Source organism: Streptomyces sp. NPDC001594, assembly GCF_042893675.1.
Taxonomy (GTDB): domain Bacteria; phylum Actinomycetota; class Actinomycetes; order Streptomycetales; family Streptomycetaceae; genus Streptomyces.
Genome location: NZ_JBIAVB010000005.1, coordinates 330,315 through 385,195 on the forward strand (window position 1 = coordinate 330,315; position 54,881 = coordinate 385,195).

Consider the following 54,881-nt stretch of genomic DNA (forward strand, 5'->3'; position numbering starts at 1 on the left):
CCTCGCCGGGGGGGGTCGGCGGGCGCGGGGGCTGTGTGGGGCGCTGGGGGCGGTTTTGCCCGGGGGGGACCCCGTCGCGCCTCGCGGGGGGGGCGGCCGGGCTCCGGGAGCCCGGCCGGCGCACCACCACTTCGCTGACCGGTTGCTTCAACGAGGGGACCGGCGGGGGGTTACGGGCGTCCGCCCGCAGGCCGCGGAGATCCGCCGGCGGACGCGGCCCCCGGTCAGTTCGCGGCGTAGACGCGGACCGCGAACTCCGCGATCTCCGCGTCCGAGAGGTTCTTCGCCAGGTTGGCCTCGGTGATCATCCCGATCAGCCGGTGGCCACCGGCCACGTCGATGACCGGGAGCCGCTTGATCTGGTGGATCTCCATGGTGTCGACCGCCTCCTGCGCGTTGCTGTCGGCGTCCACCCAGAACAGCGTCCCGGCGAGTTCCCCGGCCTTCATCGCGGCCGGGTCGCGGCCCTCGGCGCAGCACTTGACGACGATGTCGCGGTCGGTGATCAGCCCCTGGAGGCGCTCGTCGTCCCCGCAGATGGGCAGACAGCCGACGTTCAGGTCGCGCATCATCCGCGACGCGTCCAGCAGGCTCTGGTCCTCCCGGACGCACTGGACCCCGTTGGTCATGATGTCCCGGGCCCGCAGGTTCCTGGTCATGGTTCCTCCTCGGCTCCGACGAGTGGTCCGTGCCTCGTACACCCTCCCCTTCGAGCACAGCACGGATGGGCCCGCGCGGCGCGCCGAACGGGCGGCCGGCACCGCCCGGCCGTTCTGGACCGATCGTTCCTGACCGGCCGTTCCGGTGGACGGGTCTACCGGCCGGCGGCGGGGGAGGGCAGCGGCTTGCCCTCGCACGAGGCGTCCTCGGCCGGCATCCGGCCGTCGACGAGGAAGCCCTCGACGTACGCGTCCACGCAGGCGTTGTGCGACTGGTAGACCCCGTGGTCACCGCCGCCGACCGTGATCAGCCGGGACCGGGCCGTCCCCTGGTGGGCACGCAGCGCGCCCTCGTAGTACGTGGCCGGATCGTGCAGCGAGTTGAGCATCATCATCGGCGGCAGCCCCCGGCCGGTGACCTGCACCCGGGGCGCCCGCGAGCGCGGCCAGGCCGCGCAGACCGAGGCGAAGGTCAGCTCCCGGGCCCCGGCCATCGGGTACGCGCGGCTGTCGGCCGCGCTGCGCCGCACCCAGTACGCGCTGTCGTGGTTCCAGGGGGTGTCCTGGCAGATGACGGAGAAGAAGTCCGCCGCGAACTGCGCCGCCAGAGGGTGCTTCAGCTTGTCGGCGAGGGCCTTGCGGACGGCCGGCGGGGCCGCGTCCGGGTGCTGCAGGACGCCCAGCAGCACCGCCAGGTCGGGGAAGGCGTCCCCGCTGTAGATGACGGAGGTCGCGGCGGCGTCGAGGTGGTTGGGGGTGACGGCCGTCCCCTCCAGGCCCAGCGGGTGCTCGCCCAGCGAGCTCCGCAGCCGCTCGTACGAGGCCTTGGCCTCCTCGGCGGTCCGGCCCTGGTGGTACGTCGCGTCGTTCGCGGCGAGCCAGGGCAGGAAGTCCTGCTCGAACCGGCGCTGGAAGCTCATCGGCTGCCCCGTCAGGAACTCCTGCCAGCTGCCGGTGAAGCCGATGTTGCTGTCGAGCACGACCCGGTCGACCCGGCGCGGGAACTCGGTGGCGTAGTAGGCGCCGAGGAAGGTGGCGTAGGACGGGCCGTAGTAGGACACCTTCGACTCGCCGAGCAGGGCCCGGAACAGGTCCATGTCGTGCACGGCCTGGTCGGTGGTGATGTACGGCAGCAGTCCGCCCGACTGCCGCTCGCAGTCCCGTACGAAGCTCCGCGCCCGCTCCACGGTGGCGTCCACGGCCGCCGGTGCGCGGTCGCGCAGGTCGCCGCTGGTGAACAGGGCGTCCACGCCCTCCTGGCCGGAGCAGACCACCTGGGTGCTGGCCCCGACCCCGCGCTGGTCGAAGCCGACGATGTCGTACGCGGCCGCCAGCTTCGGCGAGTACCCCGCCAGCCCCGCCGGCCGGCCCAGCCCCGAGGCACCCGGCCCGCCGGCCGCCATCATCAGCACGCCCCGCCGCGCGGCGGGGTCCGCGGCCCGGTGCCGGGACACCGCGATGGTCAGGTCCGCGCCCGTGCCCGGGTGGTACCAGTCGCGCGGCACCGTCATCGAGGCGCACTCCAGGGCCCCGTCCCGGCAGGGCTGCCAGTCGAGCCGCTGCTGTGCGTACCGGGCCGGTACCGCCGGCGCGCCGCCCCCGGCCGGGGCCGCCGCCGCGGGGGAGGCGGGCAGGGCGGCGAGGGCGAGCAGCCCGCACGCGGCTGCCGTGGCCCAGCGCGCGGGTTTCTTGAAGAGGTGCATGTGGATGGGTCCCCCCGTCGGAGCGATTCGGTACACCCCGATCCTCCGCGGCCGCAGGCACCCGGACGATCCCCCCACTGCCCGTATCGGGGGTGGCGCCAGCACCACCCCCGCCTCTCTCCTAGCTGACGAACTCCTCGTCCCCGTACCGGACCCGGGCCTTGGCCCAGTCGACGCCGAGCCGCTGCGAGAACCGCTGCGCGAGCGGCAGGTCGGTGAGCGGGGCGATCAGGATCAGCCGTCCCCCGAGGGTGACGGAGCCGCCGCCGAGCCGCTCCCGCGCCTCGGGATCGGCGGCCAGCGCGTCGCGCAGGCGGGTCGCGCTGACGCCCTCGGCCTGGATCTCGACCGCGTCGGTCTCCGCGGAGCCGCGCGGCAGGCAGCGGAAGGTCAGCACCGACTCCTGGTGGTAGCGCTTGGCGATGACCCCGGCGATGTGGTGCAGGCCGTCGCGGTTGACGCCGTTCACGTCGAACTCCCGCGACCGCTCGTAGGTGGTCTGTTTCTGTTCCTCGGACCAGAACACCCCGTCCAGCAGGGTCGAACGGCCCGTCAGGGCCCCGTTGGCGTGGACGATCCCGCGCACCTCGCGGTCGAAGCGGGTCAGGCGCGTCTTCAGCCGGGGGTCGCCCGGGTCCGTGATGACCGCGGTGTTGTCGGTGGCGAACACCTCCCCGTCCGGGCAGGCCGCGGCCGCCGCGGCGTCCGGAACCGGGGCCGCCTGGGCGGTGCCCGCCCCCGCCGTACCCAGCGCCAGCACCCCGGCGACGACCAGCACACGCAACCGCTTCATGCTCAACTCCCTGAATGTGGGCCCCTGCTGCCTCACCCGGGGCCGCGGCGGCCCCATCCTAGGAGCCGGAAGGGGCGGTTCACGCCGTGTTAGCGCATATGGCGGATATCGGGCGCATTGGCTCCTTCCGCCCCGTCCGGTCCCCAGGTTGACGTGAGAGCCGCCCCCGGCGGGGGTATGGCTCATCCCCGGGAGGAGGAGTCGAGTCGTGGCAGCCGGCACGGGGAACGCGGTGCGGGGCCTGGCCCTGCTCGGATCCGTCGCGCTCCTGGGCCTCGCCGGGTGGCTCGTCTGGCTGCTGCCCGGCCCGCAACTGGTGGCCGCGCTGGGCCTGGGGCCCGCCGACGGCACCCTGACGGTCTCCGAGTGCTACGAGGCCCCCGACGCGGAGGGCTATCCGGGCGGCACCGAGTGCAAGGGCGTCTTCACCCCCGGGCGCGCCGCCGGGCCGCGGGGCGAACTCCTGCTGGACGGCGCCGCCGCGCGGCACGAGCCCGGCAGCGCCCTGCGGGTCCGGATCGTACGGGGGCGGGCGTACGAGCGGTCCGGGCCCGCGGTCGGGCACGCCGGCGCCGTCACCGGCTTCCTGCTGGTCCCCTTCCTCGCCCTCGCCTCCTGGCTGCTCGGCTGGGCCCGCCGCGGCCGCGCCGGGCACGGGGCCGCCCACCTGCTGGCGGCGCTGGCCGGACTGGTGGCCGTGCTGGTGCTCAGCGTCGCGGCCGCCCTCCTCGTCGCCCTCGTCACCGCCCTGAGCTGACCACTACACCGCGACCGCCTCGCTCACCGACGGCAGAGCGGTGGTCGGCGACCCGGTGCACGGCGACGGCGCGCGGGGCCGCGGCGTGGACGTGGCCGAACATCACCTCGTGCAGCAGCACCGGGGGAGCGGAGGTGGCCAGGGGGTGGTCCGGGGTCGGGCATCGGGGGTGTCGCCGGGGGGCCGGCGGGGCCGCCCGCCGTCAAGCCGACTTCAGGTCGGACCGGTCGGACCGGTCAGCCGCCGACCGGGGCCCGTTCGGCGCGCCCGACCAGGGCGGTGATCCGTGAGGCGATCTCCGGCCACAGCTCCCGGGGCAGGTCGTGGCCCATGCCGTCGAACACGGCCAGTTCGGCGTCCGGGACGGCCGCCGCCGTGGCCCGCCCGCCGCTGACGTGGCACACCGGGTCGTCGCCGCCGTGGATCACCAGCGTGGGCACCCGCACCCCGGCCAGCAGCGCCGTCCGGTCGCCCGAGGCGAGGGAGGCCAGGGCCTGGCGGGCGACGCCCAGCGGGTCGTAGTCGCGGTCGAAGGCCCGGGTGGCCCGCTCGCGCACCGCGGCCTCGTCGAACGGGAACCCGGGCGAGCCCATGACCCGGACCGCCCGGACCGTCCGCTCGATGGCCCCCTCGCGATCGGCCGGCGGCGGCCCCGCCAGCACCCCCAGCACCCCGGGGTCGGGCTGCCCGACGCCGGGGGCGCCCGTCGTGGACATCAGGCAGGTCAGCGACCGCACCCGGCCCGGGTGCGCGATGGCCATCGTCTGCCCGATGGCGCCGCCCAGCGACAGGCCGACGACGTGCGCGCTCGCCAGGCCCAGCGCGTCCAGCAGGCCCACGGTGTCGGCGGCCATGTCGGACAGGTCGTACGACGCCGAGGACAGGTCGCCGCGCCGCGCCGCGGACAGGTCGGGCAGCGGAGCGTCGTGGAAGTGCGAGGACAGGCCGCAGTCGCGGTTGTCGAACCGGATCACCTGCATCCCGCGCCCCGTCAGCTCGGCGCAGAACCCGTCGGGCCAGCCGTACATCTGGAGGGCGAGCCCCATCACCAGCAGCACCGGCGGCGCCTGAGGGTCGCCGAGGCGCTCATAGGCGACCTCGATACCGGCCGGGCCCACGTCCACGGCCTTCTGCTCACTCACCGCTGTCATGCGTCGGTTCTACACGCCCCCGCCGCGGCCCGCCCGGCTCCGCCCCCGCGTGTCCCGCCCGCCCTCAGGGACCGTCGCCGCGGGGGCGCAGGCCCTCGAAGGCCAGGTCGAGGAAGCGGCGCCAGTCGCCACTCCCGGTCCGGATGATCCCGGACAGCCCGCCGACGACCATGTAGACGTCCGCGACCGTGAGGTCCGCCCGGAGGGTGCCCGCGGCCTGCCCCTGGGCGATCAGGGCCGCGACGGCCTCCTCCAGGGCGCCGCGCGTATCCCCGTCGGGCGCGGACGTGCCCGTCGCCGACTGGGCGGCGGCCGTGAGGCCGGGGCTGGCCGCGAGGGTCCCGCCGACGTGGTGCAGGTAGCGGGCCAGCCCCCGGCCGGCTTCCGGCTCCCGCAGGCAGTCCGTCCGCGCCAGCTCCAGGATCCCGGCGAACCGCTGCTCCGCCGCCGCCTCCACGAGGGCCCGCTTGGACGGGAAGTGCCGGTACAGGGTGCCCACGCCGACCCCGGCCGCCCGGGCCACCTCGGGCATCTGCACCTCTTCCCCGCGCTCCTCGAACAGGGCGCGGGCGGCGGCCAGGACGAGGGCGCGGTTGCGTTCGGCGTCGGCGCGCGGGCGGCGGCCGCCTGGTGCGGGGGGCGTTGACAAGACGACCACTCCTGTCCCTACAGTGAACACGGAATTGAAACGGAATCGGATTCCGGTTCACATTGTGCCATGCGAGAAGGGGCCGAGCCATGCCTGAAGAGGACCGATTCATCCTGCTGGAGCCCGGGGCCGCCCGGCCGGGACGGGTCCCGCTGCCGCCCGCCTTCGCCGTGAAGGCCGGGGTCGCCGACACCGAAGGACGGCTGTCCCTGCTGGAGGTGACCCTCGTGAAGGACATCCCCCGGCACACCCACCACCTGGCCGACGAGTGCGTCTACGTCCTCGACGGGGTCCTCGGCATCGAGTACGACGACCGGACCCACTCCGCCCCCGCCGGGACCTTCGCCCTGCTGCCCCGGGGCGTCCCGCACGCCCTGCGCCGCGCCTCCGACCCGCCCCCGCGCGTCCTGCAGATCTCGGCGCCCGGCGGCTGGGAGCGCTACGTGGAGGACCTGGTCGAGGCCGGCCCCGCCGTGCTCACCGACGGGGAGCTGGACCCCGCGAAGATCAACCCCGTCGCGGCCCGCCACCACGTCCGGTACGAGGAACGCCCCTGACCGCCGCGGGGCCCTACGGCTCGTCCGGGTCGGACCAGTACCGCATCCGCCCCGTCGCCGTCATCGGCCGGTCGTGCGCCGCGACCGGGGCCGGCAGGACGGTGGAGCCGGTCAGGTAGCGGTCCACCGCCGAGGCCGCCGACCGGCCCTCGGCGATGGCCCACACCACCAGAGACTGGCCCCGCCCCGCGTCGCCGGCCACGAACACGCCGGGGGCCCGCCCCCCGGCGGCGAAGTGCGCGTCCCGGGCGAAGTTGCCGCGCCCGTCGTACTCCAGCCCCAGCTGCCCGCACAGCCCGCCGGCCCGCTCCGGCCCGGAGAACCCCAGCGCCAGCAGGACCAGCCCGGCCTCGATCACCCGCTCGGTGCCCGCCACCGGCTGCCGCCCCGAGGGCTCGACGGCGGTCAGCCGCAGCGCCCGCACCCGGCCCCGGCCGTCCCCCTCGAAGCGCAGGGTGGCGCTGGAGAACAGCCTGGGGTCGCGCCCGGCCCGGCCCCGGGCCTCCTCGTGGGCGTGGGAGATCCGGTACACCTTCGGATGCACCGGCCACGGCTCGCCCTCGGCGCGGCCGGGCCCGGGTTCGGGGTTGATGTCCAGCTGGACCACGGAGAGCGCGCCCTGGCGCAGGGCCGTCCCGAGGCAGTCCGAGCCGGTGTCACCCCCGCCGACCACCACCACGTGCACACCCTCGGCGGTGACCGGCGACACCGCCAGGTCCCCCTCGCACACCCGGTTGGCACAGGTGAGGTAGTCCATCGCCTGGTGTATCCCGCCGAGCGAGCGACCCGGGACGGGCAGCTCCCGTCGCTCCCCGGCCCCGACCGCGACGACCAGGGCGTCGTAGCGGCCGCGCAGCCCGTCCGCCGGTTCGGCGCCGCCGACGTCCGAGCCCGTCACGAAGGAGGTGCCCTCGGCCCGCATCTGCTCGATCCGCCGGTCCAGGTGGGACTTCTCCATCTTGAACCCGGGGATGCCGTAGCGCAGCAGCCCGCCGAGCCGGTCGTCCCGCTCGTGGACGACGACCAGGTGCCCGGCCCGGGTCAGCTGCTGGGCCGCGGCGAGGCCCGCCGGACCGGAGCCGATCACCCCCACCGACCGCCCGCCGCGCCGCTCGGGCGGGCGCGGGGCCATCCAGCCGCGCCGCCGCCCCTCGTCGGCGATGGTCTGCTCGACGTTCTTGATGGTCACCGGCTCGTCGCCGAGGGCGAGCACGCAGGCGTCCTCACAGGGCGCCGGGCAGAGCCGGCCGGTGAACTCGGGGAAGTTGTTCGTCGCGTGCAGCCGCTCGTAGGCAGCGCGCCAGTCGGAGCGGGCGGCGTAGGCGTTCCACTCGGGGATCAGGTTCCCCAGCGGGCAGCCGGTGTGGCAGAACGGGACCCCGCAGTCCATGCACCGGTCGGCCTGCTCGCGGACCAGCGGCAGCAGGGCCTGCCCCGCGTACACCTCGTTCCAGTCCCCGAGCCGCTCCTCGACGGGCCGTGCCGGCACGGCCTTGCGGGGGATCCTGAGGAAGCCGAACGGATCGGTCACGCGCCGCCTCCCTGGCCCGGGGTGCGAGAGGGTGAGAGGCGCGGTACGGCGCGCCCGAAGCGCGCCGTATGCCACCTTTCCCCCAGATTACGCCGTCCGGGCCAACCGGCGCCCGGTCCCGGCGGCCCGTCCCGGCGGCCGGGACCGGGCGCACGGGGCTCAGTAGCCCCAGCGCGGCTGTCCGCCGTCCTGGCGGCAGGAGATCATGCGGCCGTTGGCGGCGTGGGTGATCCGGCCCACGTCGGCCTTGCGGCAGTACTGGCCGGCGCTGTAGCAGTTGCCCGCGTTGGAGACGATCTCGCAGGAGGCCTGCGCGGGCTCCTCCGCCGCCCGCGTCGTCGGCTGCGCGGCGGGCCGGGAGGCGGACCGCGTCGGGGCGGGAGCCTGGGAAGGGGCCTTGGCGTCCGGGGCGGCCGCACTGGCCGAGGGGCTCGGCGACCCCGTGGACGGGGTCGCCGGGGCGGGCGTCGCCGTCAGGGAGGGGGTGGGCGACGGGGAGGCCGTCGTCGGTGCCGCCGAGGACGGGGGCGGCACGGCCGGGCCGCCCCCGCCCTCCGCGGGCCCGCACGCGACCGCGACGCCCGCGGCCACCAGAGCCACCAGCGCGAGCCGTATCCGTCCCGCCCGCCGCCCGCCCGTGCGGCCGCTCCCCATGGCCCAGCCCCTGTCCGCGCCGTACATCCGTACCCCCACCACGAGTCGATCCTCCGGAATGATCAAAGGATCAACAGCATAGGAACGGATGTCCGGTTGTCCGGCGGCCTTCACCCCATCGTGACCATCGCCGCCGCGCCCGGCTGCTGCTACCGGTCCGTCAGGACCGCCGACGAGGCGTCGCGCTGGTGCGGCACCTGGGCGGAGGGGAACGTGCCCGGGTCCTCCTCCGGGCGGATGGAGACCGTGCGGGTGGGGGCGGGGATGGAGATGCCCTCCTCGCGGTAGCGCTGGTGCAGGCGCTTGATGAACTCGTGCTTGATCCGGTACTGGTCGCTGAACTCGCCGACGCCGAGGATCACCGTGAAGTTGATCCGGGAGTCCCCGAAGGTGTGGAAGCGGACCTTCGCTTCGTGGTCGGGGACCCCGCCCTCGATGTCGGCCATCACGCCGTCCACCACGTCGAGGGTCACCCGCTCCACGTGCTCCAGGTCGCTCTCGTAGCCGACGCCCGCCTGGACCAGGAGCGAGAGCTTGGCCTCCGGCTGGGTGAAGTTGGTCATGTTGGTCCGCGCGAGACGCCCGTTGGGGATGATGACCAGGTTGTTGGAGAGGTTGCGGACCACGCTGTTGCGCCAGTTGATGTCGACGACGTAGCCCTCCTCGCCGCTGCTCAGCCGGATGTAGTCACCCGGCTGCACGGTCTTCGAGGCGAGGATGTGCACCCCCGCGAAGAGGTTGGCGAGGGTGTCCTGGAGGGCCAGTGCGACCGCCAGACCGCCGACGCCCAGGGCGGTGACCAGCGGTGCGATGGACACCCCGACGGTCTCCAGCGCGACCAGCACGCCCATCGTGAGGACCACGATCCGGGTGATGTTGACGAAGATGGTGGCGGACGCGGCGACCCCGGTCCGCGACTGCGCCACCGACTGCACGAGCCCCGCGACCACCCGCGCCGCCGTGAACGTGGCGAAGATGATGAGCAGCGCCGTCAGCGACTGGTTGACGAGACTGCCGACCCGTGCCGTGAGCGGCAGCGCGGTGGCGGCCACGGCCGCGCCCGCGATGACGGCCGCCCAGGGGGCGAGGGTGCGCAGGGCGTCGACGATGATGTCGTCGCCGGTCCACTTGGTCCGCTCGGCGTGCTTGGCCAGCCACTTCAGCAGGGCCCGCAGCAGCAGCCCGGCCGCCCCGCCCGAGGCCAGGGCGATCGCGGCCACCACCCAGTCGTGCAGCACGAGGTCCCGGGTCAACGCACGGCCTCCGCTCGCGCGAGGTCCGGCCGCCGTATGTGTCGTCTCGTCACCATGTCACCTGTCAGGTCGCGTTGTGCGGGGGCTCGTTCGAGCGGACGTACGCATTCCGAACGAACTGTCATCCTGCCGCATCCGACCGCGACCCCCACAGCGGGGCGGGGGGCGTCGCCCCGGGCTGGCCCTGCACCTAATAAGTGTGTCGTGCTCGACGCATTAATAAGAGAACGCCCGTGGGTTCTCATCCCGCCTGCGGGTCGCGGTGCCGGCGGCTGTGGCGGGCCACGCGGACCCGGTTGCCGCAGGCGGCCGTGCACCATGCGCGGCGGGCGTGGGTCTTGAGGAAGTAGAGGATGCAGCCCGGTGCCGGGCAGGCGTGGACCGGTCGCTCCGGGGCCCCGCCGAAGAGGCGCACCCCGTCGGCCGCCACCTCGCCGAGCGCGGCCAGCTGCGGGTCGGGCTCGTTCCAGCGGGTCACCGAGCCGGCCGGGGCGGTGGGGGAGAGCTCGTCCCAGCGGGCGGCGAGCCGGGCCGCCCGGTTGACGGTCCGGACGTGGGCCTCCTGCGGGGCCCGCCCGGCGGTGTGGGCCGCCGCCACCTCCCGCAGCGCGCGGCGCAGCTCCAGGAACCGCTCGAAATGGGCGCGGGTGGCCGGCTCGGACAGCCGGGGGCGCAGCGGAGTGCTGAAGTCCCCGGCCCGGAGGGCGAGCCACCGGTCCAGGTCGGCGGGGGCGGCCAGGGCGTCGACCAGGACCCCCCGGAGCCCGCCGTCGATGAAGGTCGTGTTGACCAGGTCCAGCGCGAGCGACTCCCCGGCCAGCGGCATCCCGTCCACCGCCGAGGCCTCCGCCGGGCGTTCCGCGCTCTCGGTCATCTCCGGGCCTCCTGGCGTGCTACTAATGGGAACCATGCAGTTTCCACATTAGCGCTCCCGGGAGAGGAACACCATGCCCACGCCCCCCGCGACGACCGAACCCCGCACCACCCCGGCGACCCCCGCTCCGACCGGCCCCCGCCGGGGCCTGGCCCGGCTGTCCGGCCGCGCCCCGGCACGCCCCCCGCTGCGGACGGTGGCCCTGGCCACCGCCGCCGGCATCGCCGGCCTGCTGCTCCTCGTCGCGGTCGGGGACCTCCTGCACCACCCCCTGCTGATACCGCCGCTGGCCGCCAGCGCTGCCCTGGTGATGGCCGCCCCGGCCCTTCCGCTGGCCCAGCCGCGCAACGTGGTCGGCGGCCAGCTGGTGTCGGCGGCGGTCGGCTTGGCCGCGTCGGCCCTGGGCGGGAGCTCGCTGTGGACGGCCGCCGTCGCGGGCGGAGCGGCCATCGGCGCGATGGCCCTGACCCGTACCCCGCACTCGCCCGCCGCCGCCACCGCCGTCATCGTCGTCCTCACCCGCCCCGCCGCCCCGTCCTTCCTGGCCGCCCTGGCCCTGGCCACCGTCCTGCTCGTGCTGGTCGGCTGCGCCTCCTCCCGCGCCACCCGCGGGGCCGCCCGCTACCCCGTCTACTGGTGGTGACCCGGGAGCCACGGCTCCCGACGGCGCGCGGCGCAGTTGCTCCGGCCCGGCGAACTCCTCACCTGCCCGGCCCACACCCCCGGCCCCGCCGAACCACCGGCACCCGCGGGGGCCGGTGGGATGTGCAGTCATGAACCTCCACGCGCACAAGGAGACCCCCAGGTCCCGGGCACGCACCCGGGTCCTGCTCGCCTCCCTCGCCGCCGCGGCGGCCCTGACCGGCCCGCTGGTCGTGACGGCCCCGGCCGCGTCCGCCGCCGGCCCCAAGCCCTCCGACCCGGCCCCGGCCGCCCCCGCCAAGCAGCGGACGCCCGCCAAGCAGCAGCCCCCGGCCAAGCAGCGGCCCGCGGCCGGGGACCAGCGCCGGGACCCCGGCCCCGGACAGGACGAGGGCCCGGGACGCGACGACGGCCCCGGACGGGACGACGGTCCCGGGCGGGAGCACGAGAAGGACGGGAACCCGCACAAGCGGAAGCAGACCCCGGTCGCCCACGGACTGCGCCAGTTCACCTCCGACAACACCTTCACCCCGCCGGCGGGCGTCACCTCCGTCTTCGTCCAGGCCTGGGGCGCGGGCGGCGGGGGCGGCGGCGGAGGCGGCTCCAACACGCTGGGCGCCCGCGGAGGCGACGGCGGCGGCGGGGGCGCGGGCGGATTCACCTGGTGCACCCTCAAGGTCGTACCCCTCACCGACTACGGGGTCGACGTCGGCGCCGCGGGCAGTGGCGGCGGCGGGGGAGCGGAAGGGGTGACCGGCGTCAGCGGAACGGCGGGCACCAGCGGCTCCGCCAGCACCCTCACGGCGTCCGCGACCAACACCACGCTGCTCACCGCGGGCGGCGGCGGAGGCGGCGGAGGCGGGGGCGGAGCCACCCCCACGACCCCCGGCACGCCCGGCACCCCCGGCACGGGAGGCACCGGCAGCTGCTCCACGGGCGGGGTGAACCTGCCCGGCGCGGCCGGCGGCCCGGGCATCACGGGCGCCACCGCCGTCCCCGACGGCATCGTCGGCCTCCCCCCGCGGACCGCCACGGGCGGCAACGGCGGCGCGGGCGGCGGCGGCGTCGCGGGCCCCGGCCCGGGCAGCCCGGGCCAGAACGGCGGCGACGGCTACGTGGTCATCTGGTGGTAGCGGTCTGAGCCGTCGGAGCCGTCCTCCGGACCGTCCGCTCCCGGCCCCCGGGAGCGGACGGCGCCCGCCGGCGCGCCCCTGCCGGGCAGCCGGGTGACGTACGGCCGGACCCGCGCGCGGACCCGGCCGGCGCGGCCCGCCCGCCCGTACAGTCCGCTGGGAACCCCCGTCCCCGGCGCCGGGGGCGCGTACCGGCAAGGGAGACAGCCGTGACCTCGAACGACCAGGCCCACTTCCCCGCGGATCCGGCCCGCCCGCAGGACGGGCACCCCACCGCCCGCGCCTCCATGCACGTGTTCGTGCTCTCCGGGTCCTCCCGCACCGGCTCGGTCAACGCCCGCCTCGCCGCACTCGTCGCCGGCCTGGTCGAGCGCACCGGGGCCACCGCCGAGCCCGCGCTGCTCCGGGACTTCCCGATGCCGCTGTACGACGGGGACGTGGAGGCCGACGAGGGCGTGCCGGCGGGCGCGCTGGCCCTGCGCGAGCGGATCGAGGCCGCGCAGGCCGTGGTCATCTCCTCGCCCGAGTACAACGCCTCCGTCCCCGGCCCGGTCAAGAACGCCATCGACTGGGTCTCCCGCGTGCGGCCCCAGCCCTTCAAGGACAAGCAGGTCCTGCTCGTCTCCGCCTCCCCCTCGATGGTGGGTGGCAACCGCGGCCTGTGGGCGCTGCGCGTCCCGCTCGAGCACCTCGGCGCGCGGGTCTACCCCGACATGTTCAGCCTGGCCGCGGCCCACCAGGAGTTCACCGAGGACGGCGCCCTCGCCGACCGGGGGCTGGGGGAGCGGCTGGCCTCGACCGTCGGCGCCTTCCTGGACCTCGCCGAGGCCGACACCCGCTACCTGTGCCTGCAGCGCCGCTGGTACGAGTTCCTCGGCGACCGGACCGACGCGCCGGTCACCGCCCGCGCTCAGGACTGAGCCACCCGGCCGTCGCACACCCGTTCGTCAACGCACGCCCCACCCTCGCCCGAAGGTGGGGCGTGCGCCGCTGTGCGGGGGGCGCGCACAAGGGCGGATGCGACTCTTCCGGAAGAAATCCGGGCCCGGCTTGCACGATCGGGCGCCTTTTCCGATGGGGTGGTGATGGGGGAGCTTGTCGCTCCACGGCTGCCGGACACGGGGGCAGGCGGCCCGCTACTCACAAGCCACTCGGAAGGTTCCACGCAGAAGTGAACGCTGCCCAGACCGTCACCCTCGTGCTGATAGACGCCACCGCGGTCCAGGACGATCCGAGAGCACCCCTCTCGGCCGATTCGACCGGGGTGCCCGCGCACCCGCGGCTGCCCACCGCCCGCACCGGCGGCGACGAGCAACGACGGGGGAACGCATGAGCGAAGGAGAGTTCGACCCATCGGGGGACCAGACGGTCTCCAGCGAACTGGCGGGAGTGCTCCCCGTGGAGTTCACCGCGTTCCACTCCCAGCAGCACCGCGCCTACCTGCGCTACGCCCACCTGCAACTGGGCAACGCCAAGGACGCCGAGGAAGTCGTAGACGACGTGTTCACCTTCCTGCTGAAGGTGTGGCGCCAGGCGCTGAAGGAAGCGAGCCTCCACGGCTTCGCGTGGGCGGTGCTGCGCGAACACGTGGAACGGCGCCTGGCCGCCCTCGGCCGCCAGGTCGCCATGGTGGAAACGGCATGGTTCTCGGCACTGCGCCGCTCCTCCAGGGAGCGGCTCGAACTGCTGGAGTCGAAGCTCGGCCTGTACGCGGCGATCGCCGAACTGTCCGAGCGGCAGTACGACGTGGTGCTGCTGGCCTTCCTGCTGGGCAACGACTCCGACACGGTCGCCCGGATGATGGGGATCTCCCCCGCGACCGTCCGGTCGCACGTCCGCGGCGCACGCCGAACCCTGTCCCGCAAGCTCGGGGTGGACTGGATCCCCGGAGAGGAGAAGGACCAGTGAGCGACATGCCCGCTGACCGTGACATGCCGCTGCGCGAACTGGACGCGGCCCTGGAGAACGCGGCGGTGCTCGCCGAGGAGTACGCCGGCTACGACGAGGGGGCCGCCCGGCGCCGCGTCGCCCGCCGCATCGCGGCCGACCGGGCCCGCTCGGCGATCGGCACCGCCGGAGCCGACCAGGCCCGGGGGCGGACCGCCGCCAACGCCTGGGACGACCTGGTGCTCGACGCCGCCTGCCACGTGCGGGCCGCGCGCTGCCTGGACGACCTGACCTGGTCCCTGGCCGAAAGCCGGGACTTCGCGGAACTCGCCCTGCACGCGCGCTCCTGGCCCCACGGCGTGGACTCGGCCCTGCTGTTCGGCTGCCTGCTGCACCTGACGGACCGGCTGGAGGCCGCGCAGTTCTGGTTCCAGTACGCCGCCGGAGCCGGCTCGCGCACCGCCGCCCAGTGCCTCTACCTGCACCACCTGGCCCGCGCCGAGGTCCGCACGGCCCGCCACTGGAAGCAGCAGGCCCGCGTCCTGCCCGTGGAGGACCACCTGCCGCCGCTGCCCCCCGTCCCGGACAACCTGGAGGAGACCCTCGGCGCCTCGGTCATCTGGACCTCACCGCCGATCAGCACCCAGGACCTCACCGCCCTCGCCACCGGCCGGTCCGAACGCCCCCCCTACCGGCTGCCCGCGCGGCTGCGCCAGGCCGTCGCGGCCCGCCCCCGCAAGGAGCACCCGGACCTGGGGGACATCGTCACACCCAGCCCGCCCGTCGCCGTGGCCGTCGCCCGGCACGCCCGCCTCAACCTCGCGCACCTTACGGACGAGGCCAACGCCTGGGCCCTGGGCGCCCTCAAACAACCGCAGTTGACCCACGCCGCCCGCAAGACCCCCGAAGGGCGGCCGGCCCCCGCCGCGCTGGCCTCCGTCCACCAGGCCCTGCGCGTACTGGAAGTCGTCAACCGCTACTCGGGCGGCGTCAGCCTCACCCAGATCGCCCGCGAGACCAAACTGCCCCAACTGGCCCTCGCCCGCATCACGGAACAGCTCGTCCGGGCCAACCTCGCCACCCCCACCGGCCCCGACGCCTACGTCGCCGGCCACGCCCTGCTGCTGGCCGAAGCGGCCGGCGGGGAGGGCCGGGGACACCTGCGCGAGACCCTGGCCTGGGTACGGGACGCCGTCGGCGCGGCCGTGTACGTGGCCCGCTACACCGACGGCGAGGTCTCCATCACCCAGTACGCCGACGGTCCCAGCGCCCCCGCCGTCCACGAGTGGGTCGACTTCCGCGAGGCCGCGCACGCCTCCGCCGTCGGCAAGGCCCTGCTGACCCAGCTCGACTACGACGACCGCAAGGACCACCTCGCCCGGCACGAGATGTCCCGCCTCACCTCCCACACCGTCACCAGCCAGGAGGCCCTCTTCCACCAGCTCGACACCCGCCGCCCCAACACCCCCCTGCTCGACCTCCAGGAGTACGCGGTCGGGACGGTCTGCGCGGCCGTACCGATCACGGCCGGCCCGAACGCCGAGTGCGTGGCCCTGTCCATCCCCGTCCCCGACCCGGCCCGGCTCAAGCAGGCCGCCCGGATCCTGCAGAGCGAGGCGGCAGCGGTCTTACTCGCCCTGATCGTCGCGGGCAGCACCCAGCCCACCCCGGGCCGGCCCGCGTTCGACCCGCGCACCGCCCCGCGGCGGTGTCCCGAACCGTCCGGCCGCTCCGGACTGGAGACCACCGTCCTCTCACCCACCTTCTAGCCGAGGGCCGTCCGCGCCGCCGGACGGCGCGCGGGAAGCCGAGCGGGCCCGGGCCGGATTCCTCCGGACCGGGCCCCGCTCGTAAGGCTCGCGCTCAGCCCTCGCGCCGCCCCAGGCCGACGGCCACCAGCAGGGCCGCGCCGACCACCAGGGCCGCGTCCACCGCCAGGACCGTGCGCACCCCGCCGAAGAGGGAGTTCCCCGTCGTGGCCAGGACGCCCAGCAACGGGATCCCGACGGTGAGGCCCACCTGCTGGGTGGTGGTGACCAGACCCGTGGCCAGACCCTGCTCCCCGTCCGGCACCCCGCTCGTCACGGTCAGTCCGTACGAGATGATCGCGCCCAGGTGGCACATGCTGGCCAGCGACACGGCCACGGTCGCCACCAGCGCGCCCGAGTCGGCACCCACCGCCAGCAGCGCCGCCGTGAACAGCCCCTGCCCGGCCAGCGAACCGACCAGGGTGCGGCGGGCGCCGAACCGGCCGATGAACCGCGGGGCCACCGCACCGGCGAGCGCCGAGGTGACTCCCTGCACACCGAAGACCAGACCGGTCAGGAAGGAGGACAGTCCCAGCGTCTCCTGGAGGTACAGGGTCAGCACGAAGACGACCGTCGACATCATCGAGAACGTCACCAGCCCGCCCACGTTGCCCCAGGCCACGGTGCGCCGCCGCAGCATCGGCAGCGACACCAGCGGAGCGGCCGCCTTCGACTCCACCACCACGAACAGGGCCAGCAGCACCAGCCCGGCCACCAGCGCGGCCCGCACGTCCGTACCGCCGAACCCGCGGTCGGCCGCCGTCGACAGGGCGTAGATCAGCGCGAGCAGCCCCGCCGTGACCGCGACGGCCCCCGGTACGTCCAGGCGCGGCCGCTCAGGGGTGCGGGACTCGGCCAGCAGCCCGGGTGCCAGGGCCAGGACGACGAGCGCGGCGACGGCGAGCAGCCCCATGGTCGAACGCCAGCCGAGGGTGTCGGTCATGACCCCGCCGAGGACCATGCCGACCGTGAAGCCGAGGGACAGCAGGGTGCCGGAGATGCCCAGCGCCCGGTCGCGCAGCGGGCCCTCGGGGAACGTCGTGGTCAGCAGGGACATGCCCGCCGGTACCACGGCGGCCGCCCCCAGGCCCTGGAGGGCGCGCCCGGTCAGGAAGGCCGCCGGGTTCCAGGCGAGGGTGGCGAGCAGCGAGGCGGCGCCGAAGACCAGGAGCCCCGCCAGGAACAGCTTCTTGCGGCCGAACAGGTCGCCGATCCGGCTGAAGAGGAGCAGGAACCCGCCGGACGGCAGGCTGAACGCGGTCACCGCCCACTGGAGGGCGGACGGACTCAGGCCCAGGTCCTTGCCCAGCACCGGCAGGGCCACGTTCAGGACGGAGAAGTCGAGCGCCACCATGAACTGGGCGGCGCAGAGCACGAAGAGGACCAGCCGTGCGCGGCCGGAGAGCCGGCCTTCCTCGGGGGCCGCCGTACGCGGCCCGGTGACCACGGGGGTCCGGGTGTCTGTCGTCATGGGCACCACCCTCGCGGCCCCGCGACGCTCGTGAAGAGTGGGAACTTATCCTGTTGGTGGCACCACCAGGCAGCCGGACAGGGGGAATCCGTGGCCACACCGATCGACCGCAACCGCCGCACGGAACTGCGGGAGTTCCTGATGAGCCGGCGCGCCAGGATCTCCCCGGCACAGGCGGGCCTCCCGGACGGCGGAGCCCGCCGCCGCACCCCGGGACTGCGCCGCGAGGAGGTCGCCGTCCTCGCCGGGGTCGGGGTCTCCTGGTACCAGTGGCTCGAACAGGGCCGCGACATCACGGTCTCCGGGCAGGTGCTCGACGCGGTCAGCCGCGTCCTGCGGCTGACCAGCGCCGAACGCCGACACCTGTACGTGCTCGCCGGGCTCAACCCGCCCGCCCTCGAAGTCGCGCCCGGCGATCGGGACATGTGCCAGGGCCTGCAGCGCCTGATCGACGCCTGGATGCCCTTCCCCGCGCACATCATGGACACCTACTGGAACACCGTCCTGTACAACGACGCGGCCGCCCTGGTCCTCGGCATGCGTCCGGAGATCGTGCAGAACTGCCTGATCGCGTTCTTCACCGACCCCGTGTACCTGTCCCGCTCCCCGCAGTGGGAGGAGCTCGCGGTGGAAGTCGTGGCCCAGTTCCGGGGGGCCTGCTCCGAACACCCCGAGGACGAGGGCTTCCAGGCGGTGGTGGAGCAGGCACGGGAACTCAGCCCCCGGTTCGCCGAGCTGTGGGAGCGCCAGGACATCCGGCCCGGCGGCCAGCACCGCAAGCAGCTGGAGCACCCGGTCGTCGGCACCCTGCACGTGGAGTCGACCCAGCTGCGCGTCCCGGCCCGCCCCGACCTCGTGATCGTGCTGCACACCCCGATGCCGGGCACGGAGACCGCCGAGAAACTGGAGTGGCTGACCTCACCGGAGGGGCGCAGGGGACTGATGTACCCGGTCGCGGGCTAGGCCCTGCCGGGCGGCGGCGCCTCAGGGGGTGCGGGCGCCGAGGGTGGCGACGGCGCCGACCATGCGGTCCCAGAACGCCTCCCGGTCCAGGGTGACGGCGACCCGCGCGTTCGCCGGCCGGCCGAGGTAGCCGTGCGGGTCCACGACGGTGGCCCCGCGCGTGTGCGTGCCCCGCAGCTCCACCGCCACGTTCGCGTCCACGCACTCCACGATCGCCGGGTCGATCACCCGGGCCACCGCGACGGGGTCGTGCAGCGGGGGGTGGGGCATGCCCCACAGGCGGTGGTAGGCGGCGCCGAAGAAGGTCAGCAACTCGGCGCAGACCGCGCCCAGTTCCGTGCCCAGCGCCTCGAAGCGGGCCACGACGTCCGGGGTGGCCAGGGCCTGGTGGGTGACGTTCAGGCCGCACATGGTCACCGGTACCCCGCTGCGGAGGACGATGTCGGCGGCCTCCGGGTCGCTGTACACGTTGAACTCGGCCGCGGGCGTCCGGTTGCCGCGTTCCGTGGATCCGCCCATCAGCACGATCTCGCGGATCCGGGCGGCACAGCCGGGGTAACGGGTCAGCAGCAGCGCGATGTTGGTCAGCGGGGCCGTGGGCACCAGCGTCACCGGCTCGGGATGCTCGTCCAGGATCCGCCGGATCAGCTCCACGGCGTGCTCGGGCACCACGTCCACCGAGGGCTCCGGGAACCGCGGCCCGTCCAGCCCGGACGCGCCGTGCACGTCTTCGGCGACGGACAGGGGCTGGAGCAGCGGCCGTGCGCAGCCGGCGGCGATGGGCACGTCCGTGATCCCGGCGACGGTGCACACCCGGCGGGCGTTGAGGGTGGTCTTCTCCAGGGTCTGGTTCCCGGCGACCGTGGTGATGGCGAGCAGGTCGACCGCGGGATCGGCCGCCGCCAGCATGATCGCCAGGGCGTCGTCGTGTCCGGGGTCGCAGTCGATGATGATCGGGACGGGCACGGGCAGTTCCTCCCGGTGGGGGCGCCGACCCGCCCAGTCTGCCGCCGCGGGGCCGCGACGGCCGCCACTTGTGCGCCAAAACGCCGCAGCCGTCGGCTCATACCCGCGCTTCGGCGGCCCAGGGCGGGGCGGTTCCCCCGGACGGGTGGCCGGGGCCCGGCCCCCGGGGTGGTGCCTGCCGCGCCTGCCCGGCCGGGCCGGGGGAGTGTGGAACGGTTCGAGCCGATCACGCACCGCAGCGATCGGGAGGACCCCCACATGTTCAGAACGGTGTTCACCGCCGGCGCGGCCGCCGCGCTCGCCGCCGCCGCCCTCACCCCCTCGGCGGGGGCCACGACCGGCGGCGGCGCGTCCTTCGGCGGCGCGTCCTCCGGCCGGGCGTCCTTCGCACCGCCGGAGCAGATCACCATCGACGTGGTCCAGGTCAACGGCTCGGGCTGCCGCCCCGGCAGCGCCGCCGTGGCCGTCGCCCCGGACAACACGGCCTTCACCGTCACGTACAGCGAGTACCTCGCCGAGGTGGGCCCGGGCGCAAACCCGACCGCCTTCCGCAAGAACTGCCAGCTGGGACTCAGCCTCAACGTCCCGCAGGGGTACACCTTCGCCATCACCCAGGCCGACTACCGCGGCTTCGCCAGCCTCCACGAGGGCGCCACCGCCACCCAGAAGGCCAGCTACTACTTCCAGGGCATGTCCCAGACCGCCAGCCGCAGCCACACCCTGCGCGGCCCGCTCCAGGACGGCTGGCAGGTCTCCGACACCGTCCCCGTCGAGGCCCTCGTCTTCCACCCCTGCGGGGCGAAGCGGAACCTGAACATCAACACCGAGCTGCTCACCCAGGCCGGCGCCTCCGACCCGGCCAAGGACACCAGCTTCCTCACCATGGACTCCACCGACGGCAGCATCAACACCAAGTACCACTTCTCCTGGAAGCCCTGCCCGCAGCGCCGCTGACACCGGCCGCGCGGCGGACGCGGGGGCGGGGCCGGGGAGTTGTCAGACCCGCTCCCTAGCATGGCGTCCATGAGCCACTCGCACAGCAGTCCGGTCTCCCAGGTGGTGCGCGCCGCCCTCGCCCCACCCCGCGGCGGCGCCGCCCCCGTGGCGGGCGCCGCCCTGCGGGCGGTGGAGGAGGCCCGCCCCGCGCGCACCCTCGGGGCGGCCGTCGCCGCCGCCGGCGGAGTGGACGGGGCGGCGGCGGAGCGGTTGCGCGCCTGGGTGGCCGGGCTGCCCGGCGACCGGTGGCCCGGTCTGCACGACGCGCTCGTCCGCCACCGGGGCACCCTGTCCGGCCTGCTGGCCGACGTCCCGCCGCCCGCGCCGCCGGCCGCCCCCGGCGAGGTCCGCCCGCCGGTGCCCCGCAGCGTGCACGCCACCCTCGCCCTGCTGCTGGAGCACGCCCGGCCCGAACAGGCCGCCGCGGCCCTGGCGGTGTTCCCCGACCGCACCCGTGACGCCCTCCTCGCGGGCGGCGCGCTGCCCGGCCCGCAGCTGGTCACCGCCGTCACGGAGCACGGGGACACGGCCGCCCGGGCCGCCCTGGCCCGCCACCCGCGGCTCGACAGCCGGGTGCTGGCCCGGCTGCTCGCCGTCGGGGACGCCGGCGTCGCGGCCGCCGTCTACCGCAACCCGCGCTGCACCACGTCCCTGCGCCGCACCCTCGTGCGCAACCTCCACCGGGTACCGATGGACGGGGACCTGCGCGCCGAACTGACCGACGGCACGCGCCTGCTCCCGGCCACCTGGCTCACCCCGCTGCTCACCTCCGGCGACCCGGAGCTCACCGTGCGCGCGCTGAGGTCCCTGGAGACGCGCGGCGTGGTCCAGCGGCACGCGCTCGTGCGCATATGGGAAACCGCCGGACAGCGGGCCCTGGAGGCCCTGCTGGACGGCTCGGACGTGCTGCGGCATCTGAGCCTGCCCGTCTGCTCGGCCGTCCGCAAGGCCTTGGCCGAGGAGGACGGTTCGGGCAACGGGCTGCGCCGCCTGCGCGAGGGCGGCGAGCCCTACGAGGACCCCGCCCGGCTGCCGGCGCTGCTGGCCACCACCCGGGGCACGAGCAGCCTCGCCGCCCTGCTGGCCGAGCCGTACGCCCACGACATGGCGGCCCTCGCCGAGGCGCACGCCAAGACCCCGTTCATGCCCAAGGCCTGCGAGGAGCTCGCCCGGCACGAGGCGGCGGACGACGCCCAGCGCCTGGCGTTCCGGCTCAGCGTCCTCAATGAGCCCTGGCGCGTCGGCGGACGGCGCGTCGGCAACGCGGAGCCGCCCGGGCGGCGCCTGGCCCGCGAACCGCTCGACGACTCGGCCGCGAAGTGGGCGGAGGGCATGGCCGCGGCCGGGCTCCTCGACCCGGCCGGACTGATCCGCACCGCCCGCCCCGCCGTGCACGCGGTGGCCGCCCTGGCCCGGCTCACCGAACGCGGCCTGCTCACCGACACCGCCCGGGACGAACTCGCCGCCCTCGCCGCCACCCACCTCGGCGAACGCCCCGAGGCCTGGGCGGCCCTGGACGCTGCCCTGCCCGCCCACCAGGGCACCCTGGCGGAGCTGATCGCCGAGGCCGGCCGCACCCCGGAGCCCCGGCCGACCCGCCCGACAGCCCCGGCCCCCGACGAGGCACCGGCGCACCCTGTCCTGCCCGCGCAGTCCGGGGCGCCGATACCGCCCGCACCCGCCGCGCAGGCAGACGGCCCCGCGCAGCCGGAGGCATCGGCCCAGTCGGCACCGCCCGCGCGGGCCGGGGAGTCGGCGCACCCCGGAGCTCCGGCGCAGCCCGACGCGTCGGCGCAGCTCACAACCCCCGCGCAGGGCGAAGGAGCAGAGCCGTCCGAGGCACCGGGGCGCCCCGACGCTCCCTCGGAGGACGGGGCGGCCGGGACGGTCGGGCGGGCCGCGGCCGTCGCTTCGGCCGGTCAGGCGGCGCCGCCGGAGGCCCCCCGCACCCCCGACGAGCGGGCCGCTCTCGCCGCCCTCGACCTGCTGTACTCCCTCGCGCCCGCCGACGCCCCGCTCCCCGAAGACCCCGCCGTCCTGCGTTTCCTGGCGCACCACCGGCAGGAGGACGCCCCCGGCCTCGCGACCCCCCGCTGGCTGGCCCGGGCCTGCGCGGCCGCCGGGGTAGAACCGTCCGACGGCGCCTGGCACACCGCCCCCACCGCCGAGGAGGTCCGCGCGGAGCGCCCCCGCTCCTGGGGCGCCGGCACCCGGCTCACCGAACAGGCCTACACCCAGGGCCTCCTCCCCGCCGACGAGCTGGTCCGCCTGCTCCCGGCACGGGACCTGGTCCTGCTGCCCCACGACTGGCGCCGCATGGCCTTCGCGTCGGCCTGGCGGGGGGCCCTCGCCAGGCTGTTGCGCACGGAACTGGGCACCGACCCCGACGGCTGGCTCCGGCTGGCGCGCACCGCCGCGCTCCACGGCGGCCTGGACCGGCGCGTGGACGAGGGCGGCCCCGGCTGGGCCGAACTCCTGCGGCTGTCCCGCACCGAGGACCCGGGATCCGGCCCCCACCTGCCGTCCGGCCCGCCCGCCCGGGGTGCGGCGAGCAGCCCCCCGGCCACCCCGGACGAGGCGCTGCGGCTGCTGGAAGGGGGCAACCGGCGCTGGGCCTGGCCCCTCGGCACCCTGCTGTCCCTGGCCGACGCCGGCGTGGTCGACGCGGTCCTGCCCCGCCTCGGCCCCGACGGGCCCTGGCTGCTCGCGGCGTACCTGCTGCGCCACGACCGGACCCCGCGCGTCCTCCTCGACCGGCTGCTCGCCGGACGCGACCCCGAGGCCCTGCGCGTCCTGGCCTCCCAGTCGCGCCGGCTGGCCGAGGACGCCAGGGACCTCCTGGTCGACCTCGACGACCCCGAGGTCGACCTCACCCTGCTGCGCCGCGGCTTCACCTCCCACCTCGGGGCCCGGATCGTCACCCGCCCCCACGGGCGCACCAGCGCCCGGCTCCTGGCGGAGCTGCGGGCGGACCCCTCCGGCCCGCTGCCCGGGGGCGCCCTCTGGCTGCGCTCGCGCGAACCCGCCCTGATCGAGGAGGTCTTCGCCCGCCAGGGAGGCGAACTGGGCTTCGCCCAGCAGGCGGTGGGCTGCCTGGGCCTGCTCGAACACGGCGGAGCCGCCCGGCTCGCGGCCCTGGCCGGCCGGGACCTGCTCGGCCCGGCGGCCGCCCGGCTGTGCGCCAAGGCGCTCGCGTCGAAGGACCCGGCCGCGGTGCTCCGGGCCCGCGTCGAGCGCGAACTGGACCCGGTCAAGCTCCTCACGCGGCTGCGCCGGGGCCCCACGCACTGGCAGACGACCAGTGCCGTCCTGGCGACGCCCGGGGCGGTCGACTGGGAGGCCCTGGCCGCCGCGCACGAGCAGGAGCCCCTCCCGAACTGGGAGTACCTGGTCAACCTCCGCAGCGCCCCCGCCGCAGTGCGGCTCCGCTACGCCGGACTGCTCCACGAGCCCGGCCCCGACGGCCTGCCCGACGGCCCCGAAGCCACCCGTGCCCGCGCCCGGCGCGGACTGGCCGGCCTCCACCACTGCCCGCCCGTCACCCAGCTCGACGGCCTGCTGGCCTCGGGCGCGCTCGCCCCGGACGACCTGCTGCGCACGGCGGCCCCGGCCGCGCGGATGCTCGCCTACCTGAACACCGCAGCCCGCCGTCCGGACGCCCCGCCCGCGGCCCGAACCGCCCTGGCCGCCCTCGCCGCCCTCGTCGGGGGCCGCCTCGCCGCCGATCCCGCCGCCTGGGCCGCGGTGGTCTCCCGGCTGACGGGCCGTGACCCCGGCTGGGACCCGGTCTCGCCCGTTTCCGTCCTCCTGGGCTGACGGTGTGTACGTCATGTGAAGAAATGTCATTGGGGGCGTTCGGGTGGGAGTCGCAGCCGCCCGCAACCGAGTGCACAGAGTAATAACTCATCACAGCCAGTAACTACATTCGGGAGGTTCGATGGACACCACACCGACGTACGCACTGTCATCCCGCACGCCCCGCTGGGCGCTCGACCCCTACCGGTTCCCCGGCCTCGAAGGCCTGGAGGAGGCCGAGCCACTCGGGGACCCCGGCGGCGCGCCCGCTCCGGCACCCGCCGCGAACCCGCACCGGCCCCCGCGCTGACGCAGCCCGCCGGGGACGGGACCACGGGCCCGTCCCCGGACCCGCCGCATCGCGAATCACCCGCCGCCGCGCACCGGCGGGGCTTACGATCTCGATCGGACGGTCCCGTCCCGCGACCGCCGCCCGCCCTGCACCCGTGGAGGTCAACCGTGTTCCGCACGGCCGAAGGACACCGCAGTCAGCGCACCAGCACCCGCCGCGGCCCCCGCGGCCGCTCCGCCCTCCGGGCCGCGGCCGCCGCCGCGGCCGGCATGTTCCTCGCCGTGGGCTGCTCCTCCTCCGGCGACAGCGGGCCCGGCGAGGCCGCCGGGGGAGTCCCCGTCGTACAGAAGGGCAAGCTCACCACCTGCACCCACCTGCCCTACCCCCCCTTCCAGTTCGAGCAGAACGGCAAGGTCGTCGGCTTCGACGTGGCCCTCATCGACCTCGTCGCCCAGAACCTCAAGGTCGAGCAGAAGATCCTCGACACCCCGTTCGAGAACTTCAAGACCGGCGCCTTCCTGAACTCCGGCCAGTGCGACCTCGCCGCCGCCGGCATGACGATCACCGACGAGCGCAAGAAGAACGTCGACTTCTCCGTCCCCTACTTCGACGCGACCCAGGCGCTGCTGGCGACCAAGAAGAGCGGCATCACCTCCCTCGCCGACGTCAAGGCCAAGTCCGCCAAGCTCGGCGCCCAGGCCGAGACCACCGGCGAGAGCTACGCCAAGAGCCAGGGGTTCAACCCCGTCGCCTTCGAGAGCTCTGACGCGGTCCTCAACGGACTGCGCACGGGCCAGGTCGACGCGGTCGTCATCGACTACCCGGTCGTCCAGGGCTGGCTCAAGGACAAGGCCAACGCCTCCGCGTTCGTCCTCGGCCAGAACATCGAGACGGGGGAGAAGTACGGCTTCTCCGTGAAGAAGGGCAACTCCGCCCTCCTCGCCGCCATCGACAAGGCCATCACCACCGCCAAGGCCGACGGCACCTACAAGAAGATCTACGAGCAGTGGATCGGCCCGCTGCCCCAGGCGGCGTCGTGACCTCTCGGCTGACCCGGCGCCAGCGGCGCCGAGTCTGGCAGGGCGTCCAGTACGCGGTCTTCGTAGCGGTGCTGGTCCTGGTGGGCGTCCTCGCCGACTGGGACCGGCTGCAGAACCAGTTCGCGCAGAAGGACCTGGTGGCGCGGCTCTTCCCGCAGATCATCACCACCGCCCTGCGCAACACGGTGGTGTACACCTTCTCCGGGTTCGCCTTCGGCCTGGTGCTCGGGCTGGTCATCGCCATGATGCGGCTCTCGTCGGTGGCCCCCTACCGCTGGGTCGCGACCGTCTACATCGAGCTGTTCCGCGGCCTGCCGGCCCTGCTGATCTTCATCTTCGTCGGGGTCGCCGTGCCGCTGGCGTTCCCCGGCACCGCGATCCCCGGAGGGACGTACGGGAAGGTCGCGCTGGGCCTCGGCCTGGTCGCGGCCGCCTACATGGCGGAGACGATCCGGGCCGGCATCCAGGCCGTGCCCAAGGGCCAGATGGAGGCCGCCCGCTCGCTCGGCTTCTCCCACGGGCGCGCCATGGTGTCCGTGATCATCCCGCAGGCCTTCCGGATCGTCATCCCGCCGCTCACCAACGAGCTCGTCCTGCTGTTCAAGGACTCCTCGCTGGTGCTGTTCCTGGGCGTCACCCTGGAGGAGCGGGAGCTGACCAAGTTCGGCCGGGACCTCGCCAGCGAGACCGCCAACTCCACCCCGATCCTGGTCGCGGGCCTGTGCTACCTCCTGGTGACCGTACCGCTGAGCTTCGTGGTGCGCCGCCTGGAAGCCCGCGCCGACAAGGCCACGTGAGGAGGAGGACACCATGTCACGGACCACGGGAACGGCGGGGGCGGGGGACACCATGGGCGCGGAGCGCGCGGAGATCGAGATCCGGGGACTGCACAAGTCCTTCGGCGACAACCACGTGCTGCGCGGCATCGACCTCGACGTCGCCCGCGGCGAGGTGGTGTGCGTCATCGGGCCCTCGGGCTCGGGCAAGTCCACCCTGCTGCGCTGCGTCAACCTGCTGGAGGAACCGAGCGGGGGCCAGGTCTTCGTCGGCGGTACGGAGCTCACCGACCCCGATGTCGACATCGATGCCGCGCGCCGCCGCATCGGCATGGTCTTCCAGCAGTTCAACCTCTTCCCGCACGTGAGCGTCACCGGCAACCTCACCCTGCCGCAGCGCCGGGTGCTGGGCCGGGACAAGGAGAAGGCCGCGGCCGTCGCCCGCGAGAACCTGGAGCGCGTGGGCCTCGCGGAGAAGGCGGACGCCTACCCGGCCCAGCTGTCCGGCGGGCAGCAGCAGCGCGTGGCGATCGCCCGGGCCCTGTCGATGGGGCCGGAGGTGATGCTCTTCGACGAGCCGACCTCGGCCCTCGACCCCGAACTCGTCGGCGAGGTGCTGTCGGTGATGCGGGTCCTGGCCGGGGAGGGGATGACGATGATGGTCGTCACGCACGAGATGAGCTTCGCCCGCGAGGTCGCCGACCGGGTGGTGTTCATGGACGGCGGTGTCATCGTCGAACAGGGGCCCGCGGAGCAGGTGGTCACCCGGCCCTCCCAGGAACGCACCCGTGACTTCCTCAACCGCGTCCTGGATCCGGCGGCCGCCCCGGCCCCGGGCCCGCGCGAGGACGGCGGCCGGGAGTCGGCCGGCGGCCCGGGAACGGGCGGCGGCTGACCCGGCGCCGGCGGCTCAGCTCCCCGTCCGCGCCGGCCGCCACAGCAGGTAGGCGCCGGCGGCCGAGACCAGGAGGGCCATGCAGGCGATGAACACCAGCCCCGCGCCCTCCAGTCCGACCGGACCCACCAGCAGCCCCACCCCGATCACCGGCACCGAGATGCCGAAGTACGCCACCACGAACAGCGTCGAGATCACCGCGGCGCGCCGGTCCTCCGGCGAGGCCTCGGCCACCGCGGACAGCGCCCCGCGGAACGCCAGCCCCTGCCCGCACCCCCCGACCAGCGCGCTCAGCACCACCAGCACCAGCAGCTCCCACCGCAGGGCGGCCGCCAGCAGGGCCAGCCCGCCCAGCAGGACCGCGCAGCCCAGCGGCAGCGAGCGCCCCACCCCGAGCCGGCCGACCGCCAGCTGCCCGGCGGTGGAGCAGAAGAAGGCCAGCGCGACGACCACCCCGCTCAGGGCGTGATCGCGCACCCCGAGCGATTCCGAGAGGAACGCCGGGCTGACCGAGGTGAACACCCCGAAGAGGGCGAAGCCCGCGAACGAGGCGATCGCCGCCGGCCCGAACACCGGCCGCACCGGCGGGGGCAGCCCCGGCCGCTGCGGCCGCACGGCACGCAGCGGGCCCCGCTCCCGCACGGTCTCCGGCAGCCACAGCACCACGGCCGCCGCCCCGGCCACCAGGGCGAGGTGGACGGCGAACGGCAGGTACAGCGGCCAGGGCGCGTACTGCGCGAGCACCCCGGCGAGCAGCGGGCCGCAGCCGAGGCCGCCCATGTTGGCGGCCGTGGCCACGAACGTGGCCCGGGCCCGGCCCTCCTCGGGGGCCAGTTCGAGGACGTAGGCCGTGGCGGCCCCGGTGAACAGCCCGGCCGACAGGCCCGACAGCAGCCGCCCAGCGTACAGCCAGGGCAGCCCGGAGGCGGCGAGGAAGCAGACGGCACTCCCCGCCGCACAGCCCAGCCCGGCCAGCAGCACCGGCCGCCTGCCCACCGAGTCCGAGGCGTTCCCGGCCAGCAGCAGCACCCCGATGACGGCGAAGGCGTACACCGCGTACACGACCGTCACCGTCAGCTCGGAGAAGGAGAACTTCTCCTGGTACAGGCCGTAGAGCGGGGTGGGCAGCGTGGTGCCGGTCATGCACACCGCGAACACCGCCCCGCCGAGCACACACGCGCGCCACCCTCGCCGATCACCGTCCATGCCGCCGACGGTAACCCCGCCCGCCACCCCCGCCCGGCAGGCGCGCGCCGGGTCCCGCGGGCGACGGGGAGTGGTCCCGTACGCAGGAGTGCCCGCCGGCCCCGCAGGGCACGGCCGGGGCTCCAGCGGTCCTCCGGTGCCGTGCGAGCCATGGTCCAGCCGGGCTGCGGCAGGCGCTGGCACCGTATCGGCACGGACGCGGTCCGGATGGCATGCGCATTCCACCGCCGCTCCGACCCGGATACGGCGGTCCTGCCGGGCCCACCCGCCCCGCGCGTGCACGAGGCCTGCCGACCGGGACGCCCAGAAACAAAGGAGTTCCCCTGGTGAAGACCGTTCTGATGTCGGGTCGTACCCGACGGAACTCGGCGCACGACAAGGAGCCCGGGCTGCTGCGGATCATGAAGGAGGACCTGGACGTCGTCGTCGCCCAGGACCCCTCCATGCGCAACCGCCGCGAAGCACTGCTGCACGCCGCCCTGCCGGCCCTGTGGGCGCACCGCGTGGCCCACCGCCTGCACCGGCGTGGCATGCGCATGACAGCCGGGCTCATCGCCTGGCAGGCGCGCCGCAAGACCTCCGTGGAGATCCACCCCGGTGCCGTCCTCGGCCGGCGGGTGTTCATCGACCACGGCGCGGCCGTCGTGATCGGCGAGACCGCGGTGGTCGGGGACGACGTGACGATCTATCACCAGGTGACCCTGGGGGCGGTCGGCTGGTGGAGCGACAACAAGCGGCCCGTGGGTGAACGCCGCCACCCCGTGGTGGGCCACCACGTCGTGCTCGGCACCAACGCGACGGTCCTCGGCCCCGTCACCATCGGCGAGCACGCCGTCATCGGGGCCCAGGCCCTCGTCAACAAGGACGTCCCCCCGGGGGCCCGCGTCCTGGCCGCCACCGCCGTGATCAAGGCGGTCGGCGAGCAGCCGCAGCCCATGGAGGACCTGTACGCGGTGACGGCCTCGGCCGGCTCCTGGTAGGCCCCGGCCGCCGCACCCCTTCCCCGCCTCGCACCTCCCCCCACGAAGACTGCGTCGGCGTACGGGCGGACCGTACGACCACCCCCGACAGGCAGCCGCACGACCCGACTTGTGAGGAAGCACACGTGGAAAGCCGTAAGACGCGCCCCATCGCCGACAGCATCGAGGACCTGATCGGTTCGACCCCGCTGATCCGCCTCCACTTCGAGGACACCGCCCCGGGCACGCACGTGCTGGCCAAGCTCGAGGCCGCCAACCCGATGTCCACCAGCAAGGACCGCGCCGCCCTCTACATGCTGCGCGCCGCCGAGGGGCGCGGCGAGCTCACCCCGGGCAGCGGCACGGTGATCGAGGCCACCTCCGGGAACACCGGCATCTCCCTGGCCGCCCTCTGCGCCGCCCGCGGCTACCACTGCGTCATCGTGCTCCCCGACAGCGCCACCCGCGAGCGGATCGGCATGCTGCGGGCGCTCGGCGCGGAGGTCGTGCGCACCCCCCGGGAGCAGGGGTACTCCGGAGCGATAGCCAAGGCCGAGGAGCTGCACGCGGCGACCCCCGGCTCCTGGTTCCCCCGCCAGCACGAGAACGCCGACAACGTGCGGGCCCACTACGAGACCACCGGACCGGAGATCTGGGCGGACACGGAGGGCCGCGTCGACGTCCTGGTCTGCGGCGTGGGCACCGGCGGCACGCTGAGCGGCACGGCCGCGTACCTCAAGGAGCAGAACCCGGGGATACGCGTCGTCGCGGTCGAGCCGGAGAACTCCCCGGTCCTCACCCAGGGCACCGGCGGCCTGCACCGCATCCCCGGCCTCAACGGCGGCTTCGTGGCCCCCACGACCGACGTCTCGCTGATCGACTACGTGGTGACCGTCACCGACGAGGACGCGGTCGCCGCCGCGCGGCAGCTCGCCCGCCGCCAGGGCATCTTCGCCGGGGTCTCCTCGGGTGCCGTCGCCCACGCCTCGGCCCGGCTGGCCGCCCACCCGGACTACGTCGGCGCCTCGATCGTCACCCTGCTGCCCGACACCGGCGAGCGCTACCTCAGCCTGTGGGAAGAGGAGGAGGCCGCCGAGGCCCGGCAGCCGGCCCGCAGGCCCTCCGCCGCGCGGGGTCGCGCCCCTTCGCAGACCGCCCCGCAGCCGGCGCGGCAGGCCGCGCAGGCCCCGCAGGAGTCCCCCGAGCAGCCCCTGGCCCTGACCACGAAGGGCTGACCCCCCGGCCCCCCTCCCGCGCAACCGCCCGCCCGCCCCCGCACGTCCGAAGGTGGGGGTGGTGTGCGTGACGGAGGAGGAACCGGGAGCCCGGCGGCCCGCCGCGATGGCGCTGCCCGCCGTCGCCGCGGCGTGCGTGTACGCCTGGGCCCGCTGGTGTTTCGGCGGATCCGCCGCCCCGTCGGCCACCTTCGCGGTGGCCGGCGGGGCGGTGCTGCTCCTCGGCGCGGCCGTGGCGTACTTCGCGGCCGTGCGCGGGGCCGGCGGCCTCTTCGGCGCGCTGCTGCTCGCGCTGGGGCTGCTCTCGACGGTGGCGGCCACGGAACAGGCCGCGGCGCGCGGTGCGGTCGCCGCCTGCGTCGTCCGGGAGTCCCGGGCCGAGGTGGAGGCCTCGTTCGGCGAGGGCGGTGCGGAGAAGACGGTGTACCGCCTCGCGCTGGACTGCCCCGGAGGCTACCCCGCCGAGCTCAAGGACGCCCCCTCCGCAGAACCCCGCGGCGGCGAGGTCCGGGTGGCCTACGACCCCCGGCGCCGCGTCTCCCCGGCGCCGGCCGGTGAGGGCCCTCCCTGGCAGGCGGCCCTGACCGCCCTGCTCCTCCTCGCCCTCTGCACGGTTCTGGCGGCGGCCCGCAGGCCTGCGGGGCCGTGAAGTCGCGTCGCTCGAAGGAAAGTTGCGGAACAACGCCCTCCGCAACGGAATCCGAAGCGAAGAAGCCGCTTCGCCATTGATTCGCAAGTTACCTGCGGGTTTGGCTAACAAAAACATGGCCGGTGACTTGCGTAACCCCGCGACCTCCGACAGTATCGGCCCCGTTCCGCCTCACAGCGCCCGGACGAGCACCGGCAACCCCGTGCCGTCCCACGCCCCGCGAGCCGCCCGATCCGAGCGGTCGCCCGTACGCGCCCTCCTCCGAGGCACACCCCCTTTTCCCACGCGACCCCCCGTCGCGTTCCCTCTCATTACCTACCCTCGAAGGCAAGGCAGAGATGGCACCACTGGCCTCGCGCCGACGTACCCCGGCAGCCGACCGTCACCCCGTGGACGCGGTCCCCCCGCTCTCCCAACTGTCGTTGTACGGCTTCCAGCACGTCCTGGCGTTCTACGCCGGCGCGGTCCTCGTACCGATCATCCTGGGCAACAGCCTGGGGCTCTCCCCGCGCGAACTCGTCTACCTGATCAACGCCGACCTGGTCACGGCCGGCATCGCCACCATCATCCAGGCCTGGGGATTCTGGCGGATCGGCGCCCGCCTCCCGCTCGTCCAGGGCGCGACCTTCACCGCCGTCTCCCCGATGATCGCCATCGGCCAGGGCGCGGGCGGCGGGACCGCGGGACTGCTGGTGGTCTACGGAGCCGTGATCACCGGCGGCATCGCCACGTTCCTGCTCGCCCCCTTCGTCGGGCGGCTCGCCAAGTACTTCCCGCCGATCGTCACCGGCACCCTCCTCACCGTCATCGGCATCGTGCTCATACCCGTGGCGCTGCAGGACGTCGGGGGCGGCTCCGACCTGATCGGCAAGCCCGGCTTCGGCGCCCCCGAGCACCTCGCCTACGCCGGCGGCACCCTCCTGCTCATCCTGCTCCTCTCCCGCTTCGGCGGACCCTTCCTGCGCAGCGTCGCCATCCTGCTCGGCCTCGTCGGCGGCACCACGGCCGCCTGGCTGCTCGGCGACGCCGACCTCGGCCCGGTGGAGCAGGCCGACTGGCTCGGCGTCAGCACCCCCTTCCACTACGGCGTCCCGCAGTTCCACCTCTTCCCGATGCTCGCGATGGCCGTCGTCATGGTCATCACCATGGTCGAGACCACCGGCGACGTCTACGCCATGGGCGAGATCACCGGCCGCGAGGTCGACGGGGAGACCGTCGCCCGGGCCCTGCGCGCCGACGGCGTGGCCACCGTCCTCGGCGGCGTCTTCAACTCCTTCCCGTACGTGGCCTTCGCCGAGAACATCGGCCTCGTCCGGATCTCCCGGGTGACCAGCCGGTTCGTCGTGGTCGCCGCCGGCTTCCTGATGATCCTGCTGGGCCTGGTCCCCAAGGCCGGAGCGGTCGTCGCCTCCGTCCCGCACCCGGTCCTCGGCGGCGCCGCCGTCGCCATGTTCGGCATGGTCGCCACCGTCGGCATCCAGATCCTCGCCAAGGTCGACCTCAGGGAGGAGCGCAACGCCCTGATCCTCGCCCTCAGCCTGGGCGCCGCGATGCTCCCGGCCGCCGTCGGCCCGTTCTTCGAACGCATGCCCACGGAGCTGCGGGCCGTCCTCGGCAGCGGCATCACCCTCGGCAGCCTCACCGCCGTGCTGCTCAACCTGTTCTTCCACAGCCTGACCGGTCGTACGGCACGGGAGGAGATCGACTGGGACGCCTTCGCCGACGCCCCGCCGGCCCGGTGATCCGCCCGTGTCCACACCCCCGTTCTCCCCCGCACAGGCCAGGGCCGCGCGCGAGCGCCTGGGCATGACGCCCGGCCACGTCGTCGCCGCCATGGCGCAGTTGGGCATGGACCGCCCGCACGAAGCGGTCCACGCCTGGGAATCCGGTACCGCCACCCCGTCCGAACCCGAACTCCTCGCCCTGGCCGACGCCCTGTGGTGCCCGGTCGCCGTGCTCATGGCCGTCACGCCCGCCACCCTGCGGGAACACCGGCTGGCGCGCGGGTTCACCGCCGAACGCCTGGCCCGGCGCATCGGCATGGACCCGGACGGCTACGCCCGCGCCGAGGCCGAACACCGCTGGCCCGGCACCGACCGCCAGACCCTGCTCCTGGCCGACGCCCTCGGCCTGAGCTCGGAGGAACTGCTCGGCGTCCTGGACCGGGACAACGAACTCGTCGCCCTGCTGTGCCAGGCCGTCGAGGGCCGCTGGAAGGTCCACGTCACCGCGCTCGCCCACCTCACCCAGGCCGACGAACGGCGGGTGGCGCGCGCACTGAAGGCACTGCACCGCGAGTACACCCGGTTCGACGAGCGCTACATGGGCCACCTCGTCGCCCGCAACGACGACGCCCGGCTCCGCGAGATCGCCGCGGACCGCGCGGCCTGGCTGCGGGCCCTGCCGGACCGCTTCCGCGCCCTCACCGGTACCGGCCCGGACCCGTCCGGGTACTGACGGCCCCGACGTGCCGGTGCGCCGCCGCCCCCGGCGCCGGCCGCCCGCCATGATGGCCGCGACGGTCGTGCGGGCGTGCGGAAGGACGGGCCGGTGTGGGCAGCGGGTGAGGCGTACGAACCGTACGTCGGCAGGTGGAGCCGTCTGGTGGCCGCCCGGTTCGTCCGCGGGCTGGACGCGGCGCCGGGCGGCAGCTGGCGTGACGTCGGATGCGGTACGGGCGCCGTCACCCGGGCGGTGCTGGACGCGGCCCGACCGGCGGCCGTGGTCGGCGCCGACCCCTCGGAGGGCTATCTGGCGTACGCCCGGGAACACGTCCGCGACCCACGGGCCCGGTTCGTCCGGGCCGACGCCCGGAACCTCCCGTTCGCCGACGCCACCGCCTCGGCGGCCGTCAGCGGACTCGTCCTCAACTTCGTTCCGGACGCGCCGCGGGCGGCCGCCGAGATGGCGCGCGTCGTCCGCCCCGGCGGGCTGGTCGGGGTCTACCTCTGGGACTACGGCGAGGGCGGGATGGAGGCCATCCGGGCCTTCTGGGACGCCGCGACCGCCCTGGACCCGGCCGCCCGGGCCCTGGACGAGGCCGTCCGCTTCCCGCTGTGCACCCGGACCGCCCTGGGCGCGCTGCTGGCCGGCGCGGGCCTCGCCGACGTGGAGACCGAGGAGATCCGCGTACCGACCCCCTTCGCGGACTTCGAGGACTACTGGACCCCCTTCCTGGGCGGACAGGGCCCCGCCCCCTCCTACCTCGCGGCGCTCCCCGAGGACCACCGCGCGGCCCTGCGCGAGCGGCTGCGGGACCGGCTGCCGCGCGCCGCGGACGGCTCGATCCCGCTCCACGCCCGGGCGTGGGCCGCCCGGGGCCGCCGCCCCGCCTGAGCCACCGCGCACAAGGCCGCCCGGTGTCAGGAGCGGGCCACGGGGGCCTGCGTCCGGCCCAGGGCCGGGCCCGTTCGAGCCGCCCGGCCAGCCGCACGCTGCCGCGCACAGAACGCAGCGGGTCCTCCTCGGTGGAGGTCAGCCGGCCACGGTACGGGCGAAGGCCAGGAGAGTGGTCACGGCCGGCAGCCGGCTCCTCGATCCGGGCGGCGGCCGCCGTGAGGGGGGCCTCCGCCGTGGCCTCGCCGCTCCGCACGATCCGCCGGTCAGCCGGCCCGCAGGCGCTCCAGTGCCTCGACGCCCAGCTCCAGGGCCTCGTCGGGGCCGGCCGCGCACTGCTGGAGGTCGACGAAGGCGCTGTCGGCACCCCTGGCCCGGATACCGTCGAGCACCGCGGCGATCTCCTCGGCGCCGGTGCCGGGCCGGACGTTGTGGCGGATGTGACGGGTCAGCGCCTCCGGATCCCGGCCCGCCTCCTCCGCGGCCCGGCGCGCCACGTCCCACAGCCCCGCCTCCATGTCCGGCGGCAGCAGCACCCCGGCCCAGCCGTCGGCCCGGCGGCCGACCCGGCGCAGCGCGGCGGGGGAGAGACCGCCGAGCAGCACCGGCGGCCCGCCCGGGCGCGCGGGGCGCAGGCCGACGTACGACTCGGGGATCGACCAGTGCGGGCCCTCGTGGCCGAACACCTCCTCGGTCCAGTAGCCGCGCAGGATGTCGAGGATCTCCTCCAGCCGGGCGCCGCGCCGGGTGAAGTCGGCGTTCACGGCGGTGTACTCGTCGCGCAGCCAGCCGATGCCCAGCCCCGCGACCAGCCGTCCGGCGCTGATCACGTCGAGGGTGGTGAGGCTGCGGGCGAGCAGCAGCGGCGGGTACCAGGGGGCGCTGAGGGTGCTGGTGGCGAGCCGGACCCGGCTGGTCGCCCCCGCGGCGGCGGTCAGCACGGTCAACGGGTCGAGGAAGGTGCGGAACCCGGGCGGGTACGGGTCCTCGGCCGTGTGGCCCGGGTAGATGTCGCTGGGCGAGACCGGCGCGAGGGACCGGTCGCCGACCCACAGCCAGCCGAAGCCGGCCTCCTCGGCCTGGCGGGCGAACGGCCCGATCGACTCGGGGCGGGCGTGTCCGCCGTACTGGGGCAGGGCTATTCCGATGTCCATCGGCCCAGTCTGGTCCGCGGGACCGGCCGCGCCGAACCTTTCCGGCGCCGGGCGTGGCGACGGCCTGATCCGACGGACACCCCCTAGCCGCGCGGCCCGTACATGATCACGCCCACCCCCGCGAGGCAGATGAGCGCCCCGACGACGTCCGCCCGGTCGGGACGGTAGCCGTCGAGGACCATGGCCCAGGCGAGGGACCCGGCCACGAACACCCCGCCGTACGCGGCGAGGATCCGGCCGAAGTTCGCGTCCTCCTGGAGGGTCGCGACGAACCCGTAGACGCCCAGGGCGATCACCCCGGCCCCGATCCACGCCCACCCCCGGTGCTCCCGCACCCCTTGCCAGACCAGCCAGGCGCCGCCGATCTCGAACAGGGCGGCAACGGCGAACAGGGCGACCGATCGGGCAACGAGCACGTCGACTACTTTCAGAGGCGGATGAGACCCGAAACTAACAGCGTTCGCCGGACGTTCGCACACGGCGTCCGGGCAGGTGGGGGAAGCGTGGAAGGCAGTTCATCGCGTACGGGGCGGGTGTCGGCCGTACTGCTCGTCGGAGCCTGCGCGTTCACCGCCGTGGCGGTGCTGTACGCCGTGCTGTGCGGGAAGCTGCTCGCCGTCGACATGACCGAGGTCGCGTGCGCTGCCGGCGGCTGCCCGCGCGGGCTGGGGTGGCTGCTGCTGTGGGCCGTCGCCGCCGTGGCCGGTGCCGCCCTGCTGTGGCGGGCGGTGCTGTGGCGCCGCGCGCACCGGTCGGCGGCGCTCTGGGCGGCGGCCGTCCTGCTGTCCCCGGCCGCGCTGGTGCCCGCCTGGCAGGGGTTCGACTGGCTGCGCGGCCCGCACCTCACCCTGTTCGGCTACCAGCTCCCGGAAGGGGCGGCCGCGGGCAGCCCGCTGGGGGCCTGGCAGGTGCCCGGGGCCGGTTCGGTGGTCCGGGTCCGCACGGACGGGGCGACCGAGTACGACGGCGAGGGCCGCCACGGCTGGCGCCTCGGCCCCTCCCCGGACGGGTCGGAGATCTGCGGCATGAGCCAGGAGGCCCCGGCCCGGACCGGACTCCTGCTCTACGCGTGGGATGGTGCCTGCGGCGCCCGCGTCAGGGCGGTGGACCTGGCGAGCGGCGGTGAGCTGTGGACGAAGCCCCTCGTCGCCCCGTCGGGCGCGGTTTCCGCGGGCGGCTCCCTCGCCGTCACCACGACGGTCGGCGCCGTCGTGGCCCACGACCTGCGCACGGGCGCCGAACGCTGGCGCTCCCCGCTGCCGGACGGGGCCACCGCCACGGACCTCCTGGCCGGCCCCGACCGAGTCCTGGCCGTCACCCGCTCGGCGTCCGGCGCCGGACTCCTCGCCCTGAACCCCGCCACCGGGTCCCGTGTCTGGCAGACCCCGCTCCCGACCGGGATCGAACCGGCGCGCCTCGTGGCGGGAGCCCCGGCCGCAGCCGTCATCGCGGGCGACCGCCTCCTCACCTTCGACGCGGAGGGCCGCCGGCGCCAGGACGGGGACTCCCCATACGTCCCGTCGAAGGACGGCCGCCGGATCCGCGTCGACGACGTCCTGGTCGTGGCGGTACCGGAGCGGGAGGAGCGCGAGGTGCTGGCCGCCTTCTCGCTGACGGACGGCCACCTCCTGTGGAGCCGTCCCCTCGGTGACGACTGGTCGGTCCGCACCCTGGGAACGGACGGCGCCGGCCGCGTCTCCGTCGTCTCCGAGGGCGCGTACACCCACCTGTGGGAGCTGGACCCCCGCACCGGCACCCAGGCCGGCGAGCCGGCGGTCCTGCGCGACCTCCCGACGGGGGACCGGACGGCCCTGTACGGGCGGACGTTCGTCAACCTGGACCCCCGCGGCACCCTCCCGCCCGTCTTCGACCTGGGCCCGGTCCTCGGCTGGTGACCGCCCGGTCGCCTATCCTGCCTGCCCATGACAGTGCTGCACGGTGTGTCCGTCGACCTCGCCCCCACCCTCACCGGGGACATCCCCGCCCTGGCCGCCATCCGTGCCACCCCCGAGGTCCGCGCCCGGTGGAGGGGCGAGGACGACCTCGAAGCGGAGATCGCCGGTGACCTGGAGGACCCCGGCACCGCCTGCCTCACCATCAGGCACGGGCAGCGGATCGTCGGGATGATCCAGTGGCACTCCGAGGACGAGCCGGACTACCGGCACGCCGGCATCGACCTCTTCCTCGACCCCGCCATGCACGGCAGGGGCCTGGGCACCGACGCGGTGCGCACCCTCGCCCGCCACCTCGTGGACGACCTGGGCCACCACCGGCTCGTCATCGACCCGGCGGCCGACAACACCGCGGCGATCCGCTGCTACGAGAAGGTGGGCTTCCGGCCGGTCGGCATCATGCGCCAGTACGAGCGCGGCGCCGACGGCACCTGGCACGACGGCCTCCTGATGGACCTCCTGGCAGCCGAACTGACGCGCTGACCCACAGGTGCGAGGTGGGACGTCGAAGGGGGTGGTCGGCACCCGTCCGGCGTCCGCGCCGGCTCCGGAACCGGGTCGCGGGCGCCGGACGGGTTGCCGCCTGGGCCCACGGAAATCCTGCCGTGCGTGCGCGAGCCCAGTCAATCCTGGGGTTTCCTAAGCCAAACCCAAGCATTAGCTTGGGGTTCGTGACCTTGGACGATCTTCGGGTGTTCGTGGCCGTCTGCCGGGCCGGGAGCCTGAGCGGGGTGGCGCGGGAACTGGACCGCACGCAGTCCGCGGTGAGCCAGCACGTGAAACGGCTGGAGCGGGAGACCGGCGTGGCCCTGCTGGAGCGCCGGCCGCGCGGCGTGGTGCCCACCCCGGCCGGGCGCATCCTCCAGGAGGCGGCCGCCGAGGGCATCGGCGCACTGGACCGGGCGCTGCGCCGGATCGGCGAACTGGCCGACGGCGAGGGCGGCTCCGTACGCGTCGGCACCGGCGGGGCGACCGTCCGCCACTTCATGGCCGAGGCCATCGTGGGCTTCCGGCGCCGCCACGCCGCCGTGAGCCTGGAGTTCCGCACGGAGACCTCCACCCGCCGCTGCTTCGACGCCCTCCTCGCCGGCACCCTCGACCTCGCCTGGGTCACCATCGGCCCGCCGGTGCCCGGCATCGAGCAGCGCCCCGTGGTCGACCTGCCCTGGGTGCTCGCCGTACGCGCCGAGGACCCACTCGCGGCCCGCCCGGCCATCGGCGCCGCCGACCTCGCCGACCTGCGCCTGGTGCGCCTCCCGCCGAACTCCCTCTCCGGCGCCCGCCTGGACGCGGCCCTGACCGGACTCGGCGTCCGCGTCGGCTCCGACACCAGCGTGGCCGACTGGGACACCGCCCTGCTGCTCGCCGAACTCGGCCTGGGGCACACCGTCGTCCCGGCCGTCCCGGGACTGCGGGCACCGGCCGGCGGGCCGCTGCGGCTGGTCCCCGTGACCGACCTGCCCCCGCTCCCCGTCGGCTGGGCGGTCCGCCGCTGGGAGGCCCTCACCCCGCTCGCCCGCGCCTTCGCCGACACGGTCGCCCAGGCCTGCGCCGACCCGGGCGACCGCAGCCGGACTTGACCCTCACCCCACGTCAGGCTCCAGGCTGGGCGCCGACGAAAGGGCAGGTGGATGAGTTATTCGGTGGGACAGGTCGCGGCCTTCGCCGGGGTGACGGTGCGGACGCTGCACCACTACGACAAAGCCGGGCTGCTCTCCCCGGGCAGCCGCAGCCGGGCCGGCTACCGGCTCTACGACGACGCCGACCTGGCGCGCCTGCAGCAGATCCTGTTCTACCGCGAGCTCGGCTTCACCCTTGAGGACACGGCGGCGATCCTCCGCGACCCGCAGGCCGACGTCCTGGAGCACCTCCAGGCCCGGCAGCGGCAGCTGGGCGAGGAGATCGCCCGGCTGCGGCGGCTCGCCGAGGTGGCCGCGCGGGCCATCGAGGTCCAGCAGACCGGGGTCAGGCTGACCCCCGAGGAACGCTTCGAGGTGTTCGGGGAGATCGCCTTCGACCTCAGCTACGCCACGGAGGCGGAGCTGAAGTGGACCGGCTCCGAGGGCCGCCGTGAGGCGATGGCCCGCGCCGCCGCCCACACCAAGGAGGATTGGCGCCTGCTGATGCGCGAGGCCACCGCCTGGCGCGCCGAACTGCTCACCGCCTTCGACGAGGCACAGCCCTGCGACGGCGAACGGGCCATGGACCTCGCCGAGGAACACCGCCTGCACGTCTCGCGGTGGTTCACCTCCTGCCCGCCCGCCATGCACCGGCGCATCGCGGACGACTTCCTCGCCGACCCGCGCGCCTTCGCCCTCGTCGTACCGCCCTCCCAGCAGCGCCCGGGCCTCGCCGCCTACCTCTGCAAGGCCGTCCACGCCAACGCGGCCCGCCGCGCGGACGGCCGTACCGACACGGAAGAGACCCGATGAAGACACTGAAGATACTCATCGCCGCCGCCGGATCACGCGGCGACGTCGACCCCTACACCGGCCTGGGCGCCGCTCTGCGCGCCGCCGGACACGAGGTCGCCCTGGCCACCACCGCCCCGTTCGCCCCCCTCGTGCACGCCGCGGGCCTGGAGTTCCGGCCGCTGCCCGCCGACACCCGGCCGCGCGGGGACGTCACCGACCGGCGCGAGCTGATGCGCACCGCCTCCGCGTTCCTCACCGAACTGGGCCAGGGCTTCGCCGACGCCGTGGGCGCGGGGACCGACCTGCTCCTGCTGTCCACCACCACGGCCCCGCTCGGCTGGCACCTCGCCGAGGCCACCGGTACGCCCAGCCTCGGCGTCTACCTCCAGCCCACCGCCCCCACCGGCGCGTTCCCGCCCGTGGTCACCGGCGCCCGCTCGCTGGGCCGGTTCGGCAACCGCGCCGCCGGGCGGTTCGCCCTGCGCATGGCCGACCGGATCAGCGAGCGGGGAGCCGCCCGGCTGCGCGACCGCCTGGCCCTGCCGCCGCTCGCCGCCTCCGCCATGCGCCGGCGGCGGGAGCGGGAACACTGGCCCGTGCTGCACGGCTGCAGCACGGCCCTGGTGCCGACCCCCGCCGACTGGCGGCCGGGCCTGGAGGTCGTGGGCAACTGGTGGCCCCACCTCGACCCCGCCGCGCGGCTGCCCGCGGACGTCGAGGACTTCCTCGGCGCCGGCCCCGCGCCCGTCCTCGTCGGCTTCGGGAGCATGGCCTCCGGCGAGGGGGAGCGGCTCGGCGAGCTCGCCGTACGGGCCCTGCGCCGCGCCGGACTGCGCGGCATCCTGCAGAGCGGCAGCGCCGGACTCGCCGCCGACCGCGGCCCGGACGTCCTCACCGTCGGGGACGTCCCGCACGCCCTCCTCTTCCCCCGGCTGGCCGCGGTCGTCCACCACGCCGGGGCCGGCACCTCGGCGGCCGCGCTGCGGGCCGGGGTCCCGGCGGTGCCGGTCCCGGTGGCGGCGGACCAGCCGTTCTGGGCGCGCCGTCTCGCCGCGCTCGGCGCCGCGACGGCCCCCGTCCCCTTCGCCTCCCTCACCGCCGAGGCGCTCGCCACGGCGCTGGAGCGGGTGGCGGGGGAGGAGGCGTACACCCGGGCCGCGCGGGCGGCGGCGCGGGTCATCGCCGCCGAGGACGGAGCGGCCAGGGTCCTGGAAGCCGTCGAACGGGCCGCCCGCGCGCGGTGAGCGGCGGCGGGCTGCGCTAGCGGCGGATCGGAGCGCCGAAAACGTGTCGCCGCGTCCTACACCGGCCACCTCGTGGAACCGTTTTCCCATGACTGAAGGATCGGTACCCCACATGTCCCCGGCGCGCATCACCGTCCTCGCCGTCCAGCCCGGCGAGCCGCCCTTCCGGATCGTCGAGGTGGACGACGAGGTCGTGGGCCGGGCGACGTCGATGACGGACGTGCTGCTGATCGCCGCCGAGGTGGGGATCACCATCCACGACCTCGACGACCTGGACGAGGTCCGGTGGGTCGGCGGCGGCAAGTTCCACTGGACGCTGCGCTGAGGAGCCCGCCGGCCACGCCAGGCCGCCCTCCGGCCCTTCGCCCCCGCTCGCGCGGGACAGGGCCCGAACGCGCCCGGGCCCCCGGCGGCGAGCCGCCGGGGGCAGGGGCCGGGGGTCAGGACGGTGGACGGTGTGGCTCGGGAGCGGCCGTCAATAGTAGTGCCGCCGTCCTCCCACGGCGTGCCCGACGGCGCCCAGGACCCACAGGACGAGGCCGATGACGACGAGGATGACGCCGATCGTCCAGAGGATCGAGATCCCGGTCAAGAAACCGATGATCAGCAGAATCACGCCCAGGATAATCATTGAGTACCTCCTGGTCCCTCTCGGATGGGGACCTCCCGCGTCTACCACCTCCGCGCGGGTTCATGCGCCGGAGCACCTGCCGGATTTTTCCGGAGCATGGGGCGCCGCATTCCGGGTAGCCGCCAGGCGTTCGCTACCCCCAGCCGGGAGGCCGTCATGGGCAAGATCAAGGGCAAGGCCGAGCAGCTCAAGGGCAAGACGAAGGAAGAGATCGGCGACATGGCCGACGACAGGACGATGGAGATGAAGGGCAAGGCGGAGCAGGCCGCGGGCCGGGCGAAGGAGTCCCAGGCGGACGCGGCGGCCCGGATGCGGAAGATCCACAACGCGAACCGGTGACCTGACCAGCGGCCCCGCGCGGCGGGCACGGCGCACACGCGCGCCGTGCCCGCCGCACGCGCGTCACCCCGGGACGGGACCGGCCCCGGCGGGCTTCCACCCCCACGCCGTGAGCATGCCGGCCGACAGCGCGGCGCACTCTTCGGAGTCCAGGTAGCGCACCGCCGCGTCGACCGCGGCGTCGTCCACCAGGCCGGTGGCGGTCATCGCGGCCCGACTGCGCTCCCAGGTGTCCGCCCAGAAGCGGCTGAGGGGGCTGCCCGGCTCCAGCGGCGGCACGTGCACCTCGGCGGCGACCGGTACGAGCCCGGCCCGGCGCAGCAGCTGCGGGTACGAAGGCACCCAGGACACGTCCGTCCCGATGGTCTCCCGCAACCCCTGCCACATCGCCCGCATCGCGGTGGTGTACGGCGTCGCCGGCTCCTCCAGGCCGCTCGTCAGGTCCACGGCGTCGGAGAGCACCAGCACGCCGCCGGGCTCGACCCGTTCGGCCAGGACGGCGATCACGCGCTCGCGCTCGGGCAGGTGCATCAGCACGAAGCGCGCGTGGACCAGCCGGAAGCGGCGGCCGGCGGCGAAGTCCGGTGCGGTGACGTCGGCCCGCAGCACCTCCAACCCGGGCCGCTCCCGCAGGAACCGCACGTCCCGGTCGACCGCCAGCACGGACGCCACCCCGGCCTCGTCCAGAAGGCGGCCCGAGACCGTCCCCGTCCCCGCGCCGACGTCGAGGCAGCTCCACCCGGGACCCGCCCCGAGGGCCCGCAGCCGCGCCATCGTGATGTCGTCGTACGCAAGGGCGCCGAAGTCGATGCGCGCGCCCTCACCGGCCTGCTCCGGCCGGAACACCGCCTCCCCGTAACGCCCGCCGGGCTCCCCGGCGCTCACCGCGCCGCCCGGCCGCCGCCGGAGCACGGCGGACCGTCGCACTGCGTCATGGCAGGACCTCTTCCCACGCGGGGGCGGAACCGGACGGCCGCCCGGGGCCACCGCCCCCGATCCTGGACCGCCGCCCCCCGCGAACGCCGTTGCCGAACCCCGACACGCCGTACAGGATGGCGCGGTGCTGCTTGAACTGTCCCCCCGGGAACTCACCTGGGACGAGGTGGACCCCGCCCGCCATCCCTTCGACCGTGCGACCGCCGCCGAGGTGGTCCGCTCCCTCGGGCCCGCCCGCCGCACGCCCCGCCGCCCCGACCTGCCCCCCCCGGCGACCCGGCGCTGACCGCCTTCTCCTGGGAGGTCGCCATGCCCTGGACCGAGGCCGTGTCGTACGCCCTGGAGGACCACTACGGCCGCTGGAGCCTCGGCTGGCGCTGGGCGCACGGCGAGGGCGACTTCGACGGGGGACCGGTCGGCTCCTGGTGCTGCTTCCGGCACTCGGTCACCACCCCGGAGGAGACCCTCGACCGGGTGGCCGAGGGCCTGTGCGAGTGGCGGGAGTGGCTGGAGACCCTCTCCCGCTGGTTCGAGGCCTACCCGCTGGACCTCGACGGCATCGAGGACCAGCGCGTCCTGTGGGAGTGCGCGGCCCGAAACCTGATCTTCCAGGTCGTCGACCGCACCGGCTGCGCCAGCGGCTGGTACGGCCACTGCGCGCAGGTGCTCACCTGGTTCCTCACCCGCTGGGGCGTCGCACCGGACCTCGCCCACGACCTCGTCGACGAGGCGATCGGCGGCAGGTTCCACAGCTGGACGCACCCCCGCCCCCTGCTGGTGGACGAGGTCGCGGAGCGCCTCCCGCGGACCCTGCGGCCCGGGGACCGGGCCCGCCCCGCCTTCGCCAAACACGGCCGGGAACGCTACGGCATCGCCCCCGGCACCCCGGCCCGCTTCGACGCCTGCCTCGCCGAGAGCACGCGGGGGGCGGGTGAGGCACCCCTCCCGCTGCCGGCCCGGGCCGTACGCGCCTACCTCGACGTCTGCTTCTTCCACCCCTTCGACGACGGCAACGCCCGCTGCGCCTTCCTCGCGCTCGTCTTCGTCCTGGCCCGGGAAGGCGCGGCCCTCGACTCCGTCGGCTTCCTGCGGCGCCTCACCTGCCGGGCCGACGCCCCCGAGGACGCGGAACACCTCGCCGCGTACCTGGCCCGCCGCCTCGCGGATTCCCCGCGCTAGCCGATCCTGCGGACAACGCGTCCGCGGCCGCCGCCCGGTGGGCCCCGGCGGCTGCGGACGGGGGGTCAGGAACCGCCGGCGCGGGCGGAACCGGTGCTCGTGCCGTTGGCGGTGCCCAGGAAGCAGGTGACCGTCCGGTCGCCGAGCAGCCAGCTGCTCGCCTGCGGGTAGTAGTAGAAGACGTCCAGGTTGTTCGGCAGCTTCTCCGCCTCGCCCACGTAGTCGGTCAGCGCGGAACCGCCGCACTTCTCCTCCGACATCGTGACGATCTTGTCCGCTCCGGGGAACGCGCCGTTGTCCAGGGTGAAGACCGCGTACGCCTCCCCCTCGTGGGGCTGGGCGCAGGGCACGGTGCGCACGGAGAGCCGGGCCTGCGTGCCGTCGCCCTTCTGGGTCTTCGACAGGTCGTCGTCGGTGTTGAAGCAGTCGCCCTTGCGGAGGTCCTCGACCTTGCTGGATCCCGGCGTGGTGACCTGGCCGTGGGCGTCGCGGCGGGGGGTCGACGAACCCTCATGGGCCGCCTTCGTCAGGCCGAGGGCCACCACCAGCGCGAGGACGACGAGGGTCGTGCCGTGGATGACCACGGCCGCGATCGCCAGGCCCTTGCCCTGGCCGCCCTCCTTGCGGATCTGGGAGATCGCGACGAGGCCCAGGATCAGCGGCAGCGTCGGTATCGGGCAGATCAGCGACATCACGAACGCCACCACGGCCGCCACGTTGGTCTTCTGCTGCTGCGTCGGCTGGTACCAGCCCTGCGGGTCGCCGTACGGCGAGCCGGGCCCGGGCACCGCCCCCTGCGGCGGCGGGCCGGGCTGTCCGTACGGCCCCGGCTGCCCGTACGGCTGCTGCGGGTACGGCGGGGGCTGAGGGGGTGTCGACATGCGCGTGGTGCTCCTCGCGGCGGGTGGGACAGGCCCGCTGACCGGGCGTCGAGCCACAGGGCGGGGAATGGTGAGCGGATGATGTGACCATCGGCCGCGCCCTAGTATCCCCTGGCCTGAACTCGCCCTTCGCCCGGGCCGGAACACCTTCCCATCGGTCAGGAACGGAGAAGCCCGCGCTTCCCGGCCGCACTTAGCCTGCCGGTCATGGCCCCGCGGTCCGCGACCGCTGTGACCGCCGCGCCCCACGGACGGCCTGATCCGCGTTCAGGAAGCGGTCCGGAGCCTTCCGGACACGACGAAGAGGAGTCATCCCATGTGCCATCCCGCGTGGGCCCGCGCCCGCATCGCCGCCCTGCGCCCGGACGAGGTCCCCGGCCCGGTCGCCCGTGAGGACGCGCCGGCGCCCGAAGCCGAGCAGGAACCCGGCGCCCCCGCCGGGCACCGCGCCCCGGTCCCGGCCGCCGCGGGGCGCACGGGCGATCGCTGACATACGTCACTTCCGGCCCGTCCGGCCCGGCCCGATCCTGAGAGGGACGGGGGGCAGCGGCGGGACGGAGGAGAGCGCGTGACGGAGCGGGAGCGGATGACGGGCACCGTGACGGCCAGGCCCCCGGTGGCCGCGATCCTGCGGGTGTGGGCTGTCTGCCTGGCCCGGTGGACGCTCCCGGGACGGGCCGCACCGGGGCTGCGGCACTCGGCGTCGACGCGGCAGCTGGTGCTGGTCATGGCGGTGACGGAAGGGGTGACGGCCTTCGTGTTCTCGTCCGTACTGCCGCCCGCCGTACGGCCGGTGCACGCCGTGTGCGAGGTGCTCGTGGTCCTGGCCGGGCTGGGACTCGTGGCCGCGCTGCTGCGGCATCCGCACACGGTGGACGACGACCACCTGACGCTGCGGACCGGCTTCCTCGGGGAGCTGACGCTGCCCCGGGCGGCGGTGCGCTCCATGGCCCCGGCCGTCCGTACGGTGCCCGGCCGCGGCCCCCGCCCGGTTCCGGGCGAACCGGATGCCGTGGCCTGCTCGGTGGAGGCCTCCCTGAACGTCGCCCTGGCCCTGGACCCGCCCGTCCACCTGGACCTGGGGCCCGCCGGGCGGCGCGCGGTGACGACCGTCTACACCTCGGTGGACTCCCCGTCGAGCCTCGCGGCGGCGCTCCGCGTGCCCGTCAGGGGGCGTTCCGCGCCGGGAACGTGAACGCGTAGCCCTGGGAGCGGAGCCAGGGGAGGTACTGCCGCAGGGCGGCCACGGTCTGGCTGCGGTCGCCGCCGCCGTCGTGGAACAGGACCGTGGGCAGCTCGGGCAGCTTGTCCTCCACCGCGGAGACGATGGCCGGCAGGCCCGGACGGCTCCAGTCCTTGGGATCCACGCTCCAGCCCAGCGGGCGCATCCCGGCCGCCGCGGCGACGGCCCGGCTCTCGGGCGTGAAGGCACCGCCCGGCGCGCGGTAGTAGGTCACCGCGACGCCCGGTACGGCCGCCTCGATCATGGCCTTGCCGTCCAGGATCTGCCGGCGCTGGTAGTCGACCGGCTTGTGGTCCATCGTCTCGTCGTGGTCGGCGGAGTGGTCGCACAGCCGGTGTCCGTCGGCGGCGATCTCGCGCACCAGCTCCGGGTACTTCTGCGCCCGTGCGCCGATCAGGCAGAAGGTGGCCTTGACGTGGTTCTGCCGCAGCACGCGCAGCACCTGCGGGGTCCACGTCGGGTCCGGACCGTCGTCCACGGTGATCGCGATGTCCCGGCCCGTGCCCTGGGCGAGGCGGGATATGCCCTGCGGGACGGCGGTGCCGTGGACCGGCCGGGAGGAGGACGCCGCCGGGGAGCGGCCGGCGGCCGAGGAGTCCGTCGAGGCGCGGGCCGGGCCGGCCGCCGCCGCCAGGAGGCCGAGGACGGCCGCCGCCATCGCGGAGCCCGTGCGGCGACGGCGCGCGGAACTGCTGCTCATGCCCATGGACGTGGTCTTCCTCTGCGTGGGTGCGTTCCCGCGGTCCCGCTCCGGTGTGGGCGGGGGCGCCGGGGGAGCCTCCGGCCGCTCCTTCGACGCTAGGGAGCCCTCGCGCCCCGGTCAAGGAAGCGTGGGAGGGCTCACACCGGATGAATCGGGCGTATCGGCCGCTCTTTCCGGCCGGCCGATGAATCCCCGGTTCCGGTTCCGGTTCCGGCCTGGAACAGGACCCTGACGGTCATGCCGCCGTCCGGCGCCGGATTGGCCTCCGCCCGCAGCCGGGCACCGTGGGCGCGGGCGATCGAGGCGACCAGCGAGAGACCGAGCCCGGCCCCCTCGCCCGCCGTGTGGCGGCGTTCTGCCCGGCGGCGGAACGGCTCCAGCAGCCGGGGGACGTCCCCCGGGTCGATCACCGGCCCGGTGTTGGACACCGTCAGGACCCCTCCCGCGGGCCCCCGCGCCGTGCTCACCTCGATCCGGCCGCCCGGCCGGTTGTGGCGTACGGCGTTGGTCAGCAGGTTGCGGATCAGGTGGTCCAGCAGGGCGCGGTCGCCCTCGACCGTCAGCGGCGCGAGGTCGGCCACGGCCGTCAGCCCCTCGTGCGCGGTCGCCGCCAGGTCCGCCCCGGCCAGCTCCGCGAGGTCCACCGGCTCCGTGGCCTCCAGGCCCTCCTCCGACACGGCGAGCAGAAGCAACGACTCGATCAGGTGCTCACTGGAGTCCGCCACGCCGATCAGCCGCTCCCGGATCCGGGCCACCTTCTCCGGCGGCGGCTCCCCGGCCAGCCCGATCTCCGCCGCCGCCCGCTGCACGGCCAGCGGGGTGCGCAGCTCGTGCGCGGCGTTCGCGGCGAACCGCCGCTGCGCCCCGACCAGGCTCTCGATCCGGTCGAGCATCCCGTCGAAGGTGTCCGCCAGTCGCTTGAGCTCCCCGGGCGGGGCCTGGAGGGAGATCCGCTCGTGCAGGTTCGCCCCCGACAGCCGGCGAGCCGTCTCGGTGATCACCCCCACCGGCCGCAGCACCCGGCCCGCCATCCACCAGGCCAGCCAGACGGACAGCACGGCGAAGACGGCGAGCGCGACGAGCGAGACCAGCAGGAGCTCGTGCAGGGTGGCCTGCTCGACGGCGCTGGAGAGGTTCCGTGTCACCGCGTATCCCCGGAACTCCTCCGAGGACGGGATCCGGTCCGGCGGCAGCGACTGGGCGGGCACCGGAGTCCTGCCCGCCTCCACCAGGGCCTTCTCGAGGTCGCGGGTCGGCACGGCCGTGGTGACGGCGCCGCTGATCCGGGCGTACAGCCCGCCCCGCAGCAGGAGGTTCACCAGGGCGATCAGGCCGCCGCCGGCCAGGACGAGCAGCGAGCCGTACAGCGCCGTGAGACGGGCGCGCTCGGAACGGAGCACCGCTCTCACAGCGGATCAGCGATCCGGTAACCGGCCCCCGGCACGGTCTCGATCAGCTGCGGCTCGCCCAGCTTCGCCCGCAGCTTGCTCAGCGTGACCCGGACGGCATTGGTCCGGTACGAGGTGTCCTGCTCCCACACCTGCTCGATCAGGTCGTCGTTGCCCAGCACCGCCCCCTCGGCCCGCAGCAGCGCCTCCAGAACCGCGAACTCCTTGCGCGACAGCGCGAGCCGCCGCCCGTCGCGGGTCGCCGTCCGCCGGGCCGTGTCCACGGCGACACCGCACCGCTCCAGGACCGGCGGCAGCGCCGGATGCGCCCGCCGCCCCAGGGCCAGCACCCGCGCCAGCAGCTCGTCGTAGGAGAACGGCTTGGTGAGGTAGTCGTCGGCGCCCAGCCCCAGCCCCTCCACCCGGTCGCGCACCGTCCCCGAGGCCGTCAGCATCAGCACCCGCGTCAGCATCCGCTCCCGCACGACCTGGCGGCAGACCTCGTCCCCGTGCAGCCCGGGCAGATCGCGGTCCAGCACGAGCACGTCGTACTCGCCCAGCCGCAGGCGCCGCAGGGCCTCCAGCCCGTCGCCCGCCTCGTCGACGGCCAGCGCGTCACGGCGCAGCCCCTCCGCGATCATCTCCCGGAGGAACTCCTCGTCCTCCACCACCAGCACTCGCATGAGCCCTCTCTACTCGAAGGCCGCATTTCCTCGCCATAAACATGATCGGTGAAGGAAGCGAAACCGACCTCCCCGGCAGGCTCCGCCCCATGAACCGATCCTCGAGCATGACCATGACCGCGGCCGCCGTCGTCACCGGCCTGGCCCTCCTCGTGACCGCGTGCACGGGCACCGGCACCTCCTCCGGCGGGGGCAAGCCGGACTCCGCGCAGCAGAACGCCGGAGCCTCCGGCACCGGCGGCGGCAACGGCAACGGCAACGGCAACGGCAACGGCAAGGACGCGGACAAGGCCCTCCAGGTACGCAAGTGCCTGCGCGAGCACGGCATCGACGCCCCCGACCCGCAGCCCGGCCAGGATCCGCGCGGCATGACACTCGGCACCGGCAGCGAGGACCCCGAGGCCGTCAAGAAGGCCTTCGAGGCCTGCGGGATGCAGGCCCCCGGCACCGGCGAGATGCCGCAGGCGGACAAGGACAAGGCCCTGAAGTGGGCCAAGTGCATGCGCGACAACGGCGTCGACGTCCCGGACCCGGAGTTCAAGGGCAACGCGATGGGCGCCACCAAGATCCCAGAGGGGCAGGAGCAGGCCTTCGCGGAGGCCCAGAAGAAGTGCCAGGCCGCGTGAACCGGCGCGGGAAGTGGCTGCTCGGCTCCCTCGCCGTGGTCGTCGCCGCCACGGGCGGCGGCTACGCGGTGACCGCCCAGCCCCGTGCGGACCGGGTGCAGGACAAGGACCGGCACGCCGACGGCCTGCCCCGGCGGACCGAACCGGTCCGCCGCAGCGACCTCAGCTCGGGCCTCACCGTCGAGGGCACCCTCGGCTACGCGCAGGAGCGCCGGCTGAACGCCCCCGGCCCCGGTGTCCTCACCTGGACCGCCGGCGCCGGCACGGCCGTCGAGCGGGACGGCCGGCTGTACGAGCTCGGCGGCCGGCCGGTCCGCCTGATGTACGGGACCACGCCCATGTACCGCACGCTCAAGACGGGCGACAAGGGCGAGGACGTCAAACAGCTCAAGCGCAACCTCGCCGCACTCGGCCACGGCACCGGCCTCGACCCGGACGACGCCACCTTCACGGCCGGCACCGCGACGGCCGTCAAGCGCTGGCAGAAGGCCCACAAGGCGCCGGAGACCGGCGAGGTCGGCAAGGAGGACATCGCCTTCGCCTCCGGCCCGCAGCGGGTCCAGCGCAACGACAGCCAGGTCGGCGACGAGCCCGGCCCCGCCAAGCCCGTCCTCACCCTGACCGGCACCCAGCGGATGGTCCGCTTCCAACTGGACGCAGCCAAGGCGGGCACGGTCAAGAGCGGCGATCCGGTGACGGTGGCCCTGCCCGGCGGCGGAACCGCCACCGGGAAGATCGACTCGGTGGGCAGCACCGCCAACCCCGACGGCGAGGGCAGCGGCTCCGGCGGTTCCGGCGGCGGTGGCGGCTCCGGCGGGGGCGGGAACGGAAAACCGAAGGTCCAGGTCACCGTGGCCCTGGACGACGCCGCCCAGGCCAAGGGCCCCGACCAGGCCCCGGTGTCGGTCCGGCTCACCGGCGAAACGCGCAAGGACGTGCTCTCCGTCCCCGTCAACGCCCTGCTCGCCCTCGCCGGCGGCGGCTTCGGCGTGCAGGTCGTGGAAAGCGGCGCCGTCCGGGAGGTCCCCGTGGAACTCGGCATGTTCGGCCAGGGCCGGGTCGAGATCAAGGGGGACGCCCTGAAGGAGGGCATGCGGGTGGGGGTGCCGAGCGTATGACCACCGCGCCCCCCACCCCTGCCGCCCCGCACGCCCCCGACGCCCGCCACTCCCGGGCGGTCGTGGAGCTGACCGGCGTCACCAAGGAGTACCCGGGCGGGGTCAAGGCCCTGCGCGGGGTGGACCTGACCGTCCTGGAGGGGGAACTCCTCGGCATCGTCGGCCCCTCCGGCTCGGGGAAGTCCACCCTCCTGCACATCGTCGGAACCCTCGACCGGCCGACCGCCGGCCGGGTCGCCATCGCGGGGCACGACGTGGCGGCCCTGTCCGACCGGGCCCTGTCCGCCCTGCGCTCGCGCCACGTCGGCTTCGTGTTCCAGTCCTTCCACCTCGTCCCCGGCATCAGCGCCCGGGCCAACGTCGCCGAGGGGCTGCTCTACTCCGGCCTCTCCCGGGCCGAACGCGGCCGCCGCGCGGCGGTCGCCCTGGAACGCGTCGGCCTCGGCGACCGGATGGAACACCGCCCGCACGAGCTGTCCGGCGGCCAGAAACAGCGCGTGGCCATCGCCCGCGCCGTCGCCGGGGAACCGGACCTGCTGCTCGCCGACGAGCCCACCGGCGCGCTCGACACGGCGTCGGGCCGGTCGGTGATGGAACTGCTCCACGAGCTCAACGGCGACGGGGCCACCATCGCCGTGATCACCCACGACCAGGAGATCGCGGCGAGCCTGCCCCGCTCGGTCCGGATCCGCGACGGGGAGGTCGTCTCCGACGCCCGGCACCCGCACCCCCGGACAGCGGCCCGGCCGCACCCCGGCCCGGGGCCGGAGCGGCTCGGGGAGGCCTCGTGACGGCCCGGGCGCCGGTACCGGCCCGGCTCCGCCCGCCCCGCCTGGGCCCCCGGGACGTGCTGCACGTCGGCTCGGCCGGGCTCCGTTCCCGCCCGATGCGGGTGTTCCTGTCGGCCCTCGGCATCGCCATCGGCATCGCGACGATGATCGCGGTGGTCGGGGTCTCCTCCTCCAGCCAGGCCAAACTGCTGGCGGAGCTCGACGAACTGGGCACGAACATGCTGGTCGTCACGCCCGGGCAGTCGATGTTCGCGGGCCAGGACACCAAACTCCCCAAGGAGGCCCCCGGGATGCTCTCCCGGATCGAGGGCGTCGAGTCGGTCGGCACCACGGGCGACGTACCCGAGTCGGTCCGCCGTTCCGAGAAGATCCCCAAGGAGGAGACCGGCGGCATCGCCGTCAAGGCGGCCAAGGACGACCTGCTCGGCGTGCTGCGGGCCCGTATGCGCTCCGGGGCCTGGCTGAACGACGCGACCTCCCGCTACCCGTCGGTGGTGCTGGGGCACGTCACGGCGGAGCGGCTGGGCATCGGCGCCCCCGGAGGCCAGGTCTTCATCGGCGGCCGGTACTTCACGGTCATCGGCATCCTCGATCCCATCCCGCTCGCGCCCGAGATCGAACGCTCGGCGCTGGTCGGCTGGCAGGCGGCCGAGGAGCTGCTCGGCTTCGACGGCCACCCGACGGCCGTCTACGAACGCTCCGCGGACGACCGTGTCGCGCAGGTACGGGCCCTGATCGCGCGGACGGCCAACCCGCAGAGCCCGACCACGGTGTCGGTGACCGACCCCTCCGCGGCCCTGCAGGCCAAGGCGGCCACCGAGGGCGCCTTCAGCACGCTGCTCCTCGGGCTGGGCGGGATCGCCCTGCTCGTGGGCGGGGTCGGCGTGGCCAACACGATGATCATCTCGGTGCTGGAGCGCCGCCACGAGATCGGCCTGCGCCGCTCGCTGGGGGCGACCAGGGGCCAGATCCGCGTCCAGTTCGTGACGGAGTCGCTGCTGCTGTCCGGGCTCGGCGGGCTCGCGGGCATCGCCCTGGGGGCCGCGGCCACCTGGGTGTACGCCCGTACTGGGGACCTCCCCTGGGTGGTGCCCCTGTGGGCGGTGACCGGCGGCTTCGCGGCCACCCTGGCCATCGGCACGCTGGCCGGCCTCTACCCGGCGGTCCGCGCCGCCCGCCTCTCCCCGACCCTGGCCCTCCAGGCGGCGTAGCGGGGCCCCGCCGGTCCCCCTGGCGGGGCCGCCGCGGGGTCAGCTCGTCATCAGCAGCAGCCGGGTGTTGGCCACCAGCTTGCGGTTCACGCTGGTGCTCTGCACGAAGATGGTGAACTCGTCGTTCTGGTCGGGCTTCACCCGGACCTCCGCGTCCGGCAGCCCGAGCAGGGCGCGTGCCTCGGGCCCCGTGTACACCCGGTCCGTCTTCTTCTCCAGAACGGCGATCCGCTTGCGCGCCTGGACCTTTTCCGATTTGCTCAGCTGGTAATAGGCGCCACCGGTGCGGTACGTGTGCCCGGATTCGACGACCCATTCCCGGATCCCCGCGTCGCGGGCCACCGGAATGAGCTGATAACGCGTCTGTTCCACCGGGGTGAGTCCGGCCGCCTCGATGGTCTCCTTGTTCACCGTGTCGGCGCCCGTGGAGAACACGGCACGGGAACCCCGGATTCCCTTCGTGCGGCCGATCATGAATTTCTCGGTGGCCTCCTGGATGACCTGGCCGGCCTCTTCCAGGCCGCGCGTGCTCGTGGCGTCCCAGATGGCGATGTTGTCCTTCGGGAACCCGCACCGCATGGCCTCCCGCTTGCCCATCTGGTCCGGTACGAGCACGGCCAGGGTCCAGTTGTCCTGCTGCGTCCCGATCATCGTCGCCAGGGCTTCGACCAGTGCCTTCGGGTCCCTGGAAGGGGCGCCGGGGCAACGGTGGCTGGCGTTCTCCTGGCCGTCGGTGAGCACGAACGTCAGGAAGCTGTGGTCGCCGTACAGCTGGGCCGTCTGCGCCAGTTCCCGCTGGGACTGCAGCGTCGCCGCCAGCAGGGCGGTCATCCCCCCGACCCGGTACAGCTGCTTCAGGGACGGCATGCGCAGCACGTCCTTGTCGTAGATGACGCATTCCACCGCATTGGCGAACACGTACACCGTCACACGGGTTTCCTGGTCCAGTTCCTGCGAACGGCGGGCCAGATAGGCGATTTGCTGGTCGGCGACCTCGACGACCTTGTCGCTGAGGTGCGACATGGACGAACTGGCGTCCAGTACAAGGGCGACGTGATTGATGTAGTTCTGGTTTCCGGACATGGCCGCTCCCCCTCGTTCGAACCGATACCCCGATCCTCGCACCCACCACTGACAATCGCCCCGGACCGGCCCCGGCCCCCTCCCGGCCGGGCGACGGAACGGGCCGGTTGTCAGTGCCCTCGGCGAGGATCGCGTGCATGACGACAAACCCGACGACAGCGACAGCGACAACGACAGCGGCGCCGGCGCCCCTGCGCCTCACCGACATCGAGCGTGCCGTGCGCGCGAGTTGGAGCGCCGAGACGTGTACGCCCGAGTACCGGCCCCGCTGGACGCGGGACAACCCGGCCCGGGACCAGTGCGGGGTGACCGCGATGGTGCTCAACGACCTGCTCGGGGGCGAGGTGGTGCGGGGCGAGGTGCATGTGGACGGGGTCCGCGTGGACTACCACTGGTGGAACCGCCTGGGACCGGGGGTCGACGTCGACCTGACCCGCGAGCAGTTCGGGCCGCACGAGACCGTCACCGGGGGCGTCGTGATCCCCCGTCCGCCCGTCGCCGAGTGGGGCAGGCTCGTCGCGGAGTACGAACTCCTGCGCGGGCGCGTCCTGGCCGCGCTCGACCGGCAGCGGGCGGCGGCCGCCGGGGGAACGCCCCGTCAGAGCAGCCCTGAGCAGGGCTGAAACGATACTTCTGTGGCATCCGGGTGAACGACCGTTCCCGTCCGGGGCCGGT

General features: G+C 74.8%; 57 protein-coding genes and 1 pseudogene. 37 read left to right on the forward strand and 21 right to left on the reverse strand.

Going from position 1 to position 54,881, the window contains the following annotated elements; translation table 11 throughout:
• Positions 1-224: 224 nt before the first annotated feature.
• The 3 genes from ACFY0O_RS12990 to ACFY0O_RS13000 all read right to left on the reverse strand — a co-directional run bounded on the left by ACFY0O_RS12990 (position 225) and on the right by ACFY0O_RS13000 (position 3,155).
• A complete protein-coding gene (locus ACFY0O_RS12990; RefSeq protein WP_358893863.1) occupies positions 225-659 on the reverse strand; it encodes a CBS domain-containing protein in 435 nt (144 codons plus the stop codon).
• A gap of 155 nt (positions 660-814) precedes the next feature.
• Positions 815-2,362, reverse strand: a complete 1,548-nt coding sequence (locus tag ACFY0O_RS12995) for an alpha/beta hydrolase (protein ID WP_388946353.1) — start codon at positions 2,360-2,362, stop codon at positions 815-817.
• Positions 2,363-2,483: 121 nt separating this feature from the next.
• On the reverse strand, positions 2,484-3,155 hold the full coding sequence (locus ACFY0O_RS13000; protein WP_388946355.1) for a hypothetical protein: 672 nt from the start codon (positions 3,153-3,155) through the stop codon (positions 2,484-2,486).
• Between the two features lie 208 nt (positions 3,156-3,363).
• On the opposite strand from ACFY0O_RS13000, the gene ACFY0O_RS13005 reads away from it, so the two are divergent.
• Positions 3,364-3,912, forward strand: a complete 549-nt coding sequence (locus tag ACFY0O_RS13005; RefSeq protein WP_388946358.1) for a hypothetical protein — start codon at positions 3,364-3,366, stop codon at positions 3,910-3,912.
• Positions 3,913-4,148: 236 nt separating this feature from the next.
• Here ACFY0O_RS13005 and ACFY0O_RS13010 read toward each other — a convergent pair whose 3' ends face one another.
• Both ACFY0O_RS13010 and ACFY0O_RS13015 read right to left on the reverse strand, forming a co-directional pair.
• Complete coding sequence (locus ACFY0O_RS13010; protein WP_388946360.1) at positions 4,149-5,063, reverse strand: alpha/beta fold hydrolase; 915 nt, start codon at positions 5,061-5,063, stop codon at positions 4,149-4,151.
• Between the two features lie 64 nt (positions 5,064-5,127).
• On the reverse strand, positions 5,128-5,712 hold the full coding sequence (locus ACFY0O_RS13015) for a TetR/AcrR family transcriptional regulator (RefSeq protein WP_388946363.1): 585 nt from the start codon (positions 5,710-5,712) through the stop codon (positions 5,128-5,130).
• 89 nt (positions 5,713-5,801) lie between these two features.
• On the opposite strand from ACFY0O_RS13015, the gene ACFY0O_RS13020 reads away from it, so the two are divergent.
• A complete protein-coding gene (locus ACFY0O_RS13020) occupies positions 5,802-6,269 on the forward strand; it encodes a cupin domain-containing protein (RefSeq protein WP_388946366.1) in 468 nt (155 codons plus the stop codon).
• Between the two features lie 13 nt (positions 6,270-6,282).
• Here the strand turns inward: ACFY0O_RS13020 and ACFY0O_RS13025 are convergent, their stop codons facing one another.
• From ACFY0O_RS13025 to ACFY0O_RS13040, 4 genes are all read right to left on the reverse strand, one after another.
• Positions 6,283-7,800, reverse strand: coding sequence for a glutamate synthase subunit beta (locus tag ACFY0O_RS13025; RefSeq protein ID WP_388946369.1), 1,518 nt, complete (start codon positions 7,798-7,800; stop codon positions 6,283-6,285).
• Positions 7,801-7,959: 159 nt separating this feature from the next.
• Positions 7,960-8,496, reverse strand: a complete 537-nt coding sequence (locus ACFY0O_RS13030; protein ID WP_388946372.1) for a hypothetical protein — start codon at positions 8,494-8,496, stop codon at positions 7,960-7,962.
• Between the two features lie 107 nt (positions 8,497-8,603).
• On the reverse strand, positions 8,604-9,707 hold the full coding sequence (locus tag ACFY0O_RS13035; RefSeq protein WP_388946375.1) for a mechanosensitive ion channel family protein: 1,104 nt from the start codon (positions 9,705-9,707) through the stop codon (positions 8,604-8,606).
• Between the two features lie 241 nt (positions 9,708-9,948).
• On the reverse strand, positions 9,949-10,581 hold the full coding sequence (locus ACFY0O_RS13040) for a CGNR zinc finger domain-containing protein (RefSeq protein WP_388946377.1): 633 nt from the start codon (positions 10,579-10,581) through the stop codon (positions 9,949-9,951).
• Between the two features lie 73 nt (positions 10,582-10,654).
• Here ACFY0O_RS13040 and ACFY0O_RS13045 point away from each other — a divergent pair, with 73 nt between their 5' ends.
• The 6 genes and pseudogenes from ACFY0O_RS13045 to ACFY0O_RS13070 all read left to right on the forward strand — a co-directional run.
• Positions 10,655-11,224, forward strand: a complete 570-nt coding sequence (locus ACFY0O_RS13045; protein WP_388946380.1) for an HPP family protein — start codon at positions 10,655-10,657, stop codon at positions 11,222-11,224.
• Between the two features lie 130 nt (positions 11,225-11,354).
• Positions 11,355-12,356, forward strand: coding sequence for a hypothetical protein (locus ACFY0O_RS13050; RefSeq protein ID WP_388946383.1), 1,002 nt, complete (start codon positions 11,355-11,357; stop codon positions 12,354-12,356).
• Between the two features lie 287 nt (positions 12,357-12,643).
• A complete protein-coding gene (locus tag ACFY0O_RS13055) occupies positions 12,644-13,276 on the forward strand; it encodes an NADPH-dependent FMN reductase (protein ID WP_388946713.1) in 633 nt (210 codons plus the stop codon).
• Positions 13,277-13,527: 251 nt separating this feature from the next.
• On the forward strand, positions 13,528-13,689 hold the full coding sequence (locus tag ACFY0O_RS13060) for a hypothetical protein (protein ID WP_388946386.1): 162 nt from the start codon (positions 13,528-13,530) through the stop codon (positions 13,687-13,689).
• Positions 13,686-14,264, forward strand: coding sequence for an RNA polymerase sigma factor (locus ACFY0O_RS13065; RefSeq protein WP_045952010.1), 579 nt, complete (start codon positions 13,686-13,688; stop codon positions 14,262-14,264). Before ACFY0O_RS13060 ends, ACFY0O_RS13065 begins: the two co-directional genes overlap by 4 nt.
• 857 nt (positions 14,265-15,121) lie before the next feature.
• Positions 15,122-15,889: pseudogene (locus ACFY0O_RS13070) on the forward strand (IclR family transcriptional regulator); the annotation flags it as partial.
• Positions 15,890-16,106: 217 nt separating this feature from the next.
• Here ACFY0O_RS13070 and ACFY0O_RS13075 read toward each other — a convergent pair.
• Positions 16,107-17,522: an MFS transporter gene (locus ACFY0O_RS13075; RefSeq protein WP_388946389.1), complete on the reverse strand. Its 1,416-nt coding sequence runs from the start codon at positions 17,520-17,522 to the stop codon at positions 16,107-16,109.
• 141 nt (positions 17,523-17,663) lie between these two features.
• On the opposite strand from ACFY0O_RS13075, the gene ACFY0O_RS13080 reads away from it, so the two are divergent.
• Positions 17,664-18,485 carry a helix-turn-helix transcriptional regulator gene (locus ACFY0O_RS13080; protein WP_388946715.1) on the forward strand — a complete coding sequence of 274 codons (822 nt, stop codon included), beginning with the start codon at positions 17,664-17,666 and terminating at the stop codon, positions 18,483-18,485.
• Between the two features lie 21 nt (positions 18,486-18,506).
• Here the strand turns inward: ACFY0O_RS13080 and ACFY0O_RS13085 are convergent, their stop codons facing one another.
• Positions 18,507-19,451 carry a nucleoside hydrolase gene (locus tag ACFY0O_RS13085; RefSeq protein WP_388946392.1) on the reverse strand — a complete coding sequence of 315 codons (945 nt, stop codon included), beginning with the start codon at positions 19,449-19,451 and terminating at the stop codon, positions 18,507-18,509.
• Between the two features lie 258 nt (positions 19,452-19,709).
• On the opposite strand from ACFY0O_RS13085, the gene ACFY0O_RS13090 reads away from it, so the two are divergent.
• From ACFY0O_RS13090 to ACFY0O_RS13115, 6 genes are all read left to right on the forward strand, one after another.
• Positions 19,710-20,405, forward strand: coding sequence for a DUF4360 domain-containing protein (locus ACFY0O_RS13090; protein ID WP_388946395.1), 696 nt, complete (start codon positions 19,710-19,712; stop codon positions 20,403-20,405).
• Between the two features lie 69 nt (positions 20,406-20,474).
• Complete coding sequence (locus ACFY0O_RS13095; protein WP_388946397.1) at positions 20,475-24,263, forward strand: hypothetical protein; 3,789 nt, start codon at positions 20,475-20,477, stop codon at positions 24,261-24,263.
• A gap of 121 nt (positions 24,264-24,384) precedes the next feature.
• Positions 24,385-24,552, forward strand: coding sequence for a hypothetical protein (locus ACFY0O_RS13100; protein WP_358893884.1), 168 nt, complete (start codon positions 24,385-24,387; stop codon positions 24,550-24,552).
• Between the two features lie 251 nt (positions 24,553-24,803).
• A complete protein-coding gene (locus ACFY0O_RS13105; RefSeq protein ID WP_121017501.1) occupies positions 24,804-25,574 on the forward strand; it encodes an ABC transporter substrate-binding protein in 771 nt (256 codons plus the stop codon).
• Positions 25,571-26,371: an amino acid ABC transporter permease gene (locus ACFY0O_RS13110; RefSeq protein ID WP_358893885.1), complete on the forward strand. Its 801-nt coding sequence runs from the start codon at positions 25,571-25,573 to the stop codon at positions 26,369-26,371. The genes ACFY0O_RS13105 and ACFY0O_RS13110 overlap by 4 nt, the downstream gene beginning before the upstream one ends.
• Positions 26,372-26,384: 13 nt before the next feature.
• On the forward strand, positions 26,385-27,245 hold the full coding sequence (locus tag ACFY0O_RS13115; protein ID WP_388946401.1) for an amino acid ABC transporter ATP-binding protein: 861 nt from the start codon (positions 26,385-26,387) through the stop codon (positions 27,243-27,245).
• A 15-nt stretch (positions 27,246-27,260) separates the two neighbouring features.
• Here the strand turns inward: ACFY0O_RS13115 and ACFY0O_RS13120 are convergent, their stop codons facing one another.
• A complete protein-coding gene (locus ACFY0O_RS13120; RefSeq protein WP_388946403.1) occupies positions 27,261-28,451 on the reverse strand; it encodes an MFS transporter in 1,191 nt (396 codons plus the stop codon).
• A gap of 341 nt (positions 28,452-28,792) precedes the next feature.
• Here ACFY0O_RS13120 and epsC point away from each other — a divergent pair, with 341 nt between their 5' ends.
• The 6 genes from epsC to ACFY0O_RS13150 all read left to right on the forward strand — a co-directional run bounded on the left by epsC (position 28,793) and on the right by ACFY0O_RS13150 (position 34,630).
• Positions 28,793-29,431: a serine O-acetyltransferase EpsC gene (epsC, locus tag ACFY0O_RS13125; RefSeq protein ID WP_388946716.1), complete on the forward strand. Its 639-nt coding sequence runs from the start codon at positions 28,793-28,795 to the stop codon at positions 29,429-29,431.
• A gap of 125 nt (positions 29,432-29,556) precedes the next feature.
• Entirely contained in the window at positions 29,557-30,645 is a 1,089-nt protein-coding gene (locus tag ACFY0O_RS13130; RefSeq protein WP_388946405.1) for a PLP-dependent cysteine synthase family protein, read from the forward strand.
• A 67-nt stretch (positions 30,646-30,712) separates the two neighbouring features.
• Complete coding sequence (locus ACFY0O_RS13135) at positions 30,713-31,294, forward strand: hypothetical protein (RefSeq protein ID WP_388946407.1); 582 nt, start codon at positions 30,713-30,715, stop codon at positions 31,292-31,294.
• 389 nt (positions 31,295-31,683) lie between these two features.
• A complete protein-coding gene (locus tag ACFY0O_RS13140; protein WP_358893889.1) occupies positions 31,684-33,036 on the forward strand; it encodes a nucleobase:cation symporter-2 family protein in 1,353 nt (450 codons plus the stop codon).
• Positions 33,037-33,043: 7 nt separating this feature from the next.
• Positions 33,044-33,751: a helix-turn-helix domain-containing protein gene (locus tag ACFY0O_RS13145; RefSeq protein WP_388946410.1), complete on the forward strand. Its 708-nt coding sequence runs from the start codon at positions 33,044-33,046 to the stop codon at positions 33,749-33,751.
• A gap of 93 nt (positions 33,752-33,844) precedes the next feature.
• Positions 33,845-34,630: a class I SAM-dependent methyltransferase gene (locus tag ACFY0O_RS13150; protein ID WP_388946412.1), complete on the forward strand. Its 786-nt coding sequence runs from the start codon at positions 33,845-33,847 to the stop codon at positions 34,628-34,630.
• 266 nt (positions 34,631-34,896) lie between these two features.
• Here ACFY0O_RS13150 and ACFY0O_RS13155 read toward each other — a convergent pair whose 3' ends face one another.
• On the reverse strand, positions 34,897-35,784 hold the full coding sequence (locus ACFY0O_RS13155) for a TIGR03619 family F420-dependent LLM class oxidoreductase (RefSeq protein ID WP_388946414.1): 888 nt from the start codon (positions 35,782-35,784) through the stop codon (positions 34,897-34,899).
• 83 nt (positions 35,785-35,867) lie between these two features.
• Positions 35,868-36,200, reverse strand: a complete 333-nt coding sequence (locus ACFY0O_RS13160; protein WP_388946417.1) for a YnfA family protein — start codon at positions 36,198-36,200, stop codon at positions 35,868-35,870.
• An 87-nt stretch (positions 36,201-36,287) separates the two neighbouring features.
• Between ACFY0O_RS13160 and ACFY0O_RS13165 the strand changes: the two genes are divergently transcribed.
• The 6 genes from ACFY0O_RS13165 (at position 36,288) to ACFY0O_RS13190 (ending at position 41,719) form a co-directional block, all read left to right on the forward strand.
• Positions 36,288-37,679, forward strand: a complete 1,392-nt coding sequence (locus ACFY0O_RS13165; protein WP_388946419.1) for a PQQ-binding-like beta-propeller repeat protein — start codon at positions 36,288-36,290, stop codon at positions 37,677-37,679.
• A 27-nt stretch (positions 37,680-37,706) separates the two neighbouring features.
• Positions 37,707-38,219, forward strand: a complete 513-nt coding sequence (locus tag ACFY0O_RS13170; RefSeq protein WP_388946421.1) for a GNAT family N-acetyltransferase — start codon at positions 37,707-37,709, stop codon at positions 38,217-38,219.
• 188 nt (positions 38,220-38,407) lie between these two features.
• Positions 38,408-39,316 (forward strand): LysR family transcriptional regulator, encoded by a 909-nt coding sequence (locus ACFY0O_RS13175; protein WP_388946424.1) that lies wholly within the window; start codon positions 38,408-38,410, stop codon positions 39,314-39,316.
• A 51-nt stretch (positions 39,317-39,367) separates the two neighbouring features.
• Entirely contained in the window at positions 39,368-40,168 is an 801-nt protein-coding gene (locus ACFY0O_RS13180) for a MerR family transcriptional regulator (RefSeq protein WP_388946426.1), read from the forward strand.
• 5 nt (positions 40,169-40,173) lie between these two features.
• Positions 40,174-41,394 carry a glycosyltransferase gene (locus tag ACFY0O_RS13185; RefSeq protein WP_388946718.1) on the forward strand — a complete coding sequence of 407 codons (1,221 nt, stop codon included), beginning with the start codon at positions 40,174-40,176 and terminating at the stop codon, positions 41,392-41,394.
• 88 nt (positions 41,395-41,482) lie between these two features.
• Positions 41,483-41,719 carry a hypothetical protein gene (locus ACFY0O_RS13190; protein WP_388946429.1) on the forward strand — a complete coding sequence of 79 codons (237 nt, stop codon included), beginning with the start codon at positions 41,483-41,485 and terminating at the stop codon, positions 41,717-41,719.
• A 150-nt stretch (positions 41,720-41,869) separates the two neighbouring features.
• On the opposite strand, the gene ACFY0O_RS13195 is transcribed toward ACFY0O_RS13190, so the two are convergent.
• Positions 41,870-42,025 (reverse strand): DUF6131 family protein, encoded by a 156-nt coding sequence (locus tag ACFY0O_RS13195; RefSeq protein ID WP_167747614.1) that lies wholly within the window; start codon positions 42,023-42,025, stop codon positions 41,870-41,872.
• 156 nt (positions 42,026-42,181) lie between these two features.
• On the opposite strand from ACFY0O_RS13195, the gene ACFY0O_RS13200 reads away from it, so the two are divergent.
• Entirely contained in the window at positions 42,182-42,364 is a 183-nt protein-coding gene (locus tag ACFY0O_RS13200) for a CsbD family protein (protein WP_388946432.1), read from the forward strand.
• Positions 42,365-42,427: 63 nt separating this feature from the next.
• Here the strand turns inward: ACFY0O_RS13200 and ACFY0O_RS13205 are convergent, their stop codons facing one another.
• On the reverse strand, positions 42,428-43,249 hold the full coding sequence (locus ACFY0O_RS13205; RefSeq protein ID WP_388946720.1) for a class I SAM-dependent methyltransferase: 822 nt from the start codon (positions 43,247-43,249) through the stop codon (positions 42,428-42,430).
• Between the two features lie 175 nt (positions 43,250-43,424).
• Here ACFY0O_RS13205 and ACFY0O_RS13210 point away from each other — a divergent pair, with 175 nt between their 5' ends.
• Both ACFY0O_RS13210 and ACFY0O_RS13215 read left to right on the forward strand, forming a co-directional pair.
• Positions 43,425-43,586 (forward strand): hypothetical protein, encoded by a 162-nt coding sequence (locus ACFY0O_RS13210; RefSeq protein WP_388946434.1) that lies wholly within the window; start codon positions 43,425-43,427, stop codon positions 43,584-43,586.
• 23 nt (positions 43,587-43,609) lie between these two features.
• A complete protein-coding gene (locus tag ACFY0O_RS13215; protein ID WP_388946436.1) occupies positions 43,610-44,479 on the forward strand; it encodes a Fic family protein in 870 nt (289 codons plus the stop codon).
• 65 nt (positions 44,480-44,544) lie between these two features.
• On the opposite strand, the gene ACFY0O_RS13220 is transcribed toward ACFY0O_RS13215, so the two are convergent.
• The gene (locus tag ACFY0O_RS13220; RefSeq protein WP_388946438.1) at positions 44,545-45,360 is read right to left on the reverse strand and encodes a septum formation family protein; all 816 of its coding nucleotides are present in this window, start codon (positions 45,358-45,360) and stop codon (positions 44,545-44,547) included.
• 316 nt (positions 45,361-45,676) lie between these two features.
• On the opposite strand from ACFY0O_RS13220, the gene ACFY0O_RS13225 reads away from it, so the two are divergent.
• Positions 45,677-45,850, forward strand: a complete 174-nt coding sequence (locus tag ACFY0O_RS13225) for a hypothetical protein (protein ID WP_388946441.1) — start codon at positions 45,677-45,679, stop codon at positions 45,848-45,850.
• A gap of 78 nt (positions 45,851-45,928) precedes the next feature.
• The gene (locus ACFY0O_RS13230) at positions 45,929-46,555 is read left to right on the forward strand and encodes a hypothetical protein (protein ID WP_388946442.1); all 627 of its coding nucleotides are present in this window, start codon (positions 45,929-45,931) and stop codon (positions 46,553-46,555) included.
• On the opposite strand, the gene ACFY0O_RS13235 is transcribed toward ACFY0O_RS13230, so the two are convergent.
• The 3 genes from ACFY0O_RS13235 to ACFY0O_RS13245 all read right to left on the reverse strand — a co-directional run bounded on the left by ACFY0O_RS13235 (position 46,527) and on the right by ACFY0O_RS13245 (position 49,377).
• The gene (locus ACFY0O_RS13235; protein WP_388946445.1) at positions 46,527-47,303 is read right to left on the reverse strand and encodes a polysaccharide deacetylase family protein; all 777 of its coding nucleotides are present in this window, start codon (positions 47,301-47,303) and stop codon (positions 46,527-46,529) included. The two genes, ACFY0O_RS13230 and ACFY0O_RS13235, sit on opposite strands and share 29 nt — an antisense overlap.
• A 140-nt stretch (positions 47,304-47,443) precedes the next feature.
• Positions 47,444-48,706, reverse strand: coding sequence for a sensor histidine kinase (locus tag ACFY0O_RS13240; protein WP_388946448.1), 1,263 nt, complete (start codon positions 48,704-48,706; stop codon positions 47,444-47,446).
• Positions 48,707-48,711: 5 nt separating this feature from the next.
• Positions 48,712-49,377 (reverse strand): response regulator transcription factor, encoded by a 666-nt coding sequence (locus ACFY0O_RS13245; protein ID WP_079431136.1) that lies wholly within the window; start codon positions 49,375-49,377, stop codon positions 48,712-48,714.
• A gap of 89 nt (positions 49,378-49,466) precedes the next feature.
• On the opposite strand from ACFY0O_RS13245, the gene ACFY0O_RS13250 reads away from it, so the two are divergent.
• The 4 genes from ACFY0O_RS13250 to ACFY0O_RS13265 are packed head-to-tail and all read left to right on the forward strand — an operon-like array spanning position 49,467 to position 53,123.
• Entirely contained in the window at positions 49,467-50,003 is a 537-nt protein-coding gene (locus ACFY0O_RS13250) for a hypothetical protein (RefSeq protein WP_388946451.1), read from the forward strand.
• Positions 50,000-51,121: a peptidoglycan-binding protein gene (locus ACFY0O_RS13255; protein WP_388946453.1), complete on the forward strand. Its 1,122-nt coding sequence runs from the start codon at positions 50,000-50,002 to the stop codon at positions 51,119-51,121. The genes ACFY0O_RS13250 and ACFY0O_RS13255 overlap by 4 nt, the downstream gene beginning before the upstream one ends.
• On the forward strand, positions 51,118-51,912 hold the full coding sequence (locus ACFY0O_RS13260; protein ID WP_388946456.1) for an ABC transporter ATP-binding protein: 795 nt from the start codon (positions 51,118-51,120) through the stop codon (positions 51,910-51,912). The genes ACFY0O_RS13255 and ACFY0O_RS13260 overlap by 4 nt, the downstream gene beginning before the upstream one ends.
• The gene (locus tag ACFY0O_RS13265; RefSeq protein WP_388946458.1) at positions 51,909-53,123 is read left to right on the forward strand and encodes an ABC transporter permease; all 1,215 of its coding nucleotides are present in this window, start codon (positions 51,909-51,911) and stop codon (positions 53,121-53,123) included. The genes ACFY0O_RS13260 and ACFY0O_RS13265 overlap by 4 nt, the downstream gene beginning before the upstream one ends.
• A 39-nt stretch (positions 53,124-53,162) precedes the next feature.
• On the opposite strand, the gene ACFY0O_RS13270 is transcribed toward ACFY0O_RS13265, so the two are convergent.
• Complete coding sequence (locus tag ACFY0O_RS13270; RefSeq protein WP_388946461.1) at positions 53,163-54,206, reverse strand: vWA domain-containing protein; 1,044 nt, start codon at positions 54,204-54,206, stop codon at positions 53,163-53,165.
• A gap of 137 nt (positions 54,207-54,343) precedes the next feature.
• On the opposite strand from ACFY0O_RS13270, the gene ACFY0O_RS13275 reads away from it, so the two are divergent.
• Complete coding sequence (locus ACFY0O_RS13275) at positions 54,344-54,829, forward strand: hypothetical protein (protein ID WP_388946464.1); 486 nt, start codon at positions 54,344-54,346, stop codon at positions 54,827-54,829.
• Positions 54,830-54,881 lie beyond the last annotated feature (52 nt).

Bases quoted from the DNA above. Each gene is read 5' to 3' on its own strand.
- ACFY0O_RS12990 (WP_358893863.1), bottom strand. From the start codon at position 659: ATGACCAGGAACCTGCGGGCCCGGGACATCATGACCAACGGGGTCCAG.
- ACFY0O_RS12995 (WP_388946353.1), bottom strand. From the start codon at position 2,362: ATGCACCTCTTCAAGAAACCCGCGCGCTGGGCCACGGCAGCCGCGTGC.
- ACFY0O_RS13000 (WP_388946355.1), bottom strand. From the start codon at position 3,155: ATGAAGCGGTTGCGTGTGCTGGTCGTCGCCGGGGTGCTGGCGCTGGGT.
- ACFY0O_RS13010 (WP_388946360.1), bottom strand. From the start codon at position 5,063: ATGACAGCGGTGAGTGAGCAGAAGGCCGTGGACGTGGGCCCGGCCGGT.
- ACFY0O_RS13020 (WP_388946366.1), top strand. From the start codon at position 5,802: ATGCCTGAAGAGGACCGATTCATCCTGCTGGAGCCCGGGGCCGCCCGG.
- ACFY0O_RS13040 (WP_388946377.1), bottom strand. From the start codon at position 10,581: ATGACCGAGAGCGCGGAACGCCCGGCGGAGGCCTCGGCGGTGGACGGG.
- ACFY0O_RS13045 (WP_388946380.1), top strand. From the start codon at position 10,655: ATGCCCACGCCCCCCGCGACGACCGAACCCCGCACCACCCCGGCGACC.
- ACFY0O_RS13050 (WP_388946383.1), top strand. From the start codon at position 11,355: ATGAACCTCCACGCGCACAAGGAGACCCCCAGGTCCCGGGCACGCACC.
- ACFY0O_RS13055 (WP_388946713.1), top strand. From the start codon at position 12,644: ATGCACGTGTTCGTGCTCTCCGGGTCCTCCCGCACCGGCTCGGTCAAC.
- ACFY0O_RS13065 (WP_045952010.1), top strand. From the start codon at position 13,686: ATGAGCGAAGGAGAGTTCGACCCATCGGGGGACCAGACGGTCTCCAGC.
- ACFY0O_RS13075 (WP_388946389.1), bottom strand. From the start codon at position 17,522: ATGACGACAGACACCCGGACCCCCGTGGTCACCGGGCCGCGTACGGCG.
- ACFY0O_RS13080 (WP_388946715.1), top strand. From the start codon at position 17,664: ATGAGCCGGCGCGCCAGGATCTCCCCGGCACAGGCGGGCCTCCCGGAC.
- ACFY0O_RS13090 (WP_388946395.1), top strand. From the start codon at position 19,710: ATGTTCAGAACGGTGTTCACCGCCGGCGCGGCCGCCGCGCTCGCCGCC.
- ACFY0O_RS13095 (WP_388946397.1), top strand. From the start codon at position 20,475: ATGAGCCACTCGCACAGCAGTCCGGTCTCCCAGGTGGTGCGCGCCGCC.
- ACFY0O_RS13100 (WP_358893884.1), top strand. From the start codon at position 24,385: ATGGACACCACACCGACGTACGCACTGTCATCCCGCACGCCCCGCTGG.
- ACFY0O_RS13105 (WP_121017501.1), top strand. From the start codon at position 24,804: ATGTTCCTCGCCGTGGGCTGCTCCTCCTCCGGCGACAGCGGGCCCGGC.
- ACFY0O_RS13115 (WP_388946401.1), top strand. From the start codon at position 26,385: ATGTCACGGACCACGGGAACGGCGGGGGCGGGGGACACCATGGGCGCG.
- ACFY0O_RS13120 (WP_388946403.1), bottom strand. From the start codon at position 28,451: ATGGACGGTGATCGGCGAGGGTGGCGCGCGTGTGTGCTCGGCGGGGCG.
- epsC (WP_388946716.1), top strand. From the start codon at position 28,793: ATGTCGGGTCGTACCCGACGGAACTCGGCGCACGACAAGGAGCCCGGG.
- ACFY0O_RS13155 (WP_388946414.1), bottom strand. From the start codon at position 35,784: ATGGACATCGGAATAGCCCTGCCCCAGTACGGCGGACACGCCCGCCCC.
- ACFY0O_RS13170 (WP_388946421.1), top strand. From the start codon at position 37,707: ATGACAGTGCTGCACGGTGTGTCCGTCGACCTCGCCCCCACCCTCACC.
- ACFY0O_RS13180 (WP_388946426.1), top strand. From the start codon at position 39,368: ATGAGTTATTCGGTGGGACAGGTCGCGGCCTTCGCCGGGGTGACGGTG.
- ACFY0O_RS13190 (WP_388946429.1), top strand. From the start codon at position 41,483: ATGACTGAAGGATCGGTACCCCACATGTCCCCGGCGCGCATCACCGTC.
- ACFY0O_RS13195 (WP_167747614.1), bottom strand. From the start codon at position 42,025: ATGATTATCCTGGGCGTGATTCTGCTGATCATCGGTTTCTTGACCGGG.
- ACFY0O_RS13200 (WP_388946432.1), top strand. From the start codon at position 42,182: ATGGGCAAGATCAAGGGCAAGGCCGAGCAGCTCAAGGGCAAGACGAAG.
- ACFY0O_RS13215 (WP_388946436.1), top strand. From the start codon at position 43,610: ATGCCCTGGACCGAGGCCGTGTCGTACGCCCTGGAGGACCACTACGGC.
- ACFY0O_RS13220 (WP_388946438.1), bottom strand. From the start codon at position 45,360: ATGTCGACACCCCCTCAGCCCCCGCCGTACCCGCAGCAGCCGTACGGG.
- ACFY0O_RS13225 (WP_388946441.1), top strand. From the start codon at position 45,677: ATGTGCCATCCCGCGTGGGCCCGCGCCCGCATCGCCGCCCTGCGCCCG.
- ACFY0O_RS13235 (WP_388946445.1), bottom strand. From the start codon at position 47,303: ATGAGCAGCAGTTCCGCGCGCCGTCGCCGCACGGGCTCCGCGATGGCG.
- ACFY0O_RS13245 (WP_079431136.1), bottom strand. From the start codon at position 49,377: ATGCGAGTGCTGGTGGTGGAGGACGAGGAGTTCCTCCGGGAGATGATC.
- ACFY0O_RS13250 (WP_388946451.1), top strand. From the start codon at position 49,467: ATGAACCGATCCTCGAGCATGACCATGACCGCGGCCGCCGTCGTCACC.
- ACFY0O_RS13260 (WP_388946456.1), top strand. From the start codon at position 51,118: ATGACCACCGCGCCCCCCACCCCTGCCGCCCCGCACGCCCCCGACGCC.
- ACFY0O_RS13270 (WP_388946461.1), bottom strand. From the start codon at position 54,206: ATGTCCGGAAACCAGAACTACATCAATCACGTCGCCCTTGTACTGGAC.
- ACFY0O_RS13275 (WP_388946464.1), top strand. From the start codon at position 54,344: ATGACGACAAACCCGACGACAGCGACAGCGACAACGACAGCGGCGCCG.